The following is a 57,671-nucleotide window of genomic DNA, read 5'->3' as shown; positions in this document are numbered from 1 at the left end:
AACCTTAAACGATAAAAACCCAAAATGTGTCGATCAATCAGAAAAACAAGTCGTTAAATACTTTATGCACAGATAGACTAAGGGGGATTCACATGAAGAAATTTTGGAAAATAGGATTATCAGCATTTTTAGCTGTTAGCTTGCTTGCAGCATGCAACACAAAAGAGGCGACAAATGACAAGCCGTCATCTGCTGAGCAGCAAGAGACATCAAAAGTAGATCAAGCAACATTCCCAATAAAGATAACGGATGCTACTGGCAAAGACATTACGCTAGAAGCACCCCCTGAGAAAATAGTCTCTCTTATTCCGAGTAACACTGAAATTTTATTTGGTCTTGGCTTAAATGATGAAATAGTGGGTGTATCAGATAATGACGATTATCCAGCAGAGGCTACTAAAAAAGATAAGGTTGGCGGTACAGATTATAATATTGAACAAATTATTGCGTTAACGCCAGATATCGTTTTTGCACATGCATCGGGTATGAGTTTTTCAAAAGGAGCAATTGAACAGCTTGAGGCTGCAGGTGTGAAAGTATTTGTTGTAGCGGATGCTAAAAACTTTAATGAGACTTACATGACGATTAAACAGCTTGGTCGTGCAACAGGAAAACTAGAAGAAGCTAAGAAAATTGTCACAAATATGAAGGCAAAAGTTAAAGAAGTTGAAACAAAACTTGAGGGTGTTGAGCCAAAGAAAGTCTTTGTAGAATCGTCGGATGAGCCACAGATTTATACAGCTGGTAAAGGTACATTTATGAATGAAATGCTAGAAATGATTCATGCTGAAAATGTGGCAGCAGATGTAAATGATGACTGGTATCCAATTGATGCTGAACAAATTATCGCGAAAAATCCAGATGTCATTGTTGTGGCATATAATTATGTACCGAATATTTTAAAGAAAATTCCACAACGTCCAGGCTTTGAGACAATTACTGCCGTAAAAAATAAAGCGATTGTACAAGTGGATAAAAGTACGACAAGTCGTCAAGGTCCACGATTAGCAGATGGTCTTGAGGAAATAGCAAAGGCTGTTTACCCAGAGGCGTTTAAATGAGTAAAACAATTGTAGCCTATGTAACAGCAATTACGCTCTTAATCATTAGCATCTGGTGTGGTGTAGCGATAGGCTCAGTTCATATTCCATTAGAAGTATTGTGGAATAAGGCAGCCGATGAAACAGCTGCCAATATTTTATGGAAGATTCGTTTACCTCGAGTGATGCTAGCAGGGCTTGTTGGGGCATCACTTGCTATTGCAGGGGCAGCTTTTCAAGGTCTATTAAAAAATCCTTTGGCTGATCCTTATACGTTAGGTGTTTCCTCTGGTGCATCAGTGGGCGCAGTGATGACGATTTTCTTTAGTGTTTCATTACCTGTCATCGGTCATTTTACATTGCCAACCTTTAGTATGATAGGTGCCATATTAACGATGGTAGCTGTTATGGGCTTTGCTAGAATAGTAGACCGTTCACTAAAAATGGAAACTCTTATTTTAACAGGGGTAATATTTAGTTCATTTTTAGGTTCCTTGATTTCATTAATGATTGCATTATCTGGTGAGGAGCTACGCCAAGTAATCGGATGGTTACTCGGTTCAGTATCGATGCGTGGTTGGCCTTACGTTCAGATGATCATTCCGTTTGTCATTATTGGCTCCATTATGCTTTGGACACAAAGACGTGAGTTAAATGTTCTGTTATACGGTGAAGAACGTGCGAAGCATTTAGGTGTCAATGTTAAGCGTAGTAAATATATTATTTTAGTAGGTGGATCCATGCTGACAGGAGCAGCGGTAGCTGTTTCCGGAACAATTGGCTTTGTTGGTTTAGTTGTTCCTCATATGACGAGAATGGTTTGGGGTTCAGATCATCGTCATTTATTGCCATTATCATTTTTAAATGGGGCAACTTTGCTAATTATTTGTGATCTAATAGCAAGAACAATTATTATGCCAAGAGAATTGCCGATAGGTGTCATTACTGCATTTATTGGGGCGCCCGTTTTTTCCTATATTTTTTATAAACAACGTAGAGGCAAGGGGGTACGGGCATGATTGTTGTTGAACATCTTTCCGGTGGTTATGAAGACGTACCGATCGTCCACGATATAAGTTTTTCCGTTGAAAAAGGTAAAATACTAGGGATTTTAGGGCCGAATGGTAGTGGGAAATCCACACTGTTAAAAGTAATAAGTGGCATACTACCAGCAACAGCAGGCACTGTATTAATTGATGATAAAAATAGTAGCTCTTACACTGCTCGTGCATTAGCAAAGAAGATGGCAGTGTTGCCACAATTACATGCTAATGCCTTTTCAAACAGTGTAAGGGAGGCTGTATCGCTTGGACGTTATCCACATCAAACTGGCTTCTTTTCAAGCTGGTCTGATCGTGATGAACAAGCAGTGCAACATGCAATGCTGCAAACAGGTGTGAAACGCTATGAACAGACATCGATGGAATTTTTGTCGGGCGGTGAACAGCAAAGGGTTTTTGTCGCCCAGGCTCTTGCACAAACAGCGGAAATATTGCTGCTAGATGAGCCGACCAACCATCTAGATATTGCGCATCAACGTCAAATTTTAGATATGGTACGAAAGGAAGCAATAGAATGTGGTTTGACCGTTATTATGGTACTGCATGATATGAATTTAGCTTCTCTTTACTGTGATGAATTATTACTAATGGAGGAAGGGCGGATGCGGGCATTTGGGGCGCCACATGAAGTATTAATCGCTTCGCAAATCGAGGACGTTTATCATGCACGAGTGGCAACTTATGCACATCCAGAAATGCCAAAGCCTCAAATTACAATGATGCCAGCCTCCGTTGAACATCAGCAACGTGCTGTCATTAAAAAAGAAAATTTCACTGTTACAGATCATTTCATTCAGCTTCAATCAGAGTTTCCTTTAAAAACGGTGTCCTCAGCTGTCCATAATCCAGGTATCGGTTGGTATGATTGTCTGTTAAATCGCTCTGTACCAATAGATTATGTGATTAATGATGTAAAGAGAGAGGTCGCAGAATTTTTACAAAAGGAGCACTTTTCATCTACAAGTACAGTCGTTATGCTAACAGCTGTGCCAACAAATCTTGTCGCTATTAATGAATTTCCAGCTTCCTTTGGTAGCGTTCTTGTAGTTGTTACGGCTGGGGTTGGTAATGCTGTTGATGTATCTCGTGCACATGAAAGACAAGATGAACCATATATTGGTACTATAAATACGTGGGTCATCGTGAATGGCTGTTTATCAGAAGAAGCGTTTTTCCAAGCAATGATGACGGCTAATGAGGCGAAAACAAAGGCATTGCAATCAGAGAATATTCGTGATGAGCTTAGTGGTACGATTGCAACAGGTACTGCTACAGATAGTTTATTGATTGCAGCGACACAAAAAGGGGAAGAAATGCTGTACGGCGGTCCCATTACTGATGTAGGTAAGATCATCGGTAAAGGCGTTTTTGAAACGACTGTACAGGCAATAAGAAATTATCTTCATTCAGTAAATGACTCTCACCGTTGAAGGTGGTGAGATGATTGCTAATGTGGTTCCTTATAATGGGTGTCCAAACACCTACTGAATGAAGATAAGCCTCCGGCGGATGTCACGGATTTTGAATTGTGCTTGCACAATTCAAAATCCGGACGCAATTACGCCAAGGCGAAATTGATAAAAAACAATTCTAGGAGATGAGAGAAATGAAGCTGTACACGAAAACAGGCGATACAGGGAAAACAAGTCTTATCGGTGGACGCGTTGACAAAGATAGCTTACGCGTAGAGACATATGGGGCCATCGATGAATTAAATTCTTTTATCGGCAAGGCTATTAGTGAATTAGATCGTGAGCTATTCAAAGATATTCTAATTGATTTAGAAACGATTCAGCATGAGCTTTTTGATGCAGGTGGTGACCTTGCTAATGTTATGAAGGAGCGTCATTATAAGCTTACAGAGCAACCGATTGAAGTGTTGGAATCGCGTATTGATGCATTGTCAGATGAAGCACCACCGTTACAACGCTTTATTCTACCAGGCGGTGCACCAGCAGCTGCAACTTTACACATTGCTCGCACAGTAGCACGTCGAGCAGAGCGTCAAATGGTAACGCTTATGAAGGAAATCGAAGATGTACCGACAATTGTACAAAAATATTTAAACCGTCTATCTGACTATTTATTTGCGGTTGCACGTGTTGTGAATTTCCGATTGAATGTTGCGGATATTGAATATATTCGAAGCGGCAATGTCTTTAAAAAATAACTACCTAAAGTTGTGGTTATTGTGATGAATTCATTTTTCAATGAGTACTTAGAAGATTTATCGGAACAATTTTAGCTTTTATCAGAATAATTTCAGTTTTTATCAACTAAGGGCGACCTCTCGGGGATTAGTCACAGATGAGACCGCGATTAGGGGAACGAAAGGCTATAGGCATCACGCGCACTTGAAAAGTCGATTTGTCATCAAAAACATGATGCAAATCGACTTTTTTAATATCTAAATACAATCAAAAGACGGATTTATAATATAAGTGAATAAATCTCTTTAGTGGTTAATAGCCCGCTTTGAAAATAGGGTGGCTTTTCTTCTTGTAAAATGTAAGAATATAAAATTATCAGAAATATTTCCGTTTTATGTTGACTGAATGCTCACTCATTTATTAGAATAGGAATATAATGATTGAACTAGCAAATTTACTACAAAGAGAGAAACTTACGACAAACTAAAGGGGGGACCAACCATGAGTCCATTAGTAATTGCAAACATTGTTCTAACAGTCGTGGTTGTGCTTTATGCAGTAGGGTTATTTTTCTATCTGTTAAAAACACGCTATAAGTTTGTGCAATTGGGGAAAAAGGTTGAGTTTGATGAAAGTGTTCAAGAACGAATTCGTTATCTTATGGTCAATGTACTTGGCCAAAATAAGCTATTAAAAGATCCGAAGAGTGGTTTAATTCACGTTATGTTCTTCTATGGATTTTTGATGGTGCAGCTAGGCGCCATTGATTTAATTTGGAAGGGGTTAGCACCTGGATCACATTTGCCGCTTGGCATTTTCTATAGTGTGTTTACATTTTTCCAAGAGCTTGTAGTATTAATGATTTTAGTGGCGGTCGTGTGGGCATTCTACCGTCGTTATGTAGAAAAGCTAGTACGTCTAAAACGAGGCTGGAAAAATGGGCTTGTGTTAATATTCATTGGCGGGTTAATGGTATCCACATTGCTTGCAAATGGTATGGGACTAATTTGGCATGGTGAAGAACTAACTTATACAGAGCCAGTTGCTTCTGGCATTGCTGCTATTTTTAGCTTCTTACCAGCATCAGCAGCGGCAGTTGTTTTCTATGTAATGTGGTGGGCGCACTTATTAATTCTATTAACATTCTTAGTGTATGTACCACAATCGAAGCACTTCCACTTAATTGTGAGTCCAATCAATGTGTACATGAATCGTTTAGATCGTACAGGTACTTTAACACCAATCGATTTCGAAGCATTAGAAAATGCTGAAGATGAAGAGGATATTCCAGCAATTGGTGTTGGACGTATTCAAGACTTCACACAAAAACAAATGCTAGATTTATATTCTTGTGTAGAGTGCGGACGCTGTACAAATATGTGCCCAGCGTCAGGGACAGGGAAAATGCTATCACCGATGGATTTAATCGTGAAGCTACGTGATCATTTAACATTTACTGGTGCTGTTGAGATTAAGCAAAAGCCTTGGGTACCTTATCAATTCTTTGCTAAAACAAAGGGGAATCAGTTAGCGATGGCAGCTGGTGCTGAGGGGGCAGTTATTGAAGATATTTACAGCCCTTCTTTAATCGGCGAAGTCATTACAGAAGAAGAGATTTGGGCATGTACAACTTGCCGTAACTGTGAAGATCAATGTCCTGTTATGAATGAACACGTCGATAAAATTATTGATTTACGTCGTTACTTAACAATGACTGAAGGAAAAGTAAACCCTGATGCACAACGCGCGATGACAAATATCGAACGTCAAGGCAATCCTTGGGGCTTAAACCGTAAAGAAAAAGAAAATTGGCGTGACCTAGATCCAACAATTCATATTCCAACAGTGAAAGAGCTGAAAAAATCAGGCGAAGAAATGGAATATTTATTCTGGGTAGGTTCAATGGGGGCGTTTGATAACCGCTCACAAAAAATTGCCTTAGCATTCTGTCGTCTATTAAACGAGGCGGGCGTGAAGTTTGCGATTTTAGGAAATAAAGAGAAAAACTCTGGGGACACTCCTCGTCGTTTAGGAAATGAGTTTTTATTCCAAGAGCTGGCGACAGCGAATATTGATGAATTTGAGAAAAACGACGTGAAGAAAATCGTTACAATTGACCCTCATGCTTACAATATCTTTAAAAATGAATACCAAGACTTTGGCTGGAAGGGTGAGGTCTACCACCATACAGAACTATTGAATCGATTGATTGATGAAAATCGTCTAGCGTTAAATTACGAAGTTCATGAAACGATTGTGTTTCACGATTCTTGTTATTTAGGTCGTTATAACGATGTTTATGATGCACCACGTGAGATTTTACGAGGTATTCCAGGTATTAAGCTTGTGGAAATGGAGCGTAATCGTGAAGAAGCAATGTGCTGTGGCGCAGGTGGCGGCTTAATGTGGATGGAAGAGCATGTCGGCAACCGAATTAACGTAGCAAGAACAGAGCAAGCTTTAGCAACGAATGCTTCAGTTATTTCTTCTGGATGTCCTTATTGCTTAACGATGCTTGAGGATGGTACGAAGGCAAAAGAGGTTGAGGATACAATCGGTACATTCGATGTTGCAGAACTATTGGAGCGTTCAGTATTTGGTGAAAAAGTGAAAGCTGTCGAAGAGTCTGTTGAAGAAGCAGCGGATGTAATGGTTGAAGAAGTAGTAGCTTCTGTGGATAGTGTCGAACAAAACGAGAAAGTAGAGACTAGCGCAGAAAAATGATGGTTATTGCAGAGATATTTTAGTTATCTGAAAAATATAAATTGCACAATAAATAATTGTTTTGTAGAATAAGATTAAATGGAAATGGGAGTTGTACTTAAAACTCCCATTTTTCATCGATAGAGGTCGAGCGAGCGTTCAGTCAACGTTGATGCTCTTATACTTCTTCTAGAACGTAAAACAAAAGGGGTGTTTTACTTGAATAGAGCAGTAATTTTAGCAGGAGCAAGAACTGCATTTGGTAAGTTTGGAGGTTCACTATCAGCATTAAGCGCCAGTGATTTAGGCGCGATCGCCATAAAAGGGGCACTTGAGAAAGCGAATATTTCGCCTGATGAAGTGGATGAAGTAATTTTAGGCTCCGTTTTACAAGGGGGACAGGGCCAAATTCCTTCAAGGCAGGCTGCGATCAAAGCAAGCTTACCAATAGCAGTGAAAACAGAAACGATTAACAAGGTTTGTGCGTCAGGGATGCGTGCTGTAACACTAGCGGATCAGCTAATTCGATTAGGGGACGAAGAAGTAATAATCGCTGGTGGTATGGAATCTATGTCCAATGCACCGTATTATCTACAAAATGGTCGAACAGGCTTACGCATGGGCGATTCAACAATGGTAGATGGCATGCTATATGATGGCTTAACATGTGCTTTCGATAAGACAAGGCCGCATATGGGAAGCTACGGTAATGTAACGGCCAAAGAATATTCGTTAAGCCGTGAGGAGCAGGATGCTTGGTCTGTTCGCAGTCATGAACGTGCACTTGCAGCAATTGAAAAAGGTTACTTTGCTGAAGAAATCGTACCTGTGGAAATTCCACAACGTAGGGGAGAGCCGCTTCATGTCGATACGGACGAGGCACCAAGAGCTGGTACGTCAATAGAAGTACTTGCAAAACTCAAGCCAGCCTTTGATAAGGATGGAACGATTACAGCAGGTAATGCACCTGGCGTTAACGATGGTGCATGTGCCTTAGTAGTAATGAGTGAGGAACGTGCAGCGCGTGAAGGAAGAGAGCCGCTGGCGGTGATTATCGGCCATGAAGAGCTTGCGATTGAACCAGAGAACTTCCCGCAAACACCAGGGCTTGTCATTAACCAATTACTTAAAAAGACGGGGAAATCATTAGCTGACATTGATTTGATTGAAATCAATGAAGCATTTGCAGCAGTAGCTCTTGTCAGCAAGCAGCTGGCGGATTTAGATGCTGAAAAGGTCAATGTTAACGGTGGTGCAGTTGCGTTAGGTCATCCAATCGGAGCATCTGGAGCACGCATTATTTTAACACTTGCTCATGAACTAAAACGTCGTGGCGGTGGTATCGGAATTGCTGCTATCTGCTCAGGTGGAGGGCAAGGCGATGCGATTATGATTGAAGTACCGAAAACAGGGGGACACGAATGATGGGAATTCAAAAAGTAATGGTTATTGGTGCAGGGCAAATGGGCTCTGGCATTGCACAAGTTTGTGCACAAGCTGGCTATGATGTAAAACTGAACGACATGAAACAAGAATTTTTCGAACGCGGTTTAGGAGTCATTACGAAAAACCTAACACGTGATGTCGAAAAGGGGCGTAAAACTGAGGATGAGAAGGCAGCCATTTTAGGTCGTATTAATATGTCACTAGATTTACAGGATGCTAGTGATGTAGATATTATCATCGAGGCTGCTGTGGAGAATATGGAAGTGAAGCAATCCATCTTTAAGCAAATTGATCAGATTGCACCGGCACACGCCATTTTAGCTACGAATACATCATCTTTACCAATTACGGAAATTGCAGCTGTTACGAATCGTCCAGAGCAAGTGATTGGTATGCACTTTATGAATCCTGTACCTGTTATGAAGCTTGTAGAAATTATTCGAGGGTTAGCTACTAGTGATGAAGTCTACAAAGCAGTTGAAGACATGACAGTAAAACTATCGAAAACGCCAGTGGAAGTAAATGACTTCCCAGGTTTTATTTCGAATCGTATTTTATTACCAATGATTAATGAAGCGATTTACGCATTGTATGAAGGTGTAGCGTCGAAAGAAGCCATTGACGATGTAATGAAGCTCGGCATGAATCATCCGATGGGACCGTTAACATTGGCAGATTTTATTGGCCTTGATACATGTCTATCCATTATGGAGATTTTACATGAGGGCTTAGGTGATAGTAAATATAGACCTTGTCCATTGCTTCGTAAGTATGTGGCAGCAGGATGGCTAGGTAAAAAATCTGGAAGAGGCTTTTACGTTTATGAATAATCCTATGGGGATGGGACGATTCAAATGAAATGAAATGCAACGGGACAACGTACAGGGGTGACATTATAGATGCATTTACAATTTACAGATGAACAAATAATGATGCGTGATATGGTTCGTGATTTTGCTCAGGATAAAATTGAACCGTGGGTAGAACGTATGGAAGCAGGAGAGTTTCCACGTGAACTCCTTGCGCAAATGGGAGAATTAGGTTTAATGGGGATTACAACGCCTGAGGAATTAGGCGGCTCAGCGATGGATTTCACATCGTACATAATTGCAATCAATGAACTATCAAAGGTTAGCGCAGTAATGGGTGTTATTTTATCCGTGCATACTTCGGTTGGAACAAACCCTATCATTTATTTCGGCAACGATGAACAGAAGAAACGCTATGTTCCAAGGCTTGCCGCGGGTGAATATTTAGGGGCATTTTGTTTAACAGAGTCTAGCGCTGGTTCTGACGCTGGCTCTTTACAATCCAAAGCGGTGCGAGATGGTGATGAATATGTCATCAACGGCTCCAAGGTGTTTATTACAAACGGTGGAGAAGCAGATGTTTATATTGTCTTTGCTTCAACGAACCCTGCTGAAAAAACACGTGGTATTTCAGCATTTATTGTTGAAAAAGGAACACCAGGCTTAATCATAGGTAAAGATGAACATAAAATGGGCTTACACGGCTCACGTACAGTTCAACTAACATTCGACAACTGTCGCATTCCAGCCGCAAACCTTCTTGGGGAGGAAGGGGAAGGCTTTAAAATTGCAATGGCTAACTTAGACGTTGGACGTATTGGAATCGCAGCTCAATCTCTAGGCATTGCCGAAGCGGCGCTAGAGGCAGCTACTGCGTATGCAAAAGAACGTGTCCAATTTGGAAAGCCTATTGCAGTGCAACAAGGGGTTGGCTTCAAGCTTGCTGATATGGCAACTGCCGTAGAGTCAGCAAAGTTACTAGTCTTTCGAGCAGCAGATTTACGCACAAAAGGGTTGCCATGCGGAGCCGAGGCCTCGATGGCGAAACTTTTTGCCTCTCGTACAGCCGTGCAAACAGCGATAGACGCTATACAAATTTTTGGTGGCTATGGCTATACAAAAGACTATCCTGTAGAACGTTATTTCCGAGATGCAAAGGTGACAGAAATATACGAAGGTACAAGCGAAATTCAAAAGCTAGTCATTAGTAAACATTTACTTAAATAAAGTCTGATGTTATTGCGAAGTTGATTTTTCAAGGATGGTTGGCGATTGCACAGGGAAGACCGTTAATCCCGAGAAATATCATCACATATAGAAATCAACAAAACTGAGTCTAACGAAAAAGGGGAAATGGACAATGAACTTTCAATTAACAGAAGAGCATGAGCAATTACGTGAAATGATTCGTGATTTTGCTATCAATGAAGTAGCACCAACAGCAGCTGAACGTGACGAGAACGAAGAGTTTGACCGTGCAATTTTCGATAAAATGGCAGAGCTAGGCTTAACGGGTATTCCATGGCCAGAAGAATACGGCGGTGCAGGCTTTGATTATCTTGCATATGTCATTGCGGTAGAAGAATTATCACGTGTATGTGCTTCAACAGGGGTAACTTTATCAGCACATACTTCACTTGCGGGTTGGCCGATCTTTAAATTCGGTAATGAAGAACAAAAACAAAAATACCTTCGTCCAATGGCAGAAGGTAAACATATCGGTGCATACGGCTTAACGGAGCCAGGATCAGGTTCGGATGCTGGTGGCATGAAAACATATGCAAAACGTGATGGCGATGATTATATTATAAACGGTTCGAAAATCTTCATTACGAACGGTGGAGTAGCAGATACATATGTTGTATTTGCGGTAACAGATCCAGAAGCTAAACATGGCACATCTGCTTTTATCGTTGAAGCAGGCTTTGAAGGCTTCTCGGTAGGAAAGAAGGAGAAAAAGCTAGGTATTCGTTCATCTCCTACAACTGAAATTATTTTTGATAACTGTCGCGTTCCGAAAGAAAACCTGCTTGGAGCTGAGGGAGAAGGCTTCAAAATTGCGATGACAACACTAGATGGAGGACGTAATGGTATTGCCGCACAAGCTCTAGGTATTGCCCAAGGCGCATTGGATGCAGCGGTTGAATACGGTAAAGAGCGTGTGCAATTTGGTAAGCCGATTACTGCCAACCAAGGTGTATCCTTTAAGCTTGCAGATATGGCAACTCAAATTGAAGCATCTCGACTGCTTACATACCAAGCGGCTTGGTTAGAATCAAATGGTCTACCTTATGGTAAGGCGTCAGCAATGGCAAAATTAATGGCTGGGGATACGGCGATGAGTGTAACGACTGAGGCGGTTCAAGTCTTTGGTGGATATGGTTATACGAAGGATTATCCAGTTGAACGCTTCATGCGTGATGCAAAAATTACACAAATTTACGAAGGTACACAAGAGATTCAACGACTTGTTATCTCTCGTATGTTGACAAAGTAACGTATGACAGAAAAAGATAAAAGACCCCAAGTACAGTCAACAGTAAAAGATGAAAATCTCATCGCCATTCGTCGAGAACAGATGATAGAGGGAGCCATTAGATTATTTAAAGAAAAAGGGTTTCACCGTGCCACAACGAGAGAAATCGCAAAAGCTGCAGGCTTTAGTATCGGAACATTATATGAATATATTCGGACGAAGGAAGACGTCCTTTACCTTGTATGTGATAGTATTTATCACCATGCGATGGGGCGACTTTCAAGTTTTGAGATTAAGGCAGGAACGATTGAAGAGCTAAAGGAAATGATTCGAGAGTATTTCTTGCAAATTGATAGTTTGGTTGATGAGCTGACAATCATGTACCAGGAAACTAAATCGCTGTCGAAAGAAGCACAACGCTATGTATTTAGTAAAGAGTTTGAAATGGTTGCTACTTTTGAGCGATTACTAAAACGCTGTGTGCAGTCAGGTGAAATAACGATGACAGATAAACAAATTCACTTAGCAGCAAATAATTTAGTCGTTTCTGGACAAAGTTGGGCATTCCGTAAATGGGCGCTCCATCGTCAGCACTCGATTGACGAATTTATTGAAATGCAAATAACACTGTTCATTTCAGGCATAAAGGGGTTCTAATAAGTTCTGTAAAGGGGTTGTCGGTAATTGCATAGAGCGACATTGCAATTACCGATTTTTTTTATGATTAGAAAGCTGTTTCATTACACAAAGGGTTAATTGATTAAGGGGAGAAAGTGGGGATTTCATATGACAAAGGTAGAAGTATATCGTCCAAAAAATCACGTACGTTTTGTTACAGCATCAAGTCTATTTGATGGACATGATGCTTCGGTTAACATTATACGACGTATTTTACAATCGAGCGGTGTAGAGGTAATCCATTTAGGACATAACCGCTCCGTGGAAGAAGTCGTAAATGCTGCGATCCAAGAGGATGCGCAAGGTATTGCGGTATCATCTTATCAAGGCGGACATATGGAATACTTTAAATATATGTATGATTTGCTGCGTGAAAAAGGGGCGCCACATATTAAAATTTATGGTGGTGGCGGTGGTGTTATTTTACCGCGTGAAATTAAAGAGCTACATGCTTACGGGATTGCTGGGATTTTCTCACCAGAGGATGGGCGTGTTTTAGGATTACAAGGGATGATTAATGAGAAAATTAAAGGAACTGATTTCCCGACTGCTATAGGTAGCTATCAAGAAAAGCTGGATGCTCTATCGACAGAAACACCTGAAATTTTAGCAAACTTATTAACTGCGGCTGAGTCGAATGATGATGAAGAAACGAAAAAGATGCTAGCGGAAGCTCGCAAACGCTCAAAAGGAACGCCTGTAATAGGTATTACTGGAACAGGTGGTGCAGGTAAATCTTCCTTAACAGATGAATTAATTCGTCGTTTCTTGAAAGAGTTTCCGGATAAGCGCGTAGCTATTCTGTCTGTCGATCCGACAAAGCAAAAGACAGGCGGCGCTTTACTTGGTGACCGAATTCGTATGAATGCGATTTTCAATAATCGCGTATATATGCGTAGTTTAGCAACTCGTGGATCTCGTACAGAGCTTACTGCTTCCATTGGGGACGTGCTAGATGTAACGCGTGTAGCGGGCTATGATTTAATCATCGTTGAAACAAGTGGTATTGGTCAGGGTGACGCGGAAATTACAAAATACACTGATCTATCTATGTATGTAATGACAAGTGAATTTGGTGCGCCTACACAGCTTGAGAAAATTGACATGATTGATTTTGCGGATGTGATTGCCATCAATAAATTTGAACGCAAAGGCTCTGAGGATGCACTACGTCAAGTGCAGAAGCAATATCAACGTTCACGAGAGCTTTGGGATGAATCACTGGATAATATGCCTGTGTACGGTACGATTGCTAGTCAATTTAATGACAAAGGAACGAATGCTTTATTTGCTGCATTAGTAAATATCATTAATACGAAGACAGGTAGTCATTGGGAGACGGGCTATGAGCAATTTGCGAAAACGCAAAAGCAAGATGTGATTATTCCAAACGACCGTCGTTATTATTTACGAGAACTCACGGACACTGTGCGTGGCTATCATAAAAAATCAGAGCAACAGGTGGAATTTGCTCGCCGTCTATTCCAATTAGAGGGATCTATTGAAACGATTAAGGAAAAGGCGCCAAATGATGCATTAATCGCATCTCTTACTTCTTTAGCGGAAGGTGTTAGAGATGAATTAACGGCTGAATCTAAACGTATTTTAGATAATTGGCATGCTTTAAAAGAAGCGTATGCTGGAGATGAATTAGTAACGAAAGTTCGAGATAAGGAAATTCGAACAATTTTAAAGACAATGAGTTTATCTGGTACGAAAATTCCTAAAGTTGCCTTGCCAAAATTCGTAGATTATGGTGAAATTTTACGCTGGGTTTATAAAGAAAATGTACCTGGTGAATTCCCATATACAGCTGGGGTATTCCAATTTAAACGTGAAGGGGAAGATCCGAAGCGACAATTTGCTGGCGAAGGAACGCCTGAGCGTACGAATAAACGATTCCATTATTTATCGAAGGATGATGATGCGAAACGTTTATCAACAGCATTTGATTCGGTAACGCTATATGGTGAAGATCCAGATTACCGACCTGATATTTATGGGAAGGTTGGAGAGTCGGGTGTTTCTATTTGTACGTTAGAGGATATGAAAAAGCTATATGCAGGCTTTGATTTATGTGCACCATCAACTTCTGTATCGATGACAATTAACGGTCCAGCACCGGTTATTTTGGCAATGTTCATGAATACGGCTATTGATCAGCAAGTGAAACTACGTGAGAAAGAACTGGGTCGACCTTTAACAGTTGAAGAATTTACGGAGACGCGCGAGAAAACATTACAGGTTGTACGCGGAACCGTGCAAGCAGATATTTTAAAGGAAGATCAAGGGCAAAATACATGTATATTCTCAACAGAGTTTGCGTTACGTATGATGGGAGATATTCAGCAATACTTTATCGATCATAAAGTTCGTAATTATTATTCTGTATCTATTTCTGGTTACCATATTGCTGAAGCTGGTGCGAACCCAATTTCACAGTTGGCCTTTACATTAGCAAATGGCTTTACGTATGTAGAATATTATTTAAGTCGAGGAATGAATATTGACGACTTTGCGCCAAATCTATCATTCTTCTTCTCTAATGGACTTGATCCAGAGTACACAGTTATTGGACGCGTAGCTCGCCGTATTTGGGCAATTGTTATGCGTGATAAGTACGGCGCCAATGAACGAGCGCAAAAATTAAAATATCATATTCAAACATCTGGACGTAGTTTGCATGCGCAGGAGATTGACTTTAATGATATCCGCACAACGTTACAAGCGTTAATGGCATTACAGGATAACTGTAATTCATTGCATACGAATGCATATGATGAGGCTATTACAACGCCTACGGAAGAATCTGTACGTCGTGCGATGGCTATTCAAATGATTATTACGAAGGAACATGGCTTAGCAAAAAACGAAAACCCATTACAAGGAGCGTTTATCGTAGAAGAGTTAACAGATCTTGTAGAAGAAGCGGTACTAGAAGAGTTTGATCGTATCAATGATCGTGGTGGCGTACTAGGTGCAATGGAAACACAATATCAACGTGGTAAGATTCAAGAGGAATCTATGCACTACGAGATGCTAAAGCATTCAGGTGAGTTACCAATCATTGGTGTAAACACATACTTAAATCCGAATCCGCCTTCTGAAGATGAAATTAACAATATGGAAATTGCGCGTGCATCGACGGAAGAAAAAGAGACGCAAATTCGTAATTTACAAGCCTTCTGGAAGCAACATGAAGGCGAGAACGCAGCGGCACTTGCCCGATTACAACAAGTAGCTGTAAACAACGGTAATATTTTCGCGGAGCTTATGGAAACCGTAAAAGTCGCTAGCTTAGGGCAAATCACGAATGCTTTATACGAGGTAGGCGGACAATATCGTCGTAATATGTAATGATCGTTAACGTTTATTCTATTTTGTACAAAATGTTTGTATAGTTTTAAGTGCCTAGTCTTAGGATTAGGCACTTCTTTTTATTTCCGTTATAATAGAAATGTAAAAAAAAGGGGAGACGCAATAGATGATGAAATCGGCTATTAACTACATCATTATTTTAGCTTTGGTGGTAGGAGTTATTTTCCTGTATGATAAGCAAATTGGCGCTGTTCCTTTACTATTATTATCTGTCTATTTGTTTTACTTGGGGATAAAAAAGATGCGTGATATAAAAAACAGTAATTGAAGCTAGCAATGAGGATAATACTTTGTATATAATGGGTATTATGCTTATGATGGGAAGTTACTTTTGTGCGGCCTTTTTTTGCTGCGCTCCGAAAATAAAGCTATATAAATTTTAAAACGTCCAATGTGATGAGAGAAAGGAAGTGCACGAATGAATTTTCGTGAAATGACAAAAGAACAATTAGCGGAAGAATCGTTAATTAACTTAGCTTATGCAATTTTAAATGAAAAACGTGCCTCAGTGTCTTATAACGACTTATTAACAATAATGCAAGAGCTTGTGGGCTATAGTGATGAAGAAATAAAAGCTCGCCTACTACAATTTTACACTGATTTAAATGTAGATGGCCGCTTCTTATTTAATCAAGAAACAGGCTGGGGCTTACGTGAATGGTATAAAGTTGAACAGATTGAAGAAGAAACAGCTCCATCTGTTAAAACGCATAAGAAAAAATCTAAAGCAGCCCTTGAGGATGAAGAAGATTTAGAAGAAGATTTAGAAGAAGAAGATATTGACTTTGATGAAGATTATGAAGAATTCGTTGAAGAAGATCTAGACGAAGATGAAGAAGACGAAGCAGATGATAAAGAAGATATCGACTTTGATGAAGATGATTTAGAGGACATTGATGAAGAAATCGATGAGGACTTTGTCGATGAAGATGAAGATGAAGATGAATTTGAAGAAGAGGAAGAAGCCTAAGATAATTACTCTTTGAAATTTTCTTTCTTTTATCCTTGTAGTAAAAAATCTTGACTTCTATCACGGTTACGTTTAGTCTTTTACTTGGGCTCCTTATTAAAGGAGAAAGACCGTGTATGTAATACGCTCCCCCTGCAAACCTATGCAGGAGGAGCGTTTTTTTTATTTTTTAACTTTATTCAATCAAGTTCTCCCATGTTTATAATGACGGAATGAATAGTAAGGCGCTAAATTATTCATGATGTATAGTAAGCGGTGATTGAATATATGTTAAAACTTTTTAAAAGGAAAGTAGAAAAGAGATAGAAACGATTACAGCTTCGAATCGACTACATATTTGTAGGCATTCTCGGCTTTTCTTATTTTAGGGATGAGAAATATTTATTTTCTTAGCCTGTCAAAACATTGGCATCAATGCTTAGAATCAGCATGTGGCGTGAATGTACTTTTCTTACTAGCAATTTCTAGTACAACATAAGGAGGAATTTTTTCATGACAAAGTATATTTTTGTAACAGGTGGGGTTGTGTCTTCACTTGGAAAAGGGATTGTAGCAGCATCTCTAGGTCGTTTATTAAAAAATCGCGGATTAGAAGTGACGATTCAAAAATTTGACCCATATATCAATATTGACCCAGGTACAATGAGTCCTTATCAACATGGTGAGGTATTCGTAACAGATGATGGCGCAGAAGCTGACTTAGACTTAGGTCACTACGAACGTTTCATTGATATTAACCTAGGAAAACATTCTACAGTGACATCAGGTCGTGTTTATCAGTCTGTATTACAAAAAGAACGCCGTGGCGATTACAACGGTGGAACAGTACAAGTAATTCCTCACATTACAAATGAAATCAAAGATCGTATTCAACGCGCTGGTCGCGAAACTAACGCAGACGTAGTTATTACAGAAGTAGGCGGAACAGTTGGGGATATTGAATCATTACCATTCCTTGAAGCAATTCGCCAAATGAAAACGAACTTAGGCCATAACAACGTAATGTACGTTCATTGTACGCTTATCCCTTACATTAAAGCTGCAGGTGAGCTTAAAACAAAACCAACTCAGCATTCTGTAAAAGAATTACGTTCTTTAGGTATTCAACCAAATATTATCGTTGTACGCACAGAGCAAGAAGTGCCACAAGATATGAAAGAAAAACTAGCTTTATTCTGTGATGTACAGCCACACGAAATTATTGAATCTCGTGATGCAGAGCATTTATATGAAGTACCTTTAAACCTTCATGCACAAGATATTGATGATATCGTACTTGACCATTTTGGCATTGAAGCACCAGAAGCGGATATGGAAGAATGGCGCGAACTTGTAGCAAAAGTGAAGAGCTTACCAAATAAACGAAAAGTAGCATTAGTAGGTAAATATGTAGAACTACAAGATGCTTACATTTCTGTTGTAGAGGCATTAAAACATGCAGGCTATGCATTTAATTCTGATATTGAGATTGACTGGATTAATGCGGAGCATGTAGAGGCTGACAATGTTGCTACGCTTTTAAAAGGTGCTGACGCTATTTTAGTTCCAGGTGGTTTCGGCGATCGTGGAGTTGAAGGTAAAATTTTAGCGACACAATATGCTCGCGAAAATAATGTACCATTCTTAGGTATTTGCTTAGGTATGCAACTAGCAACAGTAGAATTTGCTCGTAACGTACTTGGTTTACAAGGCGCGCATTCTACAGAGCTAGATTCACAAACGCAATACCCAATTATTGACTTCTTACCAGATCAAAACGACAGTGTAGACATCGGTGGTACATTACGTTTAGGTTTATATCCATGTAAATTAAAAGAAGGCTCAAAGGCAAGCCAAGCGTATGGTCAAGAGCTTGTTTATGAGCGTCACCGTCATCGTTATGAATTTAACAATGAATATCGTGAAGCGATGGAAGCAGAAGGTCTTGTCTTCTCAGGTACAAGCCCTGACGGTAAATTAGTGGAAATTATCGAGTTACCAGAAAATAATTTCTTCGTAGCATGCCAATTCCACCCAGAATTAGTATCACGTCCAAACCGTCCACAGCCATTGTTCCGTGATTTTATCGGAGCAACATTTAAATAATACAAAAAAGAGTTGTCTCACTTGCTGAGACAACTCTTTTTTTAGCTCTTCGGCAAAACGAGGAGTTGATTTCCGTTCCGGCTGGGCGCTTTCCTGGGGGCGTCCGATGAGCCGCTTCACTCGCATCGCTCGCTCCAGGGTCTCATCTGTGACGCTAATCCCCAAGGAGTCGCCCAGCCTCCACTCCAATCAACACTTCACATTGTATGTCTCTTCTGCTGGCAAGGCACTTTAATATATTAAATTAAACTTCAGCAATAATGTTTATTCTGTGCGACAGCAACAGCAGTTTTAAATCGAATCACTGTTATAAGTCTTTTCCGTTTGATTATAGTTAGTAGCATTAGAGTTCACTTTTGAAATGCAAAAATTTTAAAGCTTTTGTTGATTTGTGTTAAAGGCTACTTGATACTTGCCGACAGGAAAGCTAATAGCATAGAACGGAAATCATCCTTATTTAAAACGCCACAATATTTAAAAGAATTCCTTGACCATTTTGTTTTTCAACATTAATAAAAAGAGTTGTCTCTAACACTGAGACAACTCTTTTTATAGATTCCTTTATAGCTCTTCGTCATCAAGACCAAGCATTTCATCATACGCAATTTTTACGGCTTCATAAACAAAAAGGGCAGCAATAGCGTGTGGCACAACTATGCGATCTCCTAAATCGTTTGGTAATAAACCACCTCGCATGCGTGTCGAAATATACGTATACGCTAAATCTGCTAGTGGATTTTCGGCATTAGCTACTTCGCTAGCAACGGCTGCAAATGGAATAAACTGATTATTTAATTGCTGTGCTAATGCTAATGCATCCTCATCGTGTACGTTACGTGTAAAAATGCATACACGATCCGCTTCTGTGATCATTGTATCTTTTGTCCAAGGGACTAACTTCGTAAAACGTTCCACAGCTTGAAATGCATTTAATTCGACAACTTGCATTTCGCCAAAGCATGCGAAATAGACATTACCTTCACTAATACCCGCCTGTGCAAGTAATCGCGCTGTTTCTTCAATTGCTTCCTCTTCATTTTGTGTTATTCTTTGTAATAATCCACTTAGTTGTGTTGTTAATATTTTTGACATGGTCCCACCTCAATCAATATTATAGGTTTGAAAAGAGCATAAAGCAAAAGTAGATAATTTATAATAATAGAAGGTATTAATAGGTTAAAGGAGAATATTACATAATAGAGAGAATTTTACGTAAAAATAATAACTAAAAAAAGGGCGGAATGAAATGTGAAACGAGTACTAATTGTCGATGATCAACCAGGAATTCGTTTACTTTTAAATGAAGTGTTGAAAAAAGAAGGTTACGGTACATATTTAGCTGCAAATGGTATGGAAGCACTGAAGTATGCTGCGGAAGAGGAAATAGATTGTGTCCTGCTAGACATGAAAATCCCGGGAATGGATGGCATAGAAATTTTAAAGCACTTAAAAGAGCGATGGCCACAACTTCCGGTTTTCATGATGACAGCATATGGTGAATTGGACGTTGTACAGGAGGCATTAGATTTAGGAGCCATTCGATATTTTACTAAGCCTTTTGATATTTTTGAAGTGCGTGATGAGGTTAATAAAATAGTAAACGTTTAGATGAACAGGCAGTGGTCAACACCGCCTGTTTTTCTTGGTTATTATAGAGGTTTTCTACCATTTTACTATTATTTTGCTTCCACAATAAATGACTCATCACCATAACGAGGGGTTGATTTCCGTCCGACTGTGCGCTTTGTTGCTGTCGCTTTGCTTTCGCACAGTTAAAACATTTGTTGCTGTCGCTTCGCTTTCGCACAGAGCAAAGCTTCCAAAGAGCGTCCGATGAGCTTCTTTTATTTTTCTGCAGTGCAGCGTAATGATAGCAACAAAAATCTTTAATGAGCTGCAGTTTTAAGGTTTATCGAGAAATTTTGATTGTTTATCGACCAACTTTATCGATTTATCGACCAAATTTTTTATTTATCACCCAAATTTTTTATTTTATCGACCAACTTTCGAAAAATATCGACATCTACCTTCTTGGAACACAATCTGACCTTACTAGGGCTTTGAACCTTCGTTTCGTTGCACTGCACGCTGCCGCTTCGCTTTCGCGTAGAAAATAACAGCCCCTGCTTTTCAGGGGCTGTTATTTTTGCTATGATTAAATAGCATATTTATGTAGAAAGAATAGTCCTAAGAGGAGGATTTTTAGTATGGCATTAGTATCTATGAAAGAGATGTTAATTAAAGCAAAAGCAGAAGGTTATGCGGTTGGTCAGTTCAACATCAACAACCTTGAGTGGACTCAAGCAATTTTACAAGCAGCTGAAGAGGAAAAATCTCCAGTTATTCTAGGCGTTTCTGAAGGTGCAGGAAAATATATGGGCGGATTTATTTCCGTTGTACACATGGTAAAAGGTTTAATGGAATCTTATGGCACTACGGTACCTGTAGCTATTCACCTTGACCATGGTTCAAGCTTTGAAAAATGTAAAGAAGCTATTGATGCAGGCTTTACTTCTGTAATGATCGATGCTTCTCATCATCCATTTGAGGAAAATGTTGCGACTACTTCAAAAGTAGTTGAGTACGCTCATTCGAAAGGTGTTTCTGTTGAAGCTGAGCTTGGCACAGTAGGTGGTGACGAGGATGGCGTAATCGGTGGTATTATGTACGCTGATCCAGAAGAATGCCGTAAAATGGTTGAAATGACTGATATCGACTGTTTAGCACCAGCACTTGGCTCTGTACATGGTCCTTATAAAGGAGAACCAAACTTAGGCTTTAAAGAAATGGAAGAAATCTCAAACTTAGCAGACCTTCCATTAGTATTACATGGTGGTACAGGTATCCCAACAAAAGATATTCAACGCTCAATTTCATTAGGTACAGCAAAAATTAACGTCAATACTGAAAATCAAATTGCTGCTACAAAAGTAATTCGTGAAGTTCTTGATAACGATAAAGTTGTTTATGATCCTCGTAAATTCCTTGCACCAGCACGTGAAGCGATTAAAGCGACAGTTATTGGGAAAATCCGTGAATTTGGTAGTGCACAAAAAGCATAATTTTAGTATCTAATACGCAAAAAAAACAGAGATGAATACACATAATAAGAGAAGTGTTGATGTTGTTATCGACCTTCTCTTGTTTTTGAAATAAAAAATTTTTGGCAAAAATTTAAATAATAGGCTTATCACCAAAAGTGGTATAGTAAATTGATTGCCGTTCCAACTGATGGGTCCTAAGAAAGCGCCCAGTCAGAACGGAAATCAACTTCAAGTAGGATGATGAGTCAAAATAGTGATTAGGAGGAAAAAATAATGAAATTTTTTATAGATACAGCAAACTTTGAAGAGATTAAAGAAGCACACGCATGGGGTATTTTATCAGGTGTTACAACAAACCCATCATTAGTTGCAAAAGAAGAGAATGTTTCTTTCCATGATCGACTTCGTGAAATCTCAGAGCTTGTAGATGGCTCAGTGAGTGGGGAAGTAATCTCTCTAGATGCAGCAGGTATGATTAAAGAAGGCTTAGAATTGGCTGAAATTGCTCCGAATATTACAGTTAAACTGCCAATGACTCCAGCTGGTTTAGAGGCATGTCGCTTCTTTGCAGACAAAGGTATTAAAACGAACGTAACATTAATTTTTAGTGCCAACCAAGCATTAATGGCTGCTCGTGCAGGTGCTACATATGTATCACCATTTATCGGTCGTTTAGATGATATGGGTCAAAACGGTGTAGAACTAATTGAAACGATTGCAGATATTTTTACAATCCATAATATCGATACGCAAATTATTGCTGCATCAATTCGTCATCCGCAACACGTAACAGCTGCAGCACTTGCAGGTGCACATATTTCGACTACTCCATTTAAAGTATTAAAGCAACTTTTCAATCATCCACTAACGGAAAAAGGAATTGAAGGATTTTTAGCGGATTGGAATAAGAGAAAAGGCGAATAATAAGATTATATAGTGAGCCAATTGCAGAAAAATTACTTTCCAATCATGAGGGAGAACGCGAAATGGATGTTTATAAAATTACAGGCGAAAATCGCCTACAGGGTACAATAAAAGTTAGTGGTGCAAAAAATAGTGCAGTCGCCTTAATTCCAGCATCAATTTTGGCGAACTCTCCAGTGACAATTGGAGGGTTACCAGAAATTTCTGATGCGTGGACGTTAAAGGCATTATTAGAGGAAATCGGTGGAGAAGTGTCATTTGAGGATGGCATAATGACAATTGATCCAACGGAAATGATTGCTTTACCATTACCGAACGGCAACGTGAAAAAACTTCGTGCTTCCTATTACTTAATGGGAGCCATGCTTGGTCGCTTTAAAAAAGCTGTGATTGGTTTACCGGGAGGCTGCTTCTTAGGGCCGCGTCCTATTGACCAACATATTAAAGGCTTTGAGGCATTGGGTGCGAAAGTTACGAATGAGCATGGAGCGATTTATTTACGTGCTGATGAATTAATTGGTGCCAAAATATTTTTAGACGTTGCCAGTGTGGGAGCAACCATTAATATTATGTTAGCTGCTGTTCTTGCAAAAGGACGTACGGTTATTGAAAATGCAGCAAAAGAACCAGAGATTATTGATGTAGCAACTCTTCTCACTAACATGGGAGCTAATATTAAAGGTGCGGGTACTAGTGTTATCCGTATTGAAGGCGTAGAGGAGCTTCATGGTACGGAGCATACGATTATTCCAGATCGTATTGAAGCTGCTACGTTTATGATAATGGCTGCCGCTTTAGGTGAAGGCATTACCATCGATAATGTTATTCCATTGCATTTAGAGGCGATTATTGCAAAGCTTCGTGAAATGGGTGTAAAAATCGAAATTGATGAAGAAAGTATTTTTGTACCCAAAACAGACCTATCCACATTGCAGGCCGTTGATGTGAAAACATTAGTGTATCCAGGGTTCCCGACTGATATTCAGCAACCACTTTCTGTATTAATGTCTCAAGCATTTGGTTCCTCAAAGATAACAGATACGATTTATTCAGCTCGATTTAAGCATATTGATGAACTTCGTCGTATGAATGCCATTGCACGCGTTGAAGGAAATACAGCTATTATTACAGGCCCAAATAAACTACAAGGTTCAACTGTAACAGCTACAGACCTTCGTGCTGGTGCTGCATTAGTATTAGCAGGGCTTTTAGCTGAAGGTGAAACAGAAATTCACGATATCTATCATATTGAGCGTGGGTATAGCTCACTTATTGAGAAATTACGTGATTTAGGCGCTGATATTCGACGTGAAACAATAATGGCACGCGTAGCAGAGACAAAGGAATAATGAGAGCTAAAAGTTTTGAACTAACTATGTTACAATAGAGGTAATTTGAATGTTTCGGCGAAGAAACATGCCGATAACGGGAGGCAAATAAGACAATGGAACGTAGTTTATCGATGGAAGTAGTACGAGTAACAGAGGCAGCAGCAATCGCATCCGGGAAATGGATGGGCCGCGGTTTAAAAATTGAGGCAGATGATGCAGCAACGACAGCGATGCGCGTAATGTTCGATACAATTCCAATGCATGCTACAGTAGTGATTGGTGAAGGCGAAATGGATGAAGCACCAATGCTTTATATTGGTGAAGAGCTTGGCTTACGCAATGGTGGTCCTAAAGTAGATATTGCAGTTGACCCATTAGAAGGTACAAATATTGTAGCGAAGGGTACAAATGGTGCAATGACAGTTCTTGCTATTGCAGATAAAGGGAATCTGTTAAACGCGCCTGATATGTACATGGAGAAAATTGCAGTAGGACCAGAAGCGGCTGGTAAAGTAGATATTAACGCTTCTGTTACGTATAATTTATTACAAGTAGCGAAAGCTAAAAATAAAGATATTTCGGACGTAGTAGCTACACTTTTAGATCGACCACGTCACCAAGCAATTGTTGATGAAATCCGAGAAGCTGGAGCACGTATTAAATTTATTCAAGACGGTGATGTTGGAGCAGCTATCAATACTGCTTTTGATGAAACTGGCATTGATATTATGTTTGGTACAGGTGGTGCACCAGAGGGTGTTATTTCAGCTGTTGCTTTAAAATGTCTAGGTGGAGACTTCCAAGCGAAGCTAGTGCCAGAAGATGCTGAACAGTTAGAACGCTGCGAAAAAATGGGTGTAGACGTAGAAAAAGTTCTTTATTTAGATGACCTAGTTAAAGGTGACGATGCTATTTTTGCAGCGACTGCTGTAACAGATTGTGAGCTATTAAAAGGTGTTCAGTATAAAGGAGCCTACGCATTAACACATTCAGTAGTTATGCGAGCTAAATCTGGAACTGTACGATTTGTAGAAGGTCGTCACGCTCTTGATAAAAAACCTAGCTATAAATAAAATTTTCTTCTAAAATATACCTAGTGCATCTTTTTTTGCACTAGGTACCTTCTTCTAAATTTTCAACCATCCCATAGTTTTATAAGGCTATGTTATGCTTCAATGTTTTGCCTAGTAAATTGAAGTATCTATCGCCCTGCTTAATTTCTAACGAAGAACTGAAAATGCTGACAGGTACGAAAAGATTAACTTTATCTTCATGTAGCAAAATGCTATTGTATTGAAAGTAAAGTGTAACAATTATGCCAAGGTGATATAGGCCTATCACAAAAAACTTCTATGATAACCCCAAAAATGAAAATTATATTTTGAAAAAGACTGGAGTTGTGCACATGTCTGCATTGACAATCGCTCAATTAGAAAACATGACGTTAAAGGAGCTTTATGCCCTAGCACGCCAATATAAAATTTCATATTATAGCAAGCTAACGAAAAAAGAATTAATATTTGCTATTTTGAAAACTCGTTCGGAGCAAGAAGGCTATTTCTTTATGGAAGGCGTACTAGAAATTGTTTCGCAAGAAGGCTTTGGCTTCCTTCGACCAATTAACTACTCTCCAAGTAAAGAGGATATCTATATTTCTGCTTCTCAGATTCGTCGTTTTGACCTACGAAATGGGGACAAGGTATCTGGTAAAGTACGTCCACCTAAAGAAAATGAACGCTATTATGGACTACTACAAGTAGACGCTGTTAACGGTGAAGACCCAGAAGTAGCTAAAGAACGTGTGCATTTCCCTGCATTAACGCCTTTATATCCTGATCGACAAATTAAGCTTGAAACTACACAACGCAATTTATCGACACGTATTATGGATTTAGTGGCACCTGTAGGCTTTGGGCAGCGTGGATTGATCGTTGCACCACCAAAAGCAGGGAAAACGTCATTATTAAAAGAAATCGCGAATTCGATTACAACAAATTATCCAGATGCAGAGTTAATTGTATTACTAATTGACGAACGCCCTGAGGAAGTAACTGATATTGAACGTTCAGTAAATGCTGATGTAGTGAGCTCGACTTTCGATGAGGTTCCAGAAAATCATGTGAAAGTTGCAGAAATTGTATTAGAACGTGCACGCCGCTTAGTTGAGCATAAGCGTGATGTTATTATTTTAATGGATTCTATTACACGTTTAGCACGAGCGTATAACTTAGTTATTCCTCCGAGCGGTCGTACGCTTTCAGGTGGTATTGACCCTGCTGCGTTCCATCGACCAAAACGATTCTTTGGTTCGGCACGTAATATTGAAGAAGGCGGTAGTTTAACAATTTTAGCAACTGCATTAGTGGATACAGGATCTCGTATGGATGAGGTCATTTATGAAGAATTTAAAGGAACAGGTAACCTAGAGCTTCATCTTGATCGCCAATTAGCAGAGCGTCGTATTTTCCCTGCGCTTGATATCCGCCGTTCAGGTACACGTAAGGAAGAGCTTCTACTTGAGCCTGAGCAACTTGAAAAGCTATGGGCAATTCGTAAAACATTCTCGGACGCACCTGATTTCGCGGAGCGCTTCATGAAAAAATTACGTACAACAAAATCAAATGAAGAATTCTTTGAAAAGCTAAATGAAGATATGAAAAAAGCTACTAAAGGCAAAGGCCTACTATAATCATGAATCACCATTGACTAGCAATAGTCGATGGTGATTTTTTTATTTAATCAAAAATAATTGAAATTGAGAATCATTATCAATATAATAGTTCCATATAATTCTATTTTTAAAAGGAGACGGAAATGAATTATGATGCTTATATGCTTCTATGGCAAAATGCAAATATCCAGTTAAAGCAAATTGACTATGTTAGTAATACCGATGTTCGAATGACAAAGGTTTTAAAAAATAGCGCATTCCTTGTCATGACAGCAGGAGATGCAGAAATTGTCATTGATGACCAACCTTATCATGTACAGCGCTTTAGTATTTTCCATATTGGAAAGTCCAAATCCCTTCATATTACGGCACCAAATAGCATTAGCTACTTCCTTATTTCTTATAAAGGGGATGTCATTTACAAAGATGCTTTTATGCAACATTTACAGATACAATATCAGCCATTCCAAACGACTTTCTCTTGTATACCTGCAAATCCAGTAGCCTTACATACAATTTTGCAAGATATGTACAGCAAATGGCAGTCGGGCTCTATTCAAGAGCATTTATCAGTGAAAGCATCCTTTTATGAGTTCGTCTATCGTGTTTTTCGAGAACTGGCTGAGGGGCAGGGGGAATCGCACGACATTGATAGGGCAGAAGCAGCACGTCTGTATATAGAGCAAAACATACATGAATCTTTATCCATACAGGCACTTGCTGATTTACTTAACATAAGTGCACGTCATTTATTACGTATTTTTAAGGCTCGTTATGAAGTAGGTCCACAAATTTATTTACAGCAGCTAAGAATAGAAAAGGCTAAGCATTACTTGGTAGAAAATCAATATGGCATAAAAGAAATAGCTATTTCGCTTGGATTTGAAGATGAATATTATTTTAGTCGGGTTTTTAAAAAGGCAACAAATATGGCACCAAGTAATTTTAGGCTGAAATATACATCAAACTTGTCCGAAATCGCCATTACAAATGAGAATCATTTTCAATACAATAAGAAACAGCTCGCGCAAGCAAAACAATTTGAAAATGAGGAAAATAACATAATGATGAAAAAAATAAGTAGGCATGTAAAAATACCATTTTTGCTAAGTTTGTTCGTTTTACTTGCAGCATGTGGAGAAGATACAAAGCAATCTGTTGAACATAAAGAGAATGAACCTAAGTCAGAAGAAGTAAAGACTAGAACTGTGACAGATGATAGTGGACGACAAGTAGAGATTCCAGTAAAAGCAGAACGGGTAGTGACAGACTGGTATCTTGGACAAATTCTAGCGTTGGATGTTATCCCAGTAGGAGCAGTGACAGCTAATTTAGACTTTGCAGCATTTGTAAAATCGTATTACAAGGAAGGTGATATTTCCAATATTGGTACAGATGGGAGTGCATCATTAGAAAAGATCTTAGAATTAAAGCCAGATTTAATCATTACATGGAATAAAGAAGATGTAGAAAAATATGAAAAGATTGCACCAACTATTGTATTTTCGGAAACAGCACATAAATCGGCTACCGATGAAGTTAAAGCGATGGGAGAATATTTAGGTCGTCAGGACGAAGCTAACGCATTTGTTCAAGATTTTGAGAAACGTATAGCGCAAGCACAGGAAAAAATAAATAATGTTATCCCAGAAGGAGCTACTTTTACTATTTATGATGTATTCGAAAAAAATGCAACAGTTGTAGGGAATTCAAGTGTGTCAGGTGGTAGAGCACTTTATCAAATACTTAATATGAAGCCTCAGGAAAAGGTACAGGAGCTTTTCGATACGAAAGAATCTACAGGTGGGCGTTATGAAATTTCCTATGAAGTGGTAGGAGACTATGTTGGGGATTATGTTTTTGTTATTAATTTCTTTAATAAAGAAGAGAAATTCCCTTCCACTTGGAAAAATCTAGATGTTGTCAAAAATAATAAAACAATAGAATTAGAACCAGAATATTATTTTGCTTCTGATCCACTCTCAGGATTACATCAAGCCGAAGACCTTGCTGACAAAATAGTAGAGTTTACAAAGGTTCAACAAAAGTAATAAATAGTACAAAGTAATGTGAGTTACCTGTGTATGATTGGGTAGCTTATTTACTAGAACACTATGAATGATAATAGGAGGCTTCCTCAATGTTATTACAGCGTTTTTTTTCATATTACAAGCCCTATAAAGGATTATTTATTTTAGATTTTTCCTGTGCCATACTAGTAGCCCTTATCGAATTAGCATTTCCAATCGTATTAAATAAGGTGATTGATGATATTCTACCAGACGGTGAACTGAAGTGGATTATTATGGCTAGTTTATTATTATTCGTTTTATATATTTTTAATTCTATTTTACATTTTATCGTTTCGTATTGGGGACATATGTTAGGTATCAATATTGAGACGGATATGAGAAGGGAAGCGTTTAGTCACGTTCAAAAGCTTTCGTTTCGTTATTTCGATAACAATAAAACAGGGCATCTAGTTTCAAGATTGACGAATGATTTAATGGACATTGGTGAACTTGCGCATCATGGACCAGAGGATATGTTTATTGCTGCAATGACGATTGTAGGTACATTCGGAGTTATGTTTTACATTGATCCAACCTTTACAATACTAATTTTCCTACTAGTTCCAATCATCTTAATTTTAACGATTATTTTTGGGAAGTTAATGTCCAAAGCATTCCGTCAAATGTTTGGGGATATTGCAGATTTTAATGCACGTGTTGAAAACAATGTAAGTGGTATTCGTGTTGTACAAGCCTTTACGAATGAAGAGCATGAGATTAAGCGCTTTAAAGTAAACAATGAAAGATTTCGAATGACAAAACTTTTTTCCTATAAAGTAATGGCTTGGAATGAAGCGATTTCAGGCATTCTCACAAAAATTTTGTCATTATTCACGCTATTTGTAGGTGCATATTTCGTTTTAAAAGGCCATTTAACAAATGGTGAATTCATTGCATTTATTTTATTATCAGGTATTCTCTTAAACCCAATCAATAAAATTAATATGTTTATTGAAAGTTATCCGAAAGGAATGGCAGGGTTTAGAAGATACATTGAATTTCTAGAAACAGCACCTGAAATTGCAGATCGTTCAGAGGCAAAAGCTATCGATGAAATTGAAGGTGAAATTACATTTACTAATGTATCGTTTGGTTACTCTGAAAATAATCATGCCTTACATCATATTAATTTACAGGTACATCCTGGTGAAACGGTTGCGTTAGTAGGTCCATCTGGTGCAGGGAAATCTACCATCTGCAGTTTATTACCACGTTTTTATGAAGTAAATGAAGGTTCAATAAAAGTCGATGGCATTGATATACGAGATTTTAAGCTGCAATCATTACGTTCACATATAGGAATTGTTCAACAGGATGTCTTTTTGTTTGATGGCACAATTCGAGAAAACATTGCTTATGGTGATTTAAACGCGAGTGAGGAAGATATTTGGTTTGCTGCACAGCGAGCGCAGCTTACAGATGTCATTAAAGCGCTACCTGATGGTATGGATACATTAGTTGGTGAACGTGGCGTGAAATTATCAGGTGGACAGAAGCAAAGATTATCGATTGCACGTATATTCTTGAAAAATCCTAAAGTATTGATTTTGGATGAAGCAACGTCTGCTTTGGATACAGAAACCGAGCAGGCAATTCAACAAGCCTTAAACGAGCTCGCAATAGGCCGTACAACATTAGTGATTGCACACCGTTTAGCAACGATAAAAGATGCTGATCGAATTGTCGTTGTATCGAAAAAAGGAATTATAGAAGAAGGTACTCATGAGCAATTAATGGATAGACAAAATGCTTATTATGGTTTGTATACAGCGCAATTTGGCTTACAAATCTAAGCTAGTAATTTGTCATTTTATCATCACTCAGCGCAATGACGCCAAGGCGAAATTAATAAAAGGAGGGAAGGGTTATATGTCAGTTCTTGAAATAGATCGTGTGGCTATTGGTTACTCCTCGACGCTCATTGTACATGATTTAAGTGTAGAAATTCCAAAAGGACAAATCTCAACGATTATTGGTCCAAACGGCTGTGGCAAATCTACCTTATTAAAGGCAGTTGCGCGTGTACTACGGACCCAAGATGGAGCAGTTTACTTAGATGGAAAAGCGATTCATCAATTAAAGACAAAAGAAGTGGCGAAAAGAATGGCGATTTTGCCTCAAACAGCAACAGCTCCAGGAGGATTAACAGTTTTTGAACTAGTATCCTATGGCCGTTTTCCACATCAAGCAGGGTTTGGTACATTGCACAAGGAAGATTATGAATATATTCATTGGGCTATAGATGTTACAGGCCTTAGAGAGTTTAGTGACCGTCCGATAGAGGCACTATCCGGTGGGCAACGTCAACGAGTATGGATTGCCATGGCATTAGCTCAAGGAACAGATATTTTAGTACTTGATGAACCTACTACTTATTTAGATTTAGCACATCAGCTCGATATTTTATTACTGTTACAAAAGCTAAATAAAGAGGAAAAACGAACGATTGTGATGGTATTACACGATTTGAACCATGCTTCTCGTTTTTCACACTTTATGATTGCAATGAGAGACGGACAATTAATTGTGAATGGTCAGCCAAATGAAGTGATGACAAAGCAAAATTTACAAAAGGTGTTCAATATTGATGCAGAAATGGCTGTCTGCCCATATAGTAAAAATCCTATCTGCTTATCTTACCAACTGTACGACATGAAAGAATAGCGTTAAGTAGGGAATTGAAATCGTAAGGATTAAGGAGGAAGTGTATGACTACGTCGACAGGAGTAGGAGGGCTCAGAGATTTAGATGAACTACAACAGCGATCTCATCCAGTCCGTGGTGTAGTAGCTTTAATTGTTGGGGTGATAGGGTTAATATTTGGAATCGGTTTGTCAATTTCATTTGGTGCCGCAGATATATCATTGAGTACTGTATGGACAGCTATTACTCATTTTTCACCGGATGTAACAACACATCAAATTATACATGATATTCGATTACCACGAGTGTTAGGCGCAGGATTAGTAGGTGGATGCTTTGCGGTCGCAGGTGCGATTATGCAAGGTATGACACGCAATCCATTGGCGGATTCTGGATTATTAGGGTTAAATTCTGGGGCCGCGTTTATGCTAGCAATCTGCTTTGCTTTTTTCCCTAATTTATCGTACATGTATATAGTTTTATGGTCATTTGTTGGAGCGGGCTTAGGTGTTGTGATTGTTTATGGCGTAGGTTCACTGTCAAAAGGTGGTCTAACGCCAATGCGATTAGTGTTGGCAGGTGCTGCTGTAAGCGCTCTACTAGGTGCACTAGGAGAAGGTGTTGCTCTTTATTATCGTATTGGACAAGACTTAGCCTTCTGGTATGCAGGAGGTGTTTCAGGTACAAAGTGGTATCATCTTCAAATATTATCGCCATGGATACTGGCGGCAATGATTGGAGCTCTAATTTTATCACGTTCCATTACATTACTCAGTTTAGGTGAAGAAATTGCCGTAGGACTTGGGCAACGTACTAACGTAGTAAAAATATGGGGAATGGTGATTGTTTTAGTGTTGGCAGGAGCGGCAGTATCAGTCGTAGGAGCAGTCGGGTTTGTTGGCTTAATCGTTCCGCATTTTATGAGATACATAGTTGGACACGATTATCGGTGGATTATTTCGTGTTCATTAATTTATGGAGCATTACTTGTTGTGTTGGCTGACCTTGTTGCAAGGATGATCAATCCACCTTACGAAACACCAATTGGAGCGCTAATTGCCTTTATTGGAGTTCCATTCTTCCTCTATATAGCCCGTAAAGGAGGAAAAGAACTATGAGTAATAGTTTTTTAACAGTAACTCAACAAAAAGCTAAAAAGAAAAACTTCTTAATTCTAAGTGCGCTAGCTTTATTAATAGTCATCACATTCGTCATTAGTATGAATACAGGGGTTATAAAGCTAACACCAATGGAGGTTATTCGAACACTTTTTGGTCAGGGCGATGCCCAACAGCAACTTATTTTATTTGAATTTAGGCTACCTCGTATTGTTATTGCAGTTTTGGTGGGGATGGGCTTAGCAGTTTCAGGGGCTATTTTACAAGGCATTTCTAAAAATGCTCTAGCTGACCCAGGCATTTTGGGTATAAATGCAGGAGCTGGACTTGCAGTTATGCTTTATATTTCATTTTTTCCATCTACTAAAGCAGCACCTGTATTTTTACTGCCAGTGTTAGCATTTGTAGGATCAGGGATGACAGCTGTTTTAATTTATATACTCTCTTATCGACGTCATGAAGGAATTACCCCAATGCGATTACTATTAACAGGGATTGCAGTAGCAGCGGGTATTAGCTCAGCGATGATTGTGCTGACGCTGCGTTTAACACCTGAAAATTATCAATTCGTTGCAACGTGGCTAGCAGGTAGTATTTGGGGATCAAATTGGAGATTCGTAGTATCTTTATTGCCATGGTTACTAATTTTACTACCATTTGTGTATTCAAAATCCCGCGTATTGAACGTTATAAATCTAGGAGAAATAACAGCAGTCGGTTTGGGAGCTTCTATTGAAAGGGAGCGTCGCTGGCTTCTTGCGGCTTCTGTAGGATTAGCTGGGGCAAGTGTGTCAGTAAGTGGGGGGATTGGATTTGTTGGATTAATTGCTCCACATTTGGCACGTCAGCTCGTTGGGGCTAAACATCAGTTTTTACTGCCAGCCGCCGCACTCTTAGGGGGATTATTAGTTTTAATGGCCGATACAATCGGCCGCTTAATCTTAGAGCCATCAGAAATTCCAGCAGGGATTGTTGTAGCAGTTTTAGGAGCACCATATTTCTTATATTTATTAGCACGTTTAAAGGAATAAAAGGGAGTGTTTCAATTTCTGAGGAGTGAAATGATGAAAAAAAGAACTATATTTTTAATTATAGTAGCATTTATGCTTGTGGGATGTAGTAGCAATGACGAGACATCAGTGAATGGTGATCCTAAAGCAGAGACAGAAGCAACGACAAAAAAGATATCAACTATTAATGGAGAAATAGAAATTCCTACAAAAGTTGAGCGACTTGTAGTGGATGCATATTTGCCAACTTCATTACTATTAGGGGTAAAGCCAGTAGGTGCGACACAACGAGATTTAGATAATGTCCACATTCAAGATCAAATTGATGCTATAGAAAATACAGGGGAAAGTGCAGTTGAATCTATTTTAGCATTGAATCCAGATTTAATTATTACAGCTGAAGCGGATGCAGAATCGTATGAAAAGTTATCCAAAATAGCACCGACTGTTGTTTTGCCCTATGAAACCTACCGTAGTGTGGAAGAAGAAGTAAAAGGGCTCGCTGAAATTTTAGGAAAACAAGCTGAAGGAGAAGCTTGGCTGAAAATGTTTGCAGAGAAAGTATCAGAAAATCGTGAAAAGTTAGCAGAAGTTTTAGATCCAAATGAAACGTATTCTATTTTTGGAGCATACAGCAAAGATTTTTATTTATACGGTGATGGTATTTATCGTGGTGGGCAAGCAATATATAAGCAATTGCAACTAAAAGCACCCCAAAGTACTCAAAAGGAGTTAATTGACACTGGGGAAACGTACAAGCAAGTCTCTTATGAAGTATTACCTGAATATGCGGGAGATTATATTTTCTTAGATGAATCGAATGGTGCGGAGCTAAACAGAGAAGATTCTTTGTGGAAGTCAATGGATGCAGTGAAAAATAACAATGTATTTTATTTAGATGCAGAAAGATTTTGGGCGTTTGACCCGGTTGCTGTACTTGCCCAAGTAGAAGAAGTGACAAATATGCTGTTAGAAAAGAAAAAGAGTGAAAAATAAAAGGTGAAATGAGGAATGCCGAATATGACGATAGAAATGTATGATGTAACGATTGTTGGTGGGGGACCCGCAGGTCTTTATACATCTTTTTATAGTGGGATGCGCGATTTAAAGACAAAAATTATAGAATATAGCTCTCAACTTGGTGGTCGAATGTTAATTTATCCTGAAAAGATGATTTGGGATGTTGGTGCTGTGACACCAATATTAGGTGGACAGCTAATTGAACAACTAGTTGAACAGGCAAAAACATTTGATCCAACGATAGTATTAAATCAAAAAGTTGAAAAATTAGAAAAGCAGAGTGATGGTACATTTATATTAACGTCCTCAACAGGCGAGAAACACTATTCGAAAACGGTCATTTTAGCAGTTGGATACGGTGTACTTTCTATGCAAAAGCTCGAGATAGCTGGAGTAGATCGCTATGAGGTGACAAATTTATATTACACAGTACAGGAATTAGAAATTTTCCGTAATAAGCATGTTTTAATTTCTGGTGGTGGTAATTCTGCTGTAGATTGGGCAAATGAGCTAGAGCCAATTGCGGCTAGTGTAACAATTGTTCATCGACGTGATGAATTTGGTGGTCATGAAAAAAATGTTATAAAAATGCGCGAATCCTCTGTATCTATAAAAACACCTTACGAAGTGGTGCAATTGCATGGTGATGGTGATTTAATACAGTCCGTGTCAATCGCCAATAAAGAAACAGACGAAGCCGAACAATTAGAAGTGGATGCAGTCATCGTTAATCATGGCTTAAAATGTGATTATGGCGCACTTGAAAAGTGGGGCCTAGATATTCAAGACGGAGTAGCTATTGTCAATGAAAAGCGCGAAACAAATATAGAAGGTGTTTATGGTGCAGGAGATTTCGTAGATCATCCTTCTAAGGTGAGATTAATAGCAGGTGCATTTACGGATGGTATTTTAGCATTGAATAGTGCAAAGCTTTATTTAGAGCCGGACGCACCAAAAGTGGCGTACGTGTCTTCCCATAATATTCGATTCAAAGAACGAAATAAAAAAATAGGATTAGTGGATAATGACTATCGTGAAGTACGCGGTTAACTCAATAAATCACCATCGACTAGCAATAGTTGATGGTGATTTTTTTTACCATAATGTGAATTAAACTGAAGTTATTCCGATAAAAGCTAAGATTGATCCGATAAAACGAGAAAATATTCCTATAAAAGTTGAAATTGTTCCGATAAAATGAGATTTTGTTCCGATAAATCTGCAAAGTATTCATCTAAGGTTGAATAAATATAGTAACCAAATCTGTTATTTTACAATTTTTTGTTGTATAATTTTGTTATAATATATAGGTAATGGGTATTATTAGTGGGATTTTGCACAAATTACGGGGAGCAAAATAGTGAGGAAGTATTGTTTTGTACATACTGTAGTAAAGTTGCAATCGAGCTAAAAAGAAATATGTCTTTTCGTCTTACAAACGAAAAAGACAAAATTTTAATGAGGTGTACATATGAAAAACTGTTTAGAATGTGGTCATGCGCAGGATGACGGAAGATTTTGTGGGAAATGTGGAGCTCCGATTGAAAATGCTGCACAAGAACGAGCGGCAACAACGCATAGCATGAGTAATGAACAACCAAACTCACAATTTACGCAGACTGCTCAGAGAACTACGCAAAGTAATGAGCAAATTGAATTAATTAAAAAGCAATCTAAATTATACGTTAATTATTTTGTAGAACAATTAAAAATGCCATCCGCAAATTTTAATGTAGAAGCTACTTGGAAAAATAGTATTATTAGTATGATTATCTATGTTGTATTAACTGCATTATCAGTATTCACATTAATAAAACAAATCTTTTCCGGAGGATTTGGTTTCTTTGAAAGCATTGGTCCATCCTTCTTTCAAGTATTTTTTTACATGTCGTTATTCATTTCTTTACTAATAGCAATAAGTATCTTTGCTATATTTTTAACGGCAAAACTATTTTCGGAAAGTCTAAGTTTTACAAATGTTATTAGTAAAATAGGAAACTATTATACACTACCTATAGCTATTATGGTTTTAAGTATTTTATTAGGATTGTTGAAATCATTCTCGTATTCAACAACGATGATATACATTGGATTTGCGTTAGCTATTGGTATTATCCCTATATTTGTCATGATTAAGTTGTTAAGTAATAAATCTAAAAACATTGATAGTTTTTACGGTTTCGTTTTCTATTTAGTAGTAACATGTATTTTATCTTCGATTGTTTTCTCATTTATGATAGACTCTGCAATCGGAGAAGTGTTTAAATTTTTTAAATAACTGAATACATTCAAAACTATTGTCAAATGTATATTTCATATGGTAATATTGCAAAGTATGCAACGTGTACATATGTAGCCGACATATTCGGGCTATGTAAGGTACAGTTCGATAATACTCTGTTCCAGATGGTTCAGGGCGAGAGGAGAAAACGAATATGAAACAAGGAATTCATCCAGATTACAAAGAAGCAACAGTAACTTGCTCTTGTGGTAATACTTTCAAAACTGGTTCAGTAAAAGAAAACATCGTTGTCGAGTTCTGCAACGACTGTCACCCATTCTATACTGGCCGTCAAAAATTCGCGTCTGCTGATGGTCGCGTGGATCGTTTCAACAAAAAATACGGTCTTAAAAACTAATGTTAGTTTAATACCTGCCAAGCATGTGCTTGGCAGGTATTTTTTTCAGTATAATCACATATGCCTCGGCATAATTGCGTCTGCAAGCGGCTTTTGTGCTTGCACAAAGAACGCCTTTAATCCGCATTCATCTCGCCCCGACAGAGGTGGGAAACAACTACTGAAAGAAGTTAAAGAAATACGTTGATGCGAGTCTTTTCAGTATCCAGCTCGACATGAAGAAAGGGAGAAGACAAAATGGCACAGCTATATTTTAAACACGGTGCAATGAACAGTGGTAAATCCATAGAAATTTTAAAAGTTGCGCATAACTATGAAGAACAACAAAAACCTGTAATGATGTTTACACCAGGCATAGATACGCGAGATGAAGTAGGCTTTATCTCAAGTCGAGTAGGCTTGCGTCAACAAGCCATTCCTGTTAATGATGATACAAATATTTTTGAGCTAGTAAAAGACAATGTTGTAAAACCATACTGTGTACTTGTTGATGAAGTACAATTTCTAAAAAAAGAACATGTTTTGCAGTTAGCATATATCGTAGATGAGTTAGATATTCCAGTTATGGGCTTCGGTCTAAAAAACGATTTCCAAAATGAGCTCTTTGAAGGCAGTCAGTACATGCTTACATATGCAGATAAAATTGAGGAAATGAAAACGATTTGCTGGTTCTGTCATAAAAAAGCGACAATGAATTTACGTGTTGATGAAAGTCGAAAGCCTGTTTATACAGGTGATCAAATTCAAATTGGTGGGAATGATTCCTACTATCCAGTGTGTCGTAAATGTCACGCGCATCCGCCGCTATAAGGCAAATTGCTCCAGTTGCTGGAACGAGGAAAAAGTAGCATACATGCGAAGAATTCCTTATACTAAGTAGTGGAAATAATAAATGTTTATAAAAAATCTTTACGCACTTAGCGTAATGCTAATGTAGAGTTTCTCTTTTTTGCGACAGTTAACAGAGCAAACTTTATAAAAAACTAAATAGAGGTGAAATCCATGTTCGATCGATTACAAGCAGTAGAGGATCGTTACGAAAGGTTAACAGAGCTTTTAAGTGATCCTGATATTGTAAATGATAGTAAAAAATTACGTGAATATTCTAAAGAACAATCAGATATCCAGGAAACTGTAGATGCATATCGTGAATATAAAAGTGTAAAAGAGCAATTAGCTGATACACGTGAGATGCTAGATAATGAAAAAGATCCTGATATGCATGAAATGGTGAAAGAAGAATTCAATCTTCTAAAAGAACAGCAAGAAGAGTTAGAAGAACGTTTACGTATTCTATTAATTCCAAAAGATCCTAATGATAATAAAAACGTTATTATGGAGATTCGCGGGGCAGCTGGTGGAGACGAAGCGAATATTTTCGCAGGTGATTTATTCCGTATGTACTCTCGTTATGCAGAGACACAAGGCTGGAAAATTGACATAATGGAAGCGACGCCAAACCCAATGGGCGGCTATAAAGAAGTTATTTTTATGATTAACGGTCAAGGCGCATATTCAAAATTCAAATTTGAAAATGGCGCACACCGTGTACAACGTGTACCTGCAACAGAATCTCAAGGGCGTATTCATACATCGACTGCGACAGTAGCTTGTTTACCTGAAGTTGAAGAAGTAGATGTGGATATTCATGAGAAAGATATCCGAGTGGATACATTTGCATCTTCTGGTGCTGGTGGTCAATCGGTAAATACAACGATGTCAGCTGTGCGTATGACCCACTTACCGACAGGTGTTGTTGTATCGATGCAGGACGAACGATCACAAATTAAAAACCGTGAAAAGGCAATGAAAATTCTACGTGCTCGTGTTGCTGATATGTATTTGCAAGAAGCACAAAAGGAAATCGATGCTACACGTAAATCAGCTGTAGGTTCAGGCGATCGCTCTGAGCGTATTCGCACATACAATTATCCACAAAACCGAGTGACAGACCACCGTATTGGTTTAACGATTCAAAAGCTAGATCAAATCGTCGAAGGTAGACTAGACGAAATCATTGATACGCTCATTTTAGAAGAGCAAGCATCGAAGTTAGAGCGATTAAATGATGACCTATAATAATGTGATGGAGGCCCTTCAATGGGCTTCTTCTTTTTTAGTGGATAATGATCGTGAGGAAACAGCGGCACGTATTGTCATGCAGCATATACTTGGCACTAGCTATTCAGAAGTAATGTTACACCTTCAAGATGCATTAACAGCTGAGCAACAAGAGAAATTTAAAGAACTCATCGAAGAGCATGCGAGTGGACGACCTGTACAGTATTGCATCGGTAGTGAAGAATTTTACGGCCGTTCATTTATTGTCGATGAATCAGTACTTATTCCTAGACCGGAAACCGAAGAATTAGTGCTTGGAACGATCAATCGTATGAACAAAATATTTAAAAATCAAAACTTGAAGCTCGCAGATATCGGTACAGGTAGTGGTGCAATTGCCCTTTCTATGAAACTAGGATGTCCAGAGCTAACAGTCGTAGCCACTGATTTATCTGAGGCTGCTTTATCTACAGCACAAAAAAATGCACAAAGATTAGCGGCGGATATTGATTTTCGACTAGGAGATTTAACGAAACCTCTGTCAGGTGAGAAATTTGATATCGTTTTATCGAATCCACCGTATATTGCTTTTGATGAAGCAAAAGAGATGTCAAATACTGTGCTAGAGCATGAACCACATAGTGCTCTTTTTGCAGAAGAAGACGGACTCATTTTATATAGAAAATTGGCTGAACAGCTTCCACCCCTTATGAAAAAACCAGCCCTCATTGGTCTTGAAATCGGATATACACAAGGAGAGCAGGTCGCTCAATTCTTTAAAAATAGTTTTCCGCAGGCTACAGTTTCGATAGAAAAAGATATAAACGGTAAGCCCCGAATGATTTTTTGTGAAATTCATGTATAAAGCATCTACTTCTTGCCCACAATGTGGAGCAAGGAGGGATTTTTATGTTAAACGAATACAAGATTATTAGATTACCAAAACAAAATATCTTTTTAGCTTTTGCAAGATTAGTAGTAATTGCGATTTCTTTGCAATTATGTATTTTATATATTCCGTCATTAGTAGGTTTTGCGAAAGAAGCTAGCAATCAAGAGCAAGAAAATGATTTTCGTATACGCGTGATTGCTAATAGTAATACGACACAGGATCAGCTTGAAAAGGAACAGCTTGTCCAAAATTTAAAGCCGTATTTTAAGCAAGTAGTTGCTAGTGCTGGAGCTAAAACTGTGGATAACGAGCAAATAATTTCATTAAAACAAGAAATTGAAGCAGAAATTAAAAAGAATTATCCACAGCTTCATACACAAGTTGTAATTGGGGATAACTTATTTCCACCAAAGAGACATAACGCAGTACTTTATCCACAAAATTTGTATCAATCGATTGTCGTGAAAATCGGTGATGCACGTGGTGATAACTGGTGGTGTAGCATATTTCCATCGATTTGTGAGCCCGATAAAGATGAACAAAAAGAAGAAATAAAAGAAGAAAAGGAACCAGTTACATTTTTTATATGGGAATGGATTAAAGGTTTTTTTGAATGAATTGTTCACAAATTCAGATAACTTATGCACAATTTTTAATAAGTTATAAACATTATGTGGATAATTCAGTAAAAACGAATAGTTGAAGGAAGGTTTTAATTATGGAAACCGTTTGCAAAATTGTGGATAGAAATGTGAATAGTCAGACAAATTATGCACAGGCTGTGGATATCTTAAATGCAGGTGAGGTCGTGGCATTTCCAACAGAAACGGTTTATGGGCTTGGAGCTGTTGCAACAAATGATACAGCGGTCAAAAAGATATTTGAAGCAAAAGGTCGTCCTTCAGACAATCCGCTAATTGTCCACATTGGCACGAAAGAGGAAGTTGAACTCTATATCGAGCATATTTCAGAAGTAGCAAAAAAATGCATGGATTTATTTTGGCCAGGTCCACTGACACTTGTTATGCCTGTAGAGCCAAATGTGTTGGCAAACAGTGTGACAGCTGGTCTTACGACTGTCGGCATTCGAATGCCGGATCATCCAGTTGCACTCGACTTACTGCAACAATTAAAAAAGCCACTTGCTGCGCCGAGTGCTAATCGTAGTGGGAAGCCGAGTCCTACAGAAGCTATACATGTTCAGGATGATTTGGAAGGGTACATACCTTATATTTTAGATGGAGGTACTACTGGGATCGGGCTCGAATCCACAGTGTTAGATGTTACACACGAACCTCCAGTAATTTTGCGTCCAGGTGGAATTACAAAAGAAATGTTAGAGGCTAAAATCGGTCCAGTACTGCAACCTTCAAAAACAGAGCAGAAATTAGAGACTACTCCGAAAGCCCCTGGGATGAAATATACACACTATGCACCTAATGCTCCTGTGCTATTAATCGATTGTGATTTAAAAAAAGTTCATGAGGCTGTACATCAATTACAAAAACAAGGACATAAAGTAGCGTTACTTGCACCAGCTAGTTTTGTTGACAGCAAGGCTGATTATTATTTCTCAGTAGGAGAAGCTGGTAGTAAAGAAGAGATGGGTGCGGCATTGTATCATGCCCTAAGAGCTTGCGATAAAACAGCGGCTACAATAATCCTAGCGACTACTACATCGACTGAAGGAGTAGGAGCTGCAATTATGAATCGACTTGAAAAAGCGGCTGGCGGAAAATGGTATACTCCGTAAATAAACTACCTAGAAAATAGTATGTTAGAGGTAACTCTGGCATACTATTTTTTTGTATTAATCAGTGGGGGTATCTACTTAGACTTTTGTACTTGAGCTATATTTGTAGAAAGTATAGCGAGTTTTTACTATAGTGGTAGCCGATTGTTTTTTTGTTAGAGTGACTTTTAGCACCATATTGTAAGGAAATTGTATTATGATAATACTGTATTTTCGAGCATAAAATGATAAAATATTAGAGAGCGAAGGAGTGCTTTCTTGCAGGGAATTCTTGCGGGTATAATAACGTCTGTAGATGTGATTGGCTTATATGTATTACTGCCAAATGTTAAGTATCGATTTTTTTTATCAGTATGGACAGCTGCTTTGCATATGCTTTTCCCGCTATTAGGCTTCGAATTAGGAAGCTATTTAATGCGTTTCCTCTTAGAGTGGGGACAATGGATATCAAGTATTCTATTATTTTGTATGGGCTTACATTTGCTATTATTTTCGCGGAAAGATGAAAAAGTTACAATTTCACCAATACTTTTAGCCGTGACCGCAAGCCTAGATACCTTTTCAGTAAGTGTTTCATTTGGTATGCTAAACTTAGAGAAAATGGTATTTATTATAAGTGCGGGTGTCAGTGCACTTATTTGCTCTTATGGGTCATTAGTCATTGCCCGTAAAAGTCAGACGTTATTTGGAAATAAATTACAAATAATAACAGGAATATTTTTCATTATTATGGGCTTCCTTGCTATCCGGCAATAGAAAAATCAATGGAGGGTGATAAGTATGAAAATACTATTTGTTTGCACCGGGAATACTTGTCGCAGTCCTATGGCAGAGGTTATTTTAAAACATAAACAATTGGACAATGTAGAAGTTCGTTCGGCGGGCATTTATGCGATGCCAAATGCAGAAATGTCTGCACATGCACAACAAGTATTATATGAAGCAAATATGACGCATAAGCATTTAGCAACACAATTATCAATAACTGAAATGGAGTGGGCCGATCTAATTTTAACAATGACAACAGCTCATAAAGATACAATTATTGCTAATTTCCCAAATGCTGAACAAAAAGTTTTTACTTTAAAAGAATATACAAGCGAAGTTAGTGGTGGAAATGTTGTAGATCCTTACGGTGGTAGTATAGGAATTTATAAAGAAACATTTGCAGAATTAACAACATTAGTAGAACGATTAGTAAAAAAAATTGAAGAGAATTGAGGGTCGCTATGAAAAAGCAGTTTGGTTTACGGTTTAAACTAGTATTATTTGTTAGTTTTCTTGCACTAATCACTTACAGTATTAGTTTTATATTTATCGAATATTTACAACCTACCTTTTTCCCAGAAATCAATCGTAAACTGTTTGAAATTTTTACTTATGTGTCAGGGATAGTATGGTCAGGCATATTGGCTGCAGTTTTCAGTGTAATCTTAATTAAGCCTTTACAGCAGCTCGAAAATTCAGCTTCCCGAGTAGCAGAAGGAAAAATTGGACAGGATGTAGAAATGCCGAAAACAAGTGATGAAATTCGTTCTGTCGCAGAGGCATTCCAACAAATGGTGTTAAACTTAAGAGGAATGGTGGAAAGTATAGATAGTAACTTCCAGCAAACTAATCAAACAATTATCCAACTATCTGATGAAGCTGCTATTGCAACAAAAAAAGCAGAGAATATCGCTTCTACAGTAAAGCATATTTCTTCTGGTGCAGAGACATCTGCAACGGCAGTCCAAGATACAGCCGAAGCAATTGAAGATGTACGAGCCCTCGCTACAGAAGTCAATAGTAGAGCAGAAGCATCAGCAACGCAATCCAAAGAGATTCTACATAATTTAACGACAACAACAAATGCGATCGAAACGTTAGTAAATAGCATTCAACAAATTGCAGCTGGCAATAATGAGGCATTAGAAAGCATTCATCTTCTAGAGGAAAACGCTGGACAGGTAGAACGCATCATTAGCTTAGTTGGCGATATAGCTGCACAAACAAATTTACTAGCGTTAAATGCTTCCATTGAGGCAGCGCGTGCTGGAGAACATGGAAAAGGTTTTGCGGTTGTAGCAGAAGAAGTTCGTAGCTTAGCGGATGAAAGTGCGAAAGCAGTACAAGGCATTACAACCCTTATCCAGTCAATGCAACAAAACGTTGAGGTTGTAGTCAAACAAATGAATCAGCAAGTGACATTCGCGACAAAAGAAGCTGCCCGTGTATCAGAAACGACAACAGCCGTAGAAGGCATGTCTTCAAGCGTACACGAAATGGCAACAGCAATTGTAGAAATTTCTTCATTAATCGAACAACAAATGCACAACATCGAAACAACTGCCCGTCAATCCCAAGAAGTGGCAGCCATCGCAGAAGAAACGTCAGCCGGCGCACAAGAAGTACGCAGCGCAGCAGAAGAACAAGCATACGCCATTGAGCAAGTAGAAAAACTAGCAGAAGGCCTAAAGAAACAATCAGAAGAACTCCACAAAATGATTCAACAATTCGATAGACAAGCCTAAATGCGAAGATAATAGACTGTAGATAAACTCAGATGAGATTTGAGTTTGCTACAGTTTTTTTGTTGGTTTGTGTGTGGTGGCTTTGGAGAGGAGAGTGAAGGAATGAAGAGCGGTGCCGACGGGCGGGAGCGCAGGATAGAGAGGGAAAAGCGGCGGAAAGCAAAGCGTGAGCGAAGGAAAGTCGGCCAAGCGACGGAAGGAATGGCAGTACCGACGGATAGAACAGAGGAAGTGACGGATAAAGAGAGCAGAGTGAAGGAAAGTCGGCCAAGCGACGGAAGGAGTGGCAGTACCGACGGATAAAACAGCGGAAACGACGGATAAAGAGAGGAGAGCGACGGAAAGAAAAGCTGAAGCGAAGGAAAGTCTGCCAAGCGATGACGGAAAGAAGGGCAGTACCGACGGATAAACCGCAAAATCGTGGATAGAATCGTCAAAATCGTGGATAGAAAGCCGAGATTCGTGGATAGAACCGTCAAAATGATGGATAGAAAGCCGAAAGTGACGGAGAAAACCGTCAAAACGCCAGATAGAGCTTCAACCTAAAAAGAATTCACGCTCCGCCGCCCCCACCGCCACACACCCACATCTACTCACAGAACCGTTCTACATCATCAAATACTGGTAATACATAGAAATAATACTGATATAGTATGTCCATTGTAATTGAAAATGGAAACAAACTTTAGAACATAGAATATTACAACAAAATGCCGTTATCCGAATTTATCAACATGATATACACAATATCCACAGGAAAACAGTCTTGAAAGTGAATGATTTTATGTTTATTTACAAGAAATGTTCGTCTTTTAGGAGAAATCAGCATAAAAATGCAAGAAAAATCATGTTATTCTTGGGAGAGAAGTGGTACACTAGTGTTGACTATAATTTCGAAAAGAGGGAACCCAGTGAGAATAGCAATTTCTTCTGATCACGGAGGCAATAACTTACGTCGTGAGATTATGCAGCTGTTAGATGAGCTAAATATCAGCTACGAAGATTTTGGTCCACAATCTGCGGATTCAGTAGACTATCCTGATTATGCAAAACCAGTTACTGAAGGTGTTGCTAGCGGGGAATTTGATAAAGGTATTTTAATTTGTGGTACAGGCATTGGTATGTCTATAGCTGCAAATAAAATTAAGGGGATTCGTTGTGCTTTAGTACATGATTTATTTAGTGCAAAAGCAACGCGTTGCCACAACGATTCAAATGTTTTAGCAATGGGTGAGCGTGTTATTGGGCCAGGCCTTGCACGTGAAATTGCTAAAGTATGGCTTGAGACAGATTTTGAAGGTGGTCGTCATACGCGACGCGTTGAAAAAATCGCTGAACTTGAGCAATAAAACGCAATTAAGTTTGTTAACATTTGTCCTACGCTAGAAAGTTCTTTCAAAGAGCTTTTTAGCTGTGGGACATAAATAATTTAGAATTAAGGGGCTGAGCATAGTGGTTGTACAACAAATACGAACACATTTGACTCAGTTACTCAGTGAATTTGAAGAGCAAGCAACCCTACGACCGAATACTATTTTTGTTGTAGGTTGCTCGACATCTGAAGTGATTGGTCAGAAAATTGGCACAGCAGGCGCGCTTGAAATTGGAGAGGCGATTTTTGAGCCGTTGCAGGCATTTGCAAAGAAACATCAACTACATTTAGCGTTCCAGGGGTGTGAGCATATTAATCGTGCTATTACTATGGAAGCAACAACGGCAGAACGTTTTGGTTATGAACCGGTAACAGTTGTACCAGTTCGTACTGCGGGTGGCTCGATGTCCGCTTATGCGTTTACGCAATTTGCAAATCCAATTGTAGTGGAAGCTGTGCAAGCAAATGCAGGTATTGATATTGGTCAAACTCTTATTGGTATGCATTTAAAGGCAGTAGCTGTTCCGGTTCGTACTTCTGTGCGAATGGTAGGAGAAGCGGTTGTGACAGTTGCAACAACACGTCCAAAGCTGATTGGCGGAGAGCGTGCAGTGTATAAATAAAATTACCTTTGAAAACAGTGGTATACAAATAACGATTATACTTAGGAGGCTTTTTCAAACATGGCATACGAAAAATTAGCAGTACAAGACAAAGCAGTATTAGACGGAATTCTTGCGGAAAAAAAACGTCAACAAGCAAATATTGAGTTAATCGCATCAGAAAACTTTGTATCAGAAGCAGTAATGGAAGCACAAGGTTCTGTTCTAACAAATAAATATGCTGAAGGTTATCCAGGTAAACGCTACTATGGCGGTTGTGAACACGTAGATGTTGTGGAAGATATCGCACGTGATCGTGTGAAAGAAATTTTTGGTGCAGAATATGCAAACGTACAACCACACTCTGGTGCACAAGCAAACATGGCTGTATACCACACAATTTTAGAACCAGGAGATACAGTACTTGGGATGAACCTATCTCATGGCGGCCACTTAACACACGGATCTCCTGTAAACTTCTCGGGTATTCTGTATAATTTCGTTGAATATGGCGTAACAAAAGATACTCAAGTAATCGATTATGAAGATGTACGCCAAAAAGCGTTAGAGCATAAACCAAAACTAATTGTGGCGGGTGCATCTGCATACCCACGTGAAATTGATTTCGCTAAATTCCGTGAAATTGCTGATGAAGTAGGAGCATATTTCATGGTGGATATGGCACATATCGCTGGTCTTGTAGCTACTGGTGAGCACCAATCACCAGTGCCATACGCTGATTTTGTGACATCTACAACACATAAAACATTACGTGGCCCACGTGGTGGTTTAATCCTTGCTTCGAAAGAATGGGAGCAAAAGCTTAACAAATCTGTATTCCCAGGTATCCAAGGTGGACCATTAATGCACGTAATCGCTGCAAAAGCTGTTGCATTCGGTGAAGCATTACAACCAGAATTCAAAGAGTATGCAAAACAACTTAAAGCGAATGCTAAAGCTTTAGCAGAAGCATTAATGGCAGAAGGCGTTGAAATTGTATCTGGCGGTACGGACAACCACTTATTACTTCTTAATGTGAAATCTCTTGGCTTAACAGGTAAAGTAGCAGAGCACGCACTTGATGAAGTAGGGATTACAACAAATAAAAATACAATTCCTTACGATACAGAATCTCCATTCGTAACTTCTGGTATCCGTATTGGTACACCAGCAGTAACATCTCGTGGCTTCAATGAGGAAGACATGAAAGAAGTTGGGGCAATTATTGCTACAGTTCTTAAAAATCCAGAGGATGAAGCAGTTAAAACTGAAGCGAAAGCTCGCGTAAAAGCGTTAACGGACAAACATCCATTATACGTATAATTTAATAGAAGATAAGGCTGTGGTTAAAGTGGTACTTTGCACTTTAATCACAGCTTTTTTTTATTGGCTTGCTGCCAGCCGCTCGCACTGATGCCCGCGGAATGGAACTCAACCACATGTTTCGATGATAAGTTTTTTTGTAAATGGAAATAAAATACTTTTATTTTTGAATTTATTTACATAAACTTAGTATAAAAGGATATAGTATAGAAGAGTGAGACAGATGATGTCCTTGTGAAAAAAAGATTTTTTATAAAAGTGACAATTTATTGAATCTTTATGTACAATGTAAGAGGGAGGAGGGGCTGTATGGTTACTAAAACGATGTCCATAGAAAATGAAATACTATTAAATACAATTCGTAGGTTAGGAGATCATTCTAAAGAAAGCTACGTTATTTTTGATGCGACAAATAATCATTGCGTATTGGAATGTAATGATTCTTTTTGTACGCTGACAAATACTACACGTTCGGAAATAATAAATAGCGATTATTTTGCATGGTTGTCAAACGAAGAACAGACAACTGTTGAAAAGATTAAACGAAAAATACATAGTGGAGTTTTGGTACAAGCGAAATTGCACCATAGTTGCTTCGATAAACCTCTTTTTTGGGCAGAGGTACAAGCACTCCCATTTCAAAATAATAAAGATGAAACATTATTTGTTTTAGTACTAGTGAAGGATGTTACGTACTTTCACAATGTGGAGTTTTTAATGCGCCTTGAGAATGCTATGTACGAAGCGATTGAAAAGGACAATTCCTTTGCTAAAAAGATGAGCATTGTTTGCAGTGGTTTAGATGAATTTTTTATGCCGAATATGTCAAGTATGGTACTTGTCAAAACGGAGGCAAATCAATTACAGATTTTTAGAGGGAACGATAAAACAAAAAGTTTACCTGATTTTTGTGAAAACAATGATTTTTTTAAGAGTGTTATGCAGGGGGAGACGTCCATTCTAGTGAAAAATTTGGATGATATTGATATTCCAATAGAATATAAAAGGTTTGCCAATTCATCTAAAAAGTCATTTGGGTGGTTTATGCCAATATACAATCAACAACAGCAAGCAATTGGATTGTTTGCCATCTTGTTAGAGCAACATGGTAGTGACCGTAAGTTCCTTGAATATATGTTTCGGAAAATCGGTGCTCTTGTTGCGTTGGCATATTCGTATGCAAAAACACAAAAAAAGATATGGGATTTAGCCTATGTCGATATCACAACGGGGCTACCAAATCGACACGGTTTTTTAAATAAGGTAGAAAAAGAGTGCAGTCAAAATGGGAACATCAAAATCTTAAAGCCAAGCGAATTCCATCATATTGTCGAGTTATATGGACGTGAAGCGGGCGATGAGCTGTTAAGGCAAATTGCCAAACGTTTAAATGAAGAGAAGTATGAGCGTAACGAATATATTGCTAGATTTACAAGCTCTAGTTTAATCATGTCAAATGCAACAGCTGATGAAGATTTCTTCTATTATGAAAGGCGCATTAAAGAGATTATTCGTCAGCCGTTTATTATAGGTGGTAAGAGCATTTATATTACGCTAAAAACGGGTATTGCTTTATATAACGATGAGATCAAAATGGCTGATGCGATTCGCTTTGCAGATAATGCTGTATCCTTTGCTGCCAATAAACCGGGTACTCATACGGAAATATTTACACAAGAAAGAAACGATGTACTTGAGCAGCAAATGACCGTGTTAAACCATTTGGCACAGGCATTAAAAAATAAAGAAATCTCGGTGAATTTGCAGCCAAAGGTTGATTTACGGACAGGAGAAATTCATAGTATTGAAGCGCTTGCTCGCTGGATTTCTCCAAAACTAGGTTTCGTGTCACCGGCAATCTTTATTCCAGTGGCAGAAAGTGCAGGGAAGGTACGCGAAATCGATGTTCAAATATTAGAGTTGGTTCTTTCGTGGTTAGCAGAGCGTAAGAAAATAGGGAAAAAATTAGTGAAGGTGGCAGTCAATATTTCGCCTGATCATTTTTACTATGCTAATTTTGTACAGGATACATTGGGGCTCGTTCGGAAATATGATATTGATCCGAAATATATCATTTTAGAGGTGACAGAAAATATTGGCCTAGTTGATTTTCAGACTGCTTTTTCAATTATCCAGGAATTAAAGGGCTACGGCTTTAAAACTTCGGTGGACGACTTTGGTACAGGCTTTTCATCTTTAAGTTATCTACAAAGACTGCCATTTACTGAATTAAAAATAGATCGTAGCTTTATTAATGCTATTGATGATGGTGCGACACTCGCTATTGTCCGATCCATTATTCAATTAGCATTAAACCTAGGAATGACTTCGGTCGCAGAAGGTATTGAAAATAAAGAGCAAGTTGAGATTTTACGTGCACTCGGCTGTACAGTAGGGCAAGGATATTACTATTACAAACCAATGACAATAGAACAAGTAGATGCAATACTTGATGAATAATTGCTAGTATATGTAGAAAACATTCTTGAAAAGGAGTTGTCCCAAATTTAATTTTGAGACGACTCCTTTTTTCTGTTATACTAGTTGAGATAAAAATGAATCCGAACGGTTAGGAGAGAATCCCTTTGAGCAAAGTATACGTATTTGATCATCCACTAATCCAACACAAGTTAACTTATATTCGTGATAAGAATACAGGAACTAAAGAATTTCGTGAGCTAGTAGACGAAGTGGCAACATTAATGGCATTCGAAATTACACGTGAGATGCCAGTAGAAGAAATTGAAATTGAGACACCGGTTACTGTTGCTAAGACAAAAGTACTTTCTGGTAAGAAACTTGCGATTGTCCCAATTTTACGTGCAGGTATTGGCATGGTAGATGGCGTATTAAATCTAATTCCAGCTGCTAAAGTTGGTCATATCGGTCTTTATCGTGATCCGGAAACGTTAAAACCTGTAGAATACTATGCAAAACTTCCAGCAGATGTAGAAGAACGTGATTTCATCATTGTAGATCCAATGCTTGCAACTGGTGGATCAGCAGTGGAAGCGATCAACTCACTGAAAAAACGTGGTGCGAAAAGCATTAAATTTATGTGCTTAATCGCTGCGCCAGAGGGTGTTAAAGAAATTCAAAAACATCATCCAGATGTAGATATTTATATTGCTGCACTTGATGAAAAATTAAATGACCATGGCTACATTGTCCCTGGTCTAGGTGATGCAGGCGACCGCCTATTTGGTACAAAATAATACTGAACACTATTCAATGGTATTAACAAGATTCAACAACGGAAAATAGGGATGACATTTTGTTAAAACGTATATCATGATGATAAGTTGATTGGAGTGGAGACTGGGCGACTCCTCGGAGGTCAGCGTCACAGATGAGACCCTGGAGCGAAGCGAAGCGGCTCCTCGGACGCCCCCCAGGAAAGCGCCCAGTCGTAACGGAAATCAACCTACGTTATGATGATAAGCCGTAAAAATAGGGTCAGTATGTAATTTTTAGGAAACTTATAACTATAGAGAGCGTCCTTCATTATTGAAGGACGTTTCATAGTATGTTAGGCGAATTACTTCTATTAAAGTTCGACACTTGCCTCATATGACGCAGATCAGTGGAAGTAAAGCACTTTTCATACAAATATAACAAAGGACGGTGCGAATCGTTTTGACGAAAAAATGGAAAGTAATGACGATTTTCGGTACGAGACCAGAGGCTATTAAAATGGCCCCACTAGTATTGGAATTACAAAAGCATCCTGAGCAAATAGAATCGATTGTGACGGTAACAGCCCAACATCGCCAAATGCTCGATCAAGTTTTAGAAACATTTAAAATTACACCTGATTACGATTTGAATATTATGAAGGATCGTCAAACATTAATTGACGTGACGACAAATGCTTTACAGGGCTTAGACAAAGTCATGAAAGAAGCAAAACCGGATATTGTTTTAGTACATGGTGATACAGCGACGACTTTCATTGCAAGTCTAGCTGCATTTTATAACCAAATTGCTATCGGACATGTGGAAGCGGGTCTTCGAACTTGGAATAAGTATTCACCATACCCAGAGGAAATGAATCGCCAGTTAACAGGTGTTATGGCTGACCTTCATTTCGCACCGACAGAAGTATCGAAGAAAAACCTTTTAGATGAAAATAAAAACCCTGATACTATCTTTGTCACTGGTAACACAGCAATCGACGCATTAGCTACAACAGTAAGTGAACATTACACACATCCTGTCTTAGACAAAATAGGCACAGACCGTATGATTTTATTAACAGCACATCGTCGTGAAAATCTAGGTGAACCTATGCGTCATATGTTCAGAGCGATTACTAGAATTTTAGAAGAGCATGAGGATGTACAAGTTGTTTACCCAGTTCATATGAATCCAGCTGTACGAGAAATAGCGAATGAAATTTTAGGAGATCATAAGCGTGTTCATTTAATTGAACCTCTTGAAGTCTTTGATTTCCATAACTTTGCGGCTAATTCTTATATGATATTAACGGATTCTGGTGGTGTCCAAGAGGAAGCACCTTCATTAGGTAAACCAGTTCTAGTACTAAGAGATACAACAGAGCGCCCAGAAGGTATTGCAGCAGGGACTCTAAAGCTAGCAGGAACGGAAGAAGAAACTATCTATTCTCTAGCTAAACAATTAATAGAAGATACAAATGCTTATGAAGCAATGTCAAAAGCGTCAAATCCTTATGGTGATGGACATGCTTCTGAGTATATTGTGAAGGCTCTTTTAGGATTTTTACAAAAAAGCAAGTAATATCCCTTTTCAGAAATGAAAAATGAGTCTAATGTACTAATCATGGTAGGCGGGCTAATTTGCGAGCATATATGTGTCGCAAATTAGCTTTTTTTTGCATAAACGTTAACTGTGATTTTGAAACTATGAATTTTCATACACAAATTTGTCAACAATTTGACAAGAGTATAGTGGCTGTGAAGTTTTTCTACTTTACTAATTGACTTCAAATATCTCCTATTGTATGCTTACAAAGGGTAAGAATGATAAGGGTTTCTATTCGTAAATAGAGGTTGAAACACTTGTTACATCAAGTTTCTACTAAATTGACAGTTCAAACTAAAAGCTGTCGATTGGCAACGTTTTGTGCGTTTCGGGGTGTAAGATTTTTTGGGATTTACACCTGTGATTTCAAAATGACGCTCTCCCGTTACTATTCCGCTGTGAGTAGTGTTTTTCACTGCTCTTTTCTGATTTCACATAGTGGTCAGCAAATGTTTCTTTACTCGAAAAAATGATTCAGGAGATTATAAACCAATGCTAGATTTGCATCACATTTTTGCTATGCAGAAGAGAGTGTTATTTTTTTTGCTCGCACTCTGTGCATTAGGCTGGGGATTTACGCCCTATCAGACGTTTTTTGCGGGCATCGCAATCGGTGCATTCTTTGGTACGTATAATTTTTGGATTTTAGTTCGCCGTATGGAGAAGTTTGATCGATCCATTAGTGAAGGGAAGAAAATAGGCTCACTTGGTACAATGCTCCGCTTTGGATCAGGTGTAGCGGCAGTCGCTCTAGCCATTTCGTTGCCAAACTATTTTCACTTAATTAGCACGGTCATAGGGCTAATGATTCCGTACGTTTTTCTCTTTGTCGAGAGAATTGTGTCCCATGTAAAGAACCGCTAATGTGCTTTAAATTAGAAAGAGAGGTGAAAAATAACAATGAATCATGAAGCTCCATTGAAAGTAGTTGACTTTGGTCTTTTTACACTAACATTCAACCTTTCAACTGTAATGATGTTACTAGTTGCAGCTGTAGTCGTTTTCTTAATCGCATTCATCTCAACTAGAAGCTTAAAGTTAAAACCTACAGGTATGCAAAACTTTATGGAATGGATTATGGATTTCGTAAAGAACATCATCAAAAGCAACATGGACTGGAAAACTGGTGGGCGATTCCATATTTTGGGTATCACGTTGATTATGTTTATCGCTGTATCTAACTTATTAGGTCTTCCATTCTCTATCGTCTATGATCACCAACTTTGGTGGAAATCACCTACAGCTGACCCAACCGTTACAATGACTCTTGCAGCAATGATTTTAGCCTTAACACATTTCTATGGTATTAAAATGAAGGGGACAGGCCATTATGTTGGTACATTCTTCAAACCAATGTCATTCATGTTCCCGCTGAAAATTGTTGAAGAGTTTGCGAACACTTTAACATTAGGTCTTCGTCTTTACGGTAACATCTATGCAGGTGAGATTTTACTTGGCTTAATCGCAAGTTTAGCTGTTACGGGTCCAATGGGATTCGTCGGAGCAATTGTTCCAATGATGGCATGGCAAGGTTTCTCTATTTTCATCGGCTTTATCCAAGCCTTTATCTTCACAATGTTAACAATGGTTTACATGGCTCATAAAGTGAGCGATGACCATTAATATAAAGCATAAATCTTATGCTTAAACCAAAAAAAAACAAACAATTCCAAGGAGGAAATTTTCAAATGGGTTTATTAGCAGCAGCAATCGCAATCGGTCTAGGTGCACTTGGTGCAGGTATCGGTAACGGTCTTATCGTTTCAAAAACAGTAGAAGGTATCGCTCGTCAACCAGAAGCACGTGGCGTTCTTCAAACTACAATGTTCATCGGGGTAGCATTAGTTGAAGCCCTACCAATCATCGCAGTAGTAATCGCATTCATCGTAATGAACAAATAATTCAGTTGTACACTGAATTCTAGTGGCGAAGCAGAAATCTCTAGATGAAACTTCGCCCTTCATTTTGGAACTGATAAAAGCTATGTGTAAATATAGCTTTTTAAAATAGGTAGTTTTTCAAGTAATTAATTAATTTATTATGTTGAAGTCAAAGCTCTTGAAGGGAGTGAAACAATCGTGTTTTTAGATAATCTTGTACTAGGCAGCGCTAGTGCCGGTTTCAACGGTGGTGACATCGCAGCAACATTAATCATTTTCTTAGTGTTAATGTTTTTACTTAAAAAGTTCGCTTGGGGTCCACTTATGGGCATCATGCAACAACGTGAAGAATTAGTAGCTAGTGAAATCGAAGCAGCTGAAAAAGCTCGCAAAGATTCGCACCAATTTTTAGAAGAACAAAAGAGCCTTCTTAAAGAAGCTCGTACGGAAGCACAATCGATTGTTGAAGGCGCTAAGAAGCAAGGCGAAGTGCAAAAAGAAGAAATTCTTACTGCAGCTCGCAATGAAGCAAACCGCTTAAAAGAATCGGCTTTACGTGAAATTGAGTCTGAAAAAGAAAAAGCTATTGCAGCTGTACGTGATGAAGTCGTTTCATTATCTGTACTTGCAGCATCTAAAGTCCTTAGCAAAGAAATTTCTGAGGCTGACAACCGTGCTCTAATTGAAGAGACGATTGCGAAGGCAGGGGAAGCTCGATGAGTAATTCAACTGTAGCAAAACGTTACGCACAAGCGCTATTTGAATTAGCGCAACAAAAAAACATTCTTGCTGAAGTTGGAGCAGACTTAAACGAGCTAACAAAAGTAGTCAAAGAATCTCCTGATTTTTTAACACTTTTAAATGCTCCTAAGTTCTCTATCGAACGTAAGAAACAAATGGTAGCTGAAATCTTTGCAAGTGCAACTCCAGAAGTTTTACACACAGTTCAACTACTTGTTGAGAAAAAACGTGTAAACGAAGTGAAGCTGATTGCGAACGCATATGCTGAGCTTGCTGCACAGGCACAAGGTTCTGCAGATGCAACAGTATTCTCTACTCGTGCACTTTCTGCTGAAGAAAGCGCTAATATTTCTACAACATTTGCGAAACTTGTAGGGAAACAAACATTAAACATTACAAACGAAATTGATCCATCACTTCTTGGTGGTATTCGTGTTCAAATCGGTAATCATATTTATGATAGCTCAGTTGCGAACAAGCTTGAGCGCCTAAAACGTGAATTAATCGGTTAATAATTTAGAAATGTGAGAGGTGACATACATGGGCATCAAGGCTGAAGAAATCAGCAGTCTGATTAAACAACAGATTGAGAATTATGAATCTGAACTTAAAGTAAGCGAAGTTGGTACAGTTATCCGTATTGGTGACGGTATCGCACTTGCTCATGGCCTCGACAACGCCATGGCTGGAGAGCTTTTAGAGTTCTCTAACGGTGTTATGGGTATGGCTCAAAACCTAGAAGAAGGTAACGTTGGTATCGTAATCTTAGGTCCATACGCAGACATCAAAGAAGGCGATGAAGTTCGTCGTACAGGTCGTATCATGGAAGTACCAGTTGGTGAAGAACTAATTGGCCGTGTTGTAAACCCACTTGGTCAACCAGTGGATGGACAAGGTCCAATCAACACAACAAAATCTCGTCCAATCGAAAGTCCAGCTTTCGGTGTAATGGCTCGTAAATCAGTACACGAACCACTACAAACTGGTATCAAAGCGATTGACGCTTTAGTACCAATCGGTCGTGGTCAACGTGAGTTAATCATCGGTGACCGTCAAGTAGGTAAAACATCTGTAGCAATCGATACAATCTTAAACCAAGATGGTGAAAATATGATTTGTATCTACGTTGCTATCGGTCAAAAAGAATCAACTGTACGTGGTGTAGTTGAAACGTTACGTAAGCACGGTGCATTAGATTATACAATCGTTGTAACTGCTGCTGCGTCTCAACCAGCTCCATTACTATACTTAGCACCATTTGCTGGTGTTTCTATGGCAGAAGAATTCATGTTACAAGGTAAGCACGTATTAATCGTGTATGATGATCTTTCTAAACAAGCATCAGCTTACCGTGAACTTTCACTTCTTCTACGCCGTCCTCCAGGTCGTGAAGCATACCCTGGTGATGTTTTCTACTTACACAGCCGCTTACTTGAACGTGCTGCGAAGTTAAATGAAACATATCAAAATGGTTCTATTACAGCTCTTCCATTCGTTGAGACACAAGCTGGGGATATCTCTGCATACATCCCAACTAACGTAATCTCAATTACTGATGGACAAATTTTCTTACAATCTGACTTATTCAACTCAGGTGTACGTCCAGCGATTAACGCCGGTCTTTCTGTATCACGTGTAGGTGGATCTGCTCAAATTAAAGCGATGAAAAAAGTTGCGGGTACACTACGTCTTGACTTAGCTGCATTCCGTGAACTTGAATCATTTGCTCAATTCGGTTCTGATTTAGATAAAATCACACTTGCTAAACTTGAGCGTGGTAAACGTACGGTTGAAGTTCTTAAACAAGACCTAAACAAACCACTTAAAGTTGAAAAACAAGTTGCTATCCTTTATGCATTAACTAAAGGTCACTTAGATGATATTCCAGTACAAGATATCGTTCGCTTTGAAGGTGAATTCTTAAGCTGGTTAGATACAAACCACACAAACGTTTTAGATCACGTTCGTACTACAAAAGAACTTGCTCCTGATGCGGATTACGTAGCAGCTTTAACTGAGTTCAAAAAAACTTTCGCTAAATCAGAATAAGTTCGAGCTAGTCACTTGATTAAAAAACAAAAGGTGGTGAAATACCAGTGGTAAACTTACGCGAAATAAAAGGTCGTATTAATTCTACAAAGAGTACGAAACAAATTACGAAAGCGATGCAGATGGTTTCTTCTTCAAAGTTACGTCGTGCAGAGCAAAACGCTAAAGCGTACGTTCCTTACATGGAAAAAATCCAGGACGTAGTAGGCGCGATCGCTTCAGGGACAAAAGACAGTGGACATCCAATGTTAACTGCTCGTCCTGTTAAGAAAACAGCTTACTTAGTCATTGGTTCTGACCGTGGTCTTGCAGGTGCTTACAACTCAAGTATCCTACGTCAAGTACAACGTACAATTGACGAGCGTCATAAATCAAAAGACGAATACGTTATTTTAGCGGTAGGTCGTGTTGTTCGTGATTACTTTGTGAAACGTG

52 protein-coding genes (1 of these 52 running past the window's edge) are annotated in these 57,671 nt (G+C 38.6%); 51 read left to right on the top strand and 1 reads right to left on the bottom strand.

The features are described from left to right. Window positions 1–92: 92 nt before the first annotated feature. The 14 genes from AC3WSK_RS09915 (at window position 93) to pyrG (ending at window position 18,796) form a co-directional block, all read left to right on the top strand. Complete coding sequence (locus AC3WSK_RS09915) at window positions 93–1,061, top strand: ABC transporter substrate-binding protein (protein ID WP_492411927.1); 969 nt, start codon at window positions 93–95, stop codon at window positions 1,059–1,061. After that, the gene (locus AC3WSK_RS09910; RefSeq protein ID WP_492411925.1) at window positions 1,058–2,059 is read left to right on the top strand and encodes a FecCD family ABC transporter permease; all 1,002 of its coding nucleotides are present in this window, start codon (window positions 1,058–1,060) and stop codon (window positions 2,057–2,059) included. The genes AC3WSK_RS09915 and AC3WSK_RS09910 overlap by 4 nt, the downstream gene beginning before the upstream one ends. Continuing rightward, window positions 2,056–3,531, top strand: coding sequence for an adenosylcobinamide amidohydrolase (locus tag AC3WSK_RS09905; protein WP_492411923.1), 1,476 nt, complete (start codon window positions 2,056–2,058; stop codon window positions 3,529–3,531). The genes AC3WSK_RS09910 and AC3WSK_RS09905 overlap by 4 nt, the downstream gene beginning before the upstream one ends. 176 nt (window positions 3,532–3,707) lie before the next feature. Beyond that, on the top strand, window positions 3,708–4,271 hold the full coding sequence (locus tag AC3WSK_RS09900) for a cob(I)yrinic acid a,c-diamide adenosyltransferase (RefSeq protein WP_079559371.1): 564 nt from the start codon (window positions 3,708–3,710) through the stop codon (window positions 4,269–4,271). Window positions 4,272–4,752: 481 nt separating this feature from the next. After that, on the top strand, window positions 4,753–6,975 hold the full coding sequence (locus tag AC3WSK_RS09895; protein ID WP_492411921.1) for a heterodisulfide reductase-related iron-sulfur binding cluster: 2,223 nt from the start codon (window positions 4,753–4,755) through the stop codon (window positions 6,973–6,975). Between the two features lie 198 nt (window positions 6,976–7,173). Beyond that, on the top strand, window positions 7,174–8,379 hold the full coding sequence (locus AC3WSK_RS09890; RefSeq protein WP_492411919.1) for an acetyl-CoA C-acetyltransferase: 1,206 nt from the start codon (window positions 7,174–7,176) through the stop codon (window positions 8,377–8,379). Continuing rightward, window positions 8,379–9,230 carry a 3-hydroxybutyryl-CoA dehydrogenase gene (locus tag AC3WSK_RS09885; protein ID WP_079559374.1) on the top strand — a complete coding sequence of 284 codons (852 nt, stop codon included), beginning with the start codon at window positions 8,379–8,381 and terminating at the stop codon, window positions 9,228–9,230. Before AC3WSK_RS09890 ends, AC3WSK_RS09885 begins: the two co-directional genes overlap by 1 nt. A 69-nt stretch (window positions 9,231–9,299) precedes the next feature. Further along, the gene (locus AC3WSK_RS09880; protein WP_427481646.1) at window positions 9,300–10,436 is read left to right on the top strand and encodes an acyl-CoA dehydrogenase; all 1,137 of its coding nucleotides are present in this window, start codon (window positions 9,300–9,302) and stop codon (window positions 10,434–10,436) included. A 133-nt stretch (window positions 10,437–10,569) separates the two neighbouring features. After that, entirely contained in the window at window positions 10,570–11,706 is a 1,137-nt protein-coding gene (locus AC3WSK_RS09875) for an acyl-CoA dehydrogenase (RefSeq protein ID WP_079559376.1), read from the top strand. Window positions 11,707–11,709: 3 nt separating this feature from the next. Beyond that, the gene (locus tag AC3WSK_RS09870) at window positions 11,710–12,342 is read left to right on the top strand and encodes a TetR/AcrR family transcriptional regulator (protein ID WP_079559377.1); all 633 of its coding nucleotides are present in this window, start codon (window positions 11,710–11,712) and stop codon (window positions 12,340–12,342) included. Window positions 12,343–12,471: 129 nt separating this feature from the next. After that, complete coding sequence (gene icmF / locus AC3WSK_RS09865) at window positions 12,472–15,720, top strand: fused isobutyryl-CoA mutase/GTPase IcmF (protein WP_079559378.1); 3,249 nt, start codon at window positions 12,472–12,474, stop codon at window positions 15,718–15,720. Window positions 15,721–15,847: 127 nt separating this feature from the next. Continuing rightward, entirely contained in the window at window positions 15,848–16,009 is a 162-nt protein-coding gene (locus tag AC3WSK_RS09860; protein WP_170938864.1) for a hypothetical protein, read from the top strand. Window positions 16,010–16,159: 150 nt separating this feature from the next. Next, entirely contained in the window at window positions 16,160–16,711 is a 552-nt protein-coding gene (gene rpoE, locus AC3WSK_RS09855; RefSeq protein WP_427481649.1) for a DNA-directed RNA polymerase subunit delta, read from the top strand. A 492-nt stretch (window positions 16,712–17,203) separates the two neighbouring features. Beyond that, window positions 17,204–18,796, top strand: coding sequence for a CTP synthase (gene pyrG / locus AC3WSK_RS09850; protein WP_079559380.1), 1,593 nt, complete (start codon window positions 17,204–17,206; stop codon window positions 18,794–18,796). 561 nt (window positions 18,797–19,357) lie between these two features. Here the strand turns inward: pyrG and AC3WSK_RS09845 are convergent. Next, window positions 19,358–19,888 (bottom strand): DUF2529 family protein, encoded by a 531-nt coding sequence (locus tag AC3WSK_RS09845; RefSeq protein ID WP_427481652.1) that lies wholly within the window; start codon window positions 19,886–19,888, stop codon window positions 19,358–19,360. Window positions 19,889–20,044: 156 nt separating this feature from the next. On the opposite strand from AC3WSK_RS09845, the gene AC3WSK_RS09840 reads away from it, so the two are divergent. From AC3WSK_RS09840 to atpG, 37 genes are all read left to right on the top strand, one after another. Continuing rightward, complete coding sequence (locus AC3WSK_RS09840) at window positions 20,045–20,404, top strand: response regulator (protein ID WP_427481653.1); 360 nt, start codon at window positions 20,045–20,047, stop codon at window positions 20,402–20,404. 599 nt (window positions 20,405–21,003) lie between these two features. Then, window positions 21,004–21,858, top strand: a complete 855-nt coding sequence (locus AC3WSK_RS09835) for a class II fructose-bisphosphate aldolase (protein ID WP_079559383.1) — start codon at window positions 21,004–21,006, stop codon at window positions 21,856–21,858. Window positions 21,859–22,113: 255 nt separating this feature from the next. Continuing rightward, window positions 22,114–22,764, top strand: a complete 651-nt coding sequence (fsa, locus tag AC3WSK_RS09830) for a fructose-6-phosphate aldolase (protein ID WP_079559384.1) — start codon at window positions 22,114–22,116, stop codon at window positions 22,762–22,764. A gap of 62 nt (window positions 22,765–22,826) precedes the next feature. After that, the gene (murA, locus tag AC3WSK_RS09825; protein ID WP_079559385.1) at window positions 22,827–24,113 is read left to right on the top strand and encodes a UDP-N-acetylglucosamine 1-carboxyvinyltransferase; all 1,287 of its coding nucleotides are present in this window, start codon (window positions 22,827–22,829) and stop codon (window positions 24,111–24,113) included. A 95-nt stretch (window positions 24,114–24,208) separates the two neighbouring features. Beyond that, a complete protein-coding gene (glpX, locus tag AC3WSK_RS09820; protein ID WP_079559386.1) occupies window positions 24,209–25,168 on the top strand; it encodes a class II fructose-bisphosphatase in 960 nt (319 codons plus the stop codon). Window positions 25,169–25,500: 332 nt separating this feature from the next. Then, a complete protein-coding gene (rho, locus tag AC3WSK_RS09815) occupies window positions 25,501–26,784 on the top strand; it encodes a transcription termination factor Rho (RefSeq protein ID WP_049668004.1) in 1,284 nt (427 codons plus the stop codon). A gap of 125 nt (window positions 26,785–26,909) precedes the next feature. Continuing rightward, entirely contained in the window at window positions 26,910–28,817 is a 1,908-nt protein-coding gene (locus AC3WSK_RS09810) for an AraC family transcriptional regulator (RefSeq protein WP_492411912.1), read from the top strand. An 89-nt stretch (window positions 28,818–28,906) separates the two neighbouring features. Then, window positions 28,907–30,631 (top strand): ABC transporter ATP-binding protein, encoded by a 1,725-nt coding sequence (locus AC3WSK_RS09805; RefSeq protein WP_492411910.1) that lies wholly within the window; start codon window positions 28,907–28,909, stop codon window positions 30,629–30,631. A gap of 76 nt (window positions 30,632–30,707) precedes the next feature. After that, the gene (locus AC3WSK_RS09800) at window positions 30,708–31,502 is read left to right on the top strand and encodes an ABC transporter ATP-binding protein (RefSeq protein WP_492411908.1); all 795 of its coding nucleotides are present in this window, start codon (window positions 30,708–30,710) and stop codon (window positions 31,500–31,502) included. Between the two features lie 44 nt (window positions 31,503–31,546). Next, window positions 31,547–32,599 carry a FecCD family ABC transporter permease gene (locus AC3WSK_RS09795; RefSeq protein WP_492411906.1) on the top strand — a complete coding sequence of 351 codons (1,053 nt, stop codon included), beginning with the start codon at window positions 31,547–31,549 and terminating at the stop codon, window positions 32,597–32,599. Continuing rightward, window positions 32,596–33,630 (top strand): FecCD family ABC transporter permease, encoded by a 1,035-nt coding sequence (locus tag AC3WSK_RS09790; RefSeq protein ID WP_079559391.1) that lies wholly within the window; start codon window positions 32,596–32,598, stop codon window positions 33,628–33,630. The genes AC3WSK_RS09795 and AC3WSK_RS09790 overlap by 4 nt, the downstream gene beginning before the upstream one ends. 33 nt (window positions 33,631–33,663) lie before the next feature. After that, window positions 33,664–34,605, top strand: a complete 942-nt coding sequence (locus tag AC3WSK_RS09785; protein WP_492535023.1) for an ABC transporter substrate-binding protein — start codon at window positions 33,664–33,666, stop codon at window positions 34,603–34,605. 24 nt (window positions 34,606–34,629) lie between these two features. Next, window positions 34,630–35,679 carry an NAD(P)/FAD-dependent oxidoreductase gene (locus AC3WSK_RS09780; protein WP_079559802.1) on the top strand — a complete coding sequence of 350 codons (1,050 nt, stop codon included), beginning with the start codon at window positions 34,630–34,632 and terminating at the stop codon, window positions 35,677–35,679. Between the two features lie 421 nt (window positions 35,680–36,100). Beyond that, a complete protein-coding gene (locus AC3WSK_RS09775) occupies window positions 36,101–36,907 on the top strand; it encodes a hypothetical protein (RefSeq protein WP_492411903.1) in 807 nt (268 codons plus the stop codon). 157 nt (window positions 36,908–37,064) lie between these two features. Continuing rightward, a complete protein-coding gene (gene rpmE, locus AC3WSK_RS09770; protein WP_010857976.1) occupies window positions 37,065–37,268 on the top strand; it encodes a 50S ribosomal protein L31 in 204 nt (67 codons plus the stop codon). A gap of 237 nt (window positions 37,269–37,505) precedes the next feature. Further along, window positions 37,506–38,078: a thymidine kinase gene (locus tag AC3WSK_RS09765; protein ID WP_492411901.1), complete on the top strand. Its 573-nt coding sequence runs from the start codon at window positions 37,506–37,508 to the stop codon at window positions 38,076–38,078. Window positions 38,079–38,270: 192 nt separating this feature from the next. Further along, complete coding sequence (gene prfA, locus AC3WSK_RS09760; RefSeq protein ID WP_492411899.1) at window positions 38,271–39,347, top strand: peptide chain release factor 1; 1,077 nt, start codon at window positions 38,271–38,273, stop codon at window positions 39,345–39,347. After that, window positions 39,334–40,194, top strand: coding sequence for a peptide chain release factor N(5)-glutamine methyltransferase (gene prmC / locus AC3WSK_RS09755; RefSeq protein ID WP_492411897.1), 861 nt, complete (start codon window positions 39,334–39,336; stop codon window positions 40,192–40,194). Before prfA ends, prmC begins: the two co-directional genes overlap by 14 nt. A gap of 44 nt (window positions 40,195–40,238) precedes the next feature. After that, on the top strand, window positions 40,239–40,838 hold the full coding sequence (locus AC3WSK_RS09750; protein ID WP_427481667.1) for a stage II sporulation protein R: 600 nt from the start codon (window positions 40,239–40,241) through the stop codon (window positions 40,836–40,838). Between the two features lie 101 nt (window positions 40,839–40,939). After that, entirely contained in the window at window positions 40,940–41,974 is a 1,035-nt protein-coding gene (locus tag AC3WSK_RS09745; protein WP_492411895.1) for an L-threonylcarbamoyladenylate synthase, read from the top strand. Between the two features lie 258 nt (window positions 41,975–42,232). Next, window positions 42,233–42,730, top strand: coding sequence for a manganese efflux pump MntP (locus tag AC3WSK_RS09740; protein ID WP_079559399.1), 498 nt, complete (start codon window positions 42,233–42,235; stop codon window positions 42,728–42,730). 24 nt (window positions 42,731–42,754) lie between these two features. After that, on the top strand, window positions 42,755–43,195 hold the full coding sequence (locus AC3WSK_RS09735; RefSeq protein ID WP_492411892.1) for a low molecular weight protein arginine phosphatase: 441 nt from the start codon (window positions 42,755–42,757) through the stop codon (window positions 43,193–43,195). A gap of 8 nt (window positions 43,196–43,203) precedes the next feature. Next, window positions 43,204–44,487: a methyl-accepting chemotaxis protein gene (locus AC3WSK_RS09730; protein WP_079559401.1), complete on the top strand. Its 1,284-nt coding sequence runs from the start codon at window positions 43,204–43,206 to the stop codon at window positions 44,485–44,487. 283 nt (window positions 44,488–44,770) lie between these two features. Beyond that, window positions 44,771–44,896: a hypothetical protein gene (locus AC3WSK_RS09725; protein WP_492411890.1), complete on the top strand. Its 126-nt coding sequence runs from the start codon at window positions 44,771–44,773 to the stop codon at window positions 44,894–44,896. Between the two features lie 502 nt (window positions 44,897–45,398). After that, window positions 45,399–45,836: a ribose 5-phosphate isomerase B gene (rpiB, locus tag AC3WSK_RS09720; RefSeq protein ID WP_079559803.1), complete on the top strand. Its 438-nt coding sequence runs from the start codon at window positions 45,399–45,401 to the stop codon at window positions 45,834–45,836. A 103-nt stretch (window positions 45,837–45,939) separates the two neighbouring features. Then, window positions 45,940–46,482, top strand: coding sequence for a TIGR01440 family protein (locus tag AC3WSK_RS09715; protein WP_492411888.1), 543 nt, complete (start codon window positions 45,940–45,942; stop codon window positions 46,480–46,482). A 60-nt stretch (window positions 46,483–46,542) separates the two neighbouring features. After that, window positions 46,543–47,784 carry a serine hydroxymethyltransferase gene (glyA, locus tag AC3WSK_RS09710; RefSeq protein ID WP_079559404.1) on the top strand — a complete coding sequence of 414 codons (1,242 nt, stop codon included), beginning with the start codon at window positions 46,543–46,545 and terminating at the stop codon, window positions 47,782–47,784. A 309-nt stretch (window positions 47,785–48,093) separates the two neighbouring features. Further along, on the top strand, window positions 48,094–50,244 hold the full coding sequence (locus AC3WSK_RS09705) for an EAL domain-containing protein (RefSeq protein ID WP_492411885.1): 2,151 nt from the start codon (window positions 48,094–48,096) through the stop codon (window positions 50,242–50,244). A 125-nt stretch (window positions 50,245–50,369) separates the two neighbouring features. Next, entirely contained in the window at window positions 50,370–50,999 is a 630-nt protein-coding gene (upp, locus tag AC3WSK_RS09700; RefSeq protein ID WP_079559406.1) for a uracil phosphoribosyltransferase, read from the top strand. Between the two features lie 421 nt (window positions 51,000–51,420). Further along, window positions 51,421–52,542 carry a non-hydrolyzing UDP-N-acetylglucosamine 2-epimerase gene (gene wecB, locus AC3WSK_RS09695; protein WP_276569468.1) on the top strand — a complete coding sequence of 374 codons (1,122 nt, stop codon included), beginning with the start codon at window positions 51,421–51,423 and terminating at the stop codon, window positions 52,540–52,542. 516 nt (window positions 52,543–53,058) lie between these two features. After that, window positions 53,059–53,430 carry an ATP synthase subunit I gene (locus tag AC3WSK_RS09690; protein ID WP_492411883.1) on the top strand — a complete coding sequence of 124 codons (372 nt, stop codon included), beginning with the start codon at window positions 53,059–53,061 and terminating at the stop codon, window positions 53,428–53,430. A 36-nt stretch (window positions 53,431–53,466) separates the two neighbouring features. Continuing rightward, window positions 53,467–54,189: a F0F1 ATP synthase subunit A gene (atpB, locus tag AC3WSK_RS09685; protein WP_079559409.1), complete on the top strand. Its 723-nt coding sequence runs from the start codon at window positions 53,467–53,469 to the stop codon at window positions 54,187–54,189. Window positions 54,190–54,254: 65 nt separating this feature from the next. After that, window positions 54,255–54,467, top strand: a complete 213-nt coding sequence (gene atpE / locus AC3WSK_RS09680; protein ID WP_049668022.1) for a F0F1 ATP synthase subunit C — start codon at window positions 54,255–54,257, stop codon at window positions 54,465–54,467. Window positions 54,468–54,644: 177 nt separating this feature from the next. Continuing rightward, window positions 54,645–55,166, top strand: coding sequence for a F0F1 ATP synthase subunit B (atpF, locus tag AC3WSK_RS09675; protein WP_079559410.1), 522 nt, complete (start codon window positions 54,645–54,647; stop codon window positions 55,164–55,166). Beyond that, window positions 55,163–55,699, top strand: a complete 537-nt coding sequence (locus AC3WSK_RS09670) for a F0F1 ATP synthase subunit delta (protein WP_142509184.1) — start codon at window positions 55,163–55,165, stop codon at window positions 55,697–55,699. Before atpF ends, AC3WSK_RS09670 begins: the two co-directional genes overlap by 4 nt. A gap of 28 nt (window positions 55,700–55,727) precedes the next feature. After that, window positions 55,728–57,236 (top strand): F0F1 ATP synthase subunit alpha, encoded by a 1,509-nt coding sequence (gene atpA, locus AC3WSK_RS09665; RefSeq protein WP_079559412.1) that lies wholly within the window; start codon window positions 55,728–55,730, stop codon window positions 57,234–57,236. Window positions 57,237–57,283: 47 nt separating this feature from the next. Beyond that, window positions 57,284–57,671, top strand: the 5' end (the start) of a protein-coding gene (atpG, locus tag AC3WSK_RS09660) for an ATP synthase F1 subunit gamma (protein ID WP_079559413.1). The gene runs 470 nt beyond the window's last position; the window shows 388 of its 858 coding nt (coding positions 1–388); the start codon lies at window positions 57,284–57,286; the stop codon falls past the right edge of the window.

Source organism: Lysinibacillus sp. EB271-A1-10B, from assembly GCF_058791335.1.
The sequence above is the reverse complement of the archived record's forward strand: the minus strand, read 5'-3'. Positions and strand labels throughout refer to the sequence as shown.

Bases quoted from the DNA above. Each gene is read 5' to 3' on its own strand.
- AC3WSK_RS09915 (WP_492411927.1), top strand. From the start codon at position 93: ATGAAGAAATTTTGGAAAATAGGATTATCAGCATTTTTAGCTGTTAGC.
- AC3WSK_RS09910 (WP_492411925.1), top strand. From the start codon at position 1,058: ATGAGTAAAACAATTGTAGCCTATGTAACAGCAATTACGCTCTTAATC.
- AC3WSK_RS09905 (WP_492411923.1), top strand. From the start codon at position 2,056: ATGATTGTTGTTGAACATCTTTCCGGTGGTTATGAAGACGTACCGATC.
- AC3WSK_RS09900 (WP_079559371.1), top strand. From the start codon at position 3,708: ATGAAGCTGTACACGAAAACAGGCGATACAGGGAAAACAAGTCTTATC.
- AC3WSK_RS09895 (WP_492411921.1), top strand. From the start codon at position 4,753: ATGAGTCCATTAGTAATTGCAAACATTGTTCTAACAGTCGTGGTTGTG.
- AC3WSK_RS09885 (WP_079559374.1), top strand. From the start codon at position 8,379: ATGGGAATTCAAAAAGTAATGGTTATTGGTGCAGGGCAAATGGGCTCT.
- AC3WSK_RS09880 (WP_427481646.1), top strand. From the start codon at position 9,300: ATGCATTTACAATTTACAGATGAACAAATAATGATGCGTGATATGGTT.
- AC3WSK_RS09875 (WP_079559376.1), top strand. From the start codon at position 10,570: ATGAACTTTCAATTAACAGAAGAGCATGAGCAATTACGTGAAATGATT.
- AC3WSK_RS09870 (WP_079559377.1), top strand. From the start codon at position 11,710: ATGACAGAAAAAGATAAAAGACCCCAAGTACAGTCAACAGTAAAAGAT.
- icmF (WP_079559378.1), top strand. From the start codon at position 12,472: ATGACAAAGGTAGAAGTATATCGTCCAAAAAATCACGTACGTTTTGTT.
- AC3WSK_RS09860 (WP_170938864.1), top strand. From the start codon at position 15,848: ATGATGAAATCGGCTATTAACTACATCATTATTTTAGCTTTGGTGGTA.
- rpoE (WP_427481649.1), top strand. From the start codon at position 16,160: ATGAATTTTCGTGAAATGACAAAAGAACAATTAGCGGAAGAATCGTTA.
- pyrG (WP_079559380.1), top strand. From the start codon at position 17,204: ATGACAAAGTATATTTTTGTAACAGGTGGGGTTGTGTCTTCACTTGGA.
- AC3WSK_RS09845 (WP_427481652.1), bottom strand. From the start codon at position 19,888: ATGTCAAAAATATTAACAACACAACTAAGTGGATTATTACAAAGAATA.
- AC3WSK_RS09835 (WP_079559383.1), top strand. From the start codon at position 21,004: ATGGCATTAGTATCTATGAAAGAGATGTTAATTAAAGCAAAAGCAGAA.
- fsa (WP_079559384.1), top strand. From the start codon at position 22,114: ATGAAATTTTTTATAGATACAGCAAACTTTGAAGAGATTAAAGAAGCA.
- murA (WP_079559385.1), top strand. From the start codon at position 22,827: ATGGATGTTTATAAAATTACAGGCGAAAATCGCCTACAGGGTACAATA.
- glpX (WP_079559386.1), top strand. From the start codon at position 24,209: ATGGAACGTAGTTTATCGATGGAAGTAGTACGAGTAACAGAGGCAGCA.
- rho (WP_049668004.1), top strand. From the start codon at position 25,501: ATGTCTGCATTGACAATCGCTCAATTAGAAAACATGACGTTAAAGGAG.
- AC3WSK_RS09810 (WP_492411912.1), top strand. From the start codon at position 26,910: ATGAATTATGATGCTTATATGCTTCTATGGCAAAATGCAAATATCCAG.
- AC3WSK_RS09805 (WP_492411910.1), top strand. From the start codon at position 28,907: ATGTTATTACAGCGTTTTTTTTCATATTACAAGCCCTATAAAGGATTA.
- AC3WSK_RS09800 (WP_492411908.1), top strand. From the start codon at position 30,708: ATGTCAGTTCTTGAAATAGATCGTGTGGCTATTGGTTACTCCTCGACG.
- AC3WSK_RS09795 (WP_492411906.1), top strand. From the start codon at position 31,547: ATGACTACGTCGACAGGAGTAGGAGGGCTCAGAGATTTAGATGAACTA.
- AC3WSK_RS09790 (WP_079559391.1), top strand. From the start codon at position 32,596: ATGAGTAATAGTTTTTTAACAGTAACTCAACAAAAAGCTAAAAAGAAA.
- AC3WSK_RS09785 (WP_492535023.1), top strand. From the start codon at position 33,664: ATGAAAAAAAGAACTATATTTTTAATTATAGTAGCATTTATGCTTGTG.
- AC3WSK_RS09780 (WP_079559802.1), top strand. From the start codon at position 34,630: ATGACGATAGAAATGTATGATGTAACGATTGTTGGTGGGGGACCCGCA.
- AC3WSK_RS09775 (WP_492411903.1), top strand. From the start codon at position 36,101: ATGAAAAACTGTTTAGAATGTGGTCATGCGCAGGATGACGGAAGATTT.
- rpmE (WP_010857976.1), top strand. From the start codon at position 37,065: ATGAAACAAGGAATTCATCCAGATTACAAAGAAGCAACAGTAACTTGC.
- AC3WSK_RS09765 (WP_492411901.1), top strand. From the start codon at position 37,506: ATGGCACAGCTATATTTTAAACACGGTGCAATGAACAGTGGTAAATCC.
- prfA (WP_492411899.1), top strand. From the start codon at position 38,271: ATGTTCGATCGATTACAAGCAGTAGAGGATCGTTACGAAAGGTTAACA.
- prmC (WP_492411897.1), top strand. From the start codon at position 39,334: ATGATGACCTATAATAATGTGATGGAGGCCCTTCAATGGGCTTCTTCT.
- AC3WSK_RS09750 (WP_427481667.1), top strand. From the start codon at position 40,239: ATGTTAAACGAATACAAGATTATTAGATTACCAAAACAAAATATCTTT.
- AC3WSK_RS09745 (WP_492411895.1), top strand. From the start codon at position 40,940: ATGGAAACCGTTTGCAAAATTGTGGATAGAAATGTGAATAGTCAGACA.
- AC3WSK_RS09735 (WP_492411892.1), top strand. From the start codon at position 42,755: ATGAAAATACTATTTGTTTGCACCGGGAATACTTGTCGCAGTCCTATG.
- AC3WSK_RS09730 (WP_079559401.1), top strand. From the start codon at position 43,204: ATGAAAAAGCAGTTTGGTTTACGGTTTAAACTAGTATTATTTGTTAGT.
- glyA (WP_079559404.1), top strand. From the start codon at position 46,543: ATGGCATACGAAAAATTAGCAGTACAAGACAAAGCAGTATTAGACGGA.
- AC3WSK_RS09705 (WP_492411885.1), top strand. From the start codon at position 48,094: ATGGTTACTAAAACGATGTCCATAGAAAATGAAATACTATTAAATACA.
- AC3WSK_RS09690 (WP_492411883.1), top strand. From the start codon at position 53,059: ATGCTAGATTTGCATCACATTTTTGCTATGCAGAAGAGAGTGTTATTT.
- atpB (WP_079559409.1), top strand. From the start codon at position 53,467: ATGAATCATGAAGCTCCATTGAAAGTAGTTGACTTTGGTCTTTTTACA.
- atpE (WP_049668022.1), top strand. From the start codon at position 54,255: ATGGGTTTATTAGCAGCAGCAATCGCAATCGGTCTAGGTGCACTTGGT.
- AC3WSK_RS09670 (WP_142509184.1), top strand. From the start codon at position 55,163: ATGAGTAATTCAACTGTAGCAAAACGTTACGCACAAGCGCTATTTGAA.
- atpA (WP_079559412.1), top strand. From the start codon at position 55,728: ATGGGCATCAAGGCTGAAGAAATCAGCAGTCTGATTAAACAACAGATT.